The following is a 50,533-nucleotide window of genomic DNA, read 5'->3' as shown; positions in this document are numbered from 1 at the left end:
TACTATTAAACTTTTGACGCCTGATAAATCTCTTCAATTGAGGCATCCATCGTCGCTGCAAACTCTTCATCGCTTTGCTGACGACTCAAGCCTTCGGTAAAGGCGCGTGAGAAGCTGGCAATAATACCAGGGTTTTGCTTAAGCTTGGCGCAAGCATCACTGCGGCTATAACCACCTGATAATGCCACAACTTTTAGCACTTTTGGATGGTCAACGAGTTCTTGATAAAAGCCTGCTTCTTCTGGCAAGGTCAGCTTCAGCATCACTTGCTGGTCGTCACCCAAGCGCTCAAGGTTGTTTAAGATATTGGCCTTTAATAGACGCTCACAGCCAATTTTGTCCGCGCTGTTGATGTCCACTTCAGGCTCAACGATGGGCATCAAGCCTTTGCTGATGATTTGCTTGGCTACATCAAACTGCTGCTGCACCACCAGCTCAATACCATCGACATTGGGCTCGTAGATTACCGAGCGCATTTTGGTGCCAAAAATGGGATAGGTATTGGCTTTATCAAGCAGTGCGTCAAGGTCAGGCATGGGCCGCATCACTTGTACGCCGCTCATTTGCTCAGCCAAGCCTTTGTCCACCTTTAAAAACGGCACAATATTTTTGTCCTGCCACAAATACGCTGCTGTCGACTTGCCATTGACCTGACGATCCATGGTGTCTTCAAACAAAATCGCACCAAGGACGCGCTCATTGTCAAAGCAGTCACAAGTCATGATACGCGAACGCATCTCGTGTACCACATCAAACATGGCTTCGTCACTGTCATAAGCATCACTGCCAACACCATAGTTTTCTAGCGCTTTTGGGGTGCTGCCGCCACTTTGATCGAGTGCCGCGATAAATCCAGTGCCATCTTTGATACGTTGCAATTGCTGTTGGTATTCCATTCTATGAACATCCTATATGGTGAGTAAATAACAAATAAACTATTTTTAAATAACCTTAACATAGGAAGCGCGGCGTGCCTATCTTCTGTCGGTTAAAAATCACCAAAACAACACGCCGACGCAGCTGATCGCCAGCAGTAGCCCCAATAAGTTAATGCGGTTTAAATGCTCTTTAAATACTCCGACCCCGATCACAGTTGCCACTGCAATAACCCCCACATTCATTCCTGTAAAAACCACGCTGGGCGAGTCAGACAGCCACTGATGCGCGCGGATATAGGCGTAGATGTTGCCCATATTGAGTGCCCCAAGCAGCAGCCCTGCCAGCAGCGCCGAGCCTTGCCAGCGCACCCGCATAAGGCACAGATAAATCAATAACAACACTGCCGCCAACGCAAAGCTCAGCCATAGCGTCAGTGGAAATGCCGCGCCTTGTTTGGCCACTTGCTTGAACAAAATATCCACCATACCGTAGCCAGCCCACACGGCAAACAGCCAGAATGGGGTTGAGGCAAACACACTTGTGCGCTTGTCACTATTTTTACTGCTGTTACTTTGGGTTTGAGCAGTGTCATCTGCCGCGTTTATGGCATGAGTGGTAGGCAGCGATTTGGGGCGATATACCAGCGCTGCCAGTGCCAAAAATCCCAGCACCAACCCAAATACTCGTGTCATAGACAGCGGCTCGCCAAACACAATAAAAGCGGCGATGATGGGAATGATCAATGACAAGCGCTGCGCGGCGTCCGTGGCGACGATACCGGCCAGCGCAATCGTACGTCCGAGCACCACAAATAAGGCAGGCAGCAGCACGCCAAGCGCGATGATAATGCCCCACGCATGCCCTAACGTGGCAATGCCACTGGTATCTGGTTTGAGCAATATCCATGTCAGCAAAAAGGCAATGGGATAGCCTGCCAAAATGGTTTGGCGAATGTCTATATGCTTGAGTCGCAGCACTTTGAGCAGTACCGAAACCGCGACGCTACACAGCACCGCTAAGGTCAAATACATCATAAATCTTCACTTGTTGGGCACAAAGCCACATTCTAAGCCCTTGTCATACGGTCATATTCTTGAGCTGATACAAACCAATTGATAAGAACTTTGCTAAAAAAGCAGACGGTAGCAGGCGCTGCCCGTGACGGCAATCTATTTATGCGTGAATACTCATACTCATTTATTCATCCATATGATCATTAAAATGCTAATCGGGCAATATAGGGAAACGCTTAAGATCAATTTACAATTATGTTGCAGGCAGCATTGGCAAGTTTTGCTAAAATGCGATGCTATTTTACTAACATAAGTAACCACGCAAAACCGCCGCTGTTTTGACGTATTATCGCCGCCTATGAACGCTCTCTTTCGCTTTTTTGAATCTCGCCTACCTGCTTTTCCTGACACCCCAATGCCAATACCCCGTCATGGACTGCTGCGTTTTTTATGGGCCTGTACCCATGGCTTGCGCGGCTGGCTGCTGCTGTTTATGGTGTTATCAGCAGGCGTCGGGGTCTATGAGGCCATGCTGTTTGCGTGGATTGGTAACCTTGTCGATTGGCTGGGTGCCTATACGCCGCAAACCTTGTGGGCTGAAAAAAGCGATATGTTGCTGCTGATGTTTGCCGTGTTGATCCTCAGTCCTTTTTGGATTGCTTTATCGTCATTGGTACATTTTCAAGTCATTCAGGGCGTGTTTCCGATGCAAATGCGTTGGCGTTTTCACCGCCGCATGCTTGGGCAATCAATGCAGTTCTATCAAGACGAGTTTTCAGGACGCGTGTCAGCAAAAGTGATGCAAACGGCATTAGCGGTACGTGACACCGTCATGACCATCACCGATATGATGATGTATGTCACGGTATATTTTGTTACCACGGGGGTGATTTTATTTAATTTGGATCGCCTGCTGCTGATTCCTTTTGTTATTTGGTTTGTGCTGTTTGGCTTGGCCATGTGGTACTTTATTCCAAAGCTTAAACGAACGGCGATTATACAAGCGGACGCTCGCGCCTTGATGACTGGACGCATCACCGATGCCTATGCCAATATCATGACCGTCAAGCTGTTTAGCCACTCACAGCGCGAGCTGGGTTATGCCAAATATGCGATGAATCAATTTTTGGGTACGGTGCATGCGCAGATGCGCTGGGTCAGCTATCTAGAAGTGGTCAACCATGCCATCAGTGTGATTTTGATCGGTTCGACGGCGGGTATCGGTGTGTATTTATGGCAACAAGGCAACGTCGGTGTTGGTGCGATTGCTGCTGCGACCGCCATGGCACTGCGTTTGAACGGCTTGACCCACTGGATCATGTGGCAGACCACCAGCTTGTTTGAAAGCATCGGTACGGTACAAGATGGCATGCGTACCTTGTCGGCACCGCAAAAAATTACCGACAAGCCTGATGCACAAACGCTATCGGTGACCGACGGCCATATCGTTTTTGACCATATTGATTTTGGTTATGAAGATGATATGAGCGCTGCCGATGATGAGGGTGCGCGTGTCGATGAGGCGCACACGGCAGGTACCGCGCTGGCCAGCAACCATGTGAAACTGCTCGATGACTTCCATTTGGACATCAAAGCAGGTGAAAAAATCGGTTTGGTTGGCCGTTCAGGCGCGGGTAAATCCACGCTGGTCAATTTGTTATTGCGCTTTTTTGATGTGAATAGCGGTAAGATTTTTATCGACGGACAAGCGATCGATGACGTCACCCAAGAGTCACTACGCCAGCAAATCGGGATGGTCACCCAAGATACGTCCCTATTGCATCGCACCATCCGTGAAAATATCGCCTATGGTCGCCCAGATGCCACCGATGCCGACATCATTAAAGCCGCCAAGCAAGCACAAGCATGGGACTTTATCAAAGACTTGAGCGATGACAAAGGCAACACTGACCTTGATACCCAAGTCGGTGAACGCGGCGTCAAGCTCTCAGGTGGTCAGCGCCAACGTATCGCCATCTCGCGCGTGATGCTTAAAAATGCGCCGATCTTGCTGCTTGATGAGGCCACCAGTGCGCTGGATTCGGAGATCGAGTTTGCTATTACCGAAAGCTTAAACGATATGATGACGGGCAAAACCGTCATCGCCATTGCGCACCGTTTGTCCACCATTGCAGCCCTTGATCGCTTGGTTGTCATGGATAAAGGTCGCATCATTGAACAAGGCAGTCACGAGGCACTGCTGGCACAAGACGGTGTCTATGCTAAATTATGGCAAAGACAAAGTGGCGGATTTTTGGGTGAAGACGACTAAGAGAACTGAGACGTCCCATGCCCACCGACTAAGCCGCTACTGACTAAGTTTTTACTGACAAAGTCGGCGGCTAACAGACACCACCACACCATCATTTACCACGGTACAGACTTCTATCTGCTATCATTTTTGATACCATTATTGACGTTCATCAGTTATATTGAACCATTGGTCATAAATGTGCCGCGACACACCTTAGGGAATCACTGTGCTATGGAATCATTTGCCAAACATCTCGACATTGATGGTCAGCAAGCGCGTTATTATCAGCTGACCGACCTCCCTCACCATACCCACGATGCCCAAAATACAGGCTACCCGCACAAGCGTAAAGCCGCCCATTTTTATGGTGGCAACGGCTTTACCGTGGGTGGTTATTTGCCACTACTGACCGATTTGTCCGCGCAGTTTGATATCAGTGCCCTTGCCCTACGCGGCTATTGGTATGACAAACTGCGCGCCAAAACCATCACCCGTGAGCAAGATGCTGACTGGCTGATTGCTTTTTTGGAGCGTACCCAAGATGGCCCCATCATCGGTATTGGGCACTCCCAAGGGGCAACCGCCACAGCCATCGCCGCCGCCAAACGTCCTGACTTGTTTTCCCATTTGTATTTGATTGAACCAGTGACGTTTACCAAAGCGCAGGTGATGTTTTACGATTTGATGCCGCGTGCGCTTAAAGTGGGACGCGAGCCGTTTAAAAGCACCATCGCCAAACAAACCACGTGGAACAGCGTGAGTGATTTTTATGAGTATTTGCGGCCGCGACGGGCTTTTCGCCGTATTAGTGACGCGCACTTATATACTTTTGCCAAAAATAGCTTGCAGCCGCAATTAGATGGCAGCTACGTGCTGATGTTCTCCCCCGATCAGGAGTTAGCCAACTACTGCGGCACGCCCTATGCCGATAAAGCGCTCAAACAACTGCGCTGTCCTTATACCCTGATCCTTGGCAAACCGACGTTGTTCGTCAGTGATAAAGTCAGACGCAACTGGCAAACTTTTATCCCTGATGAGCGCATCATCATGCTGCCAGAATATGGCCATTTGCTGCCGATAGAAGCGCCTGAGCAATGTGCCCAGCTCATCATGGCTGACCATGTGGCACACCATACTGCTGCCTGAACACAGTGCGGTTATCATCAAAACGGGTATCCGCATTCATCAACAAGCAGCGTGAGACATGCTTTAGGAAGCCCACTATGGCCACGTTATTACCTGCCAACCCGCGCGAAAACTTATTGCCCTGCGATGGTGAGCTGTATGACTTTGGCCTGATTGATTTGCCAGATGACATGTCTGATAGTGACTTATATCAGTACCTGTTGACCACGTTGCCGTGGCAAGCCGATATCGTTGCCTTATTTGGCAAGACTCATGTGACCAAGCGGCAGACGGTATGGATGGGAGATGAGGGTTTAAGTTATCGCTATTCAGGACACACACGACTGGCTCATCATTGGGATCCAATAGTGTTTCACGTGAAACGTATCGCCGAGCAGCAGTTACAAAAGCAAGGGCTACTCACTCATGCTGTAAAGGATCAAACAGTAGATGATGACAGCGGTTACTTTAATGCCTGCTTGCTCAATTATTATCCTTCAGGTGATGAGGGCATGGGCTATCATGCTGATGACGAAAAAGAGCTGGGCGACTGCCCTGTGATTGCCGCGCTGTCGCTGGGTGCAACGCGCAAAATGCGATTCAAGCACCAAACCAATACCAAAACAGCACAGCTGTTTTTATCCTCAGGGCAACTGATGGTCATGGCAGGGGTGATGCAGCAGTATTGGAAACACAGTATCCCCAAAAGCAAAAAGGTGAGTACTGGTCGGATCAGTCTCACCTTTCGGCGGATGCAAACAGTTTAACCCATCATACTTGGCATAAGGCCCATCCAGCATCCATATTATAAAGCAGCGCCAACGTTAGGCTTTACGATTCAAAAAGCGCGCACGGTAGCACTGGTACGCCGCTTCACATACATTGGCCGTGTAGTTGGCATTGACGCCGCCTGCGACGACCGCACCAACAGCGGGAATGAGCTGCGCGGCTTTGGTTTTGACCATGTTGGTCGCCACAGCCGTTGCGGTTTGACGCACGATCCGTGATGCCACTTCCTCATTGACCTTGTTAAAGGCCATCGTTTCTGGGTCTTTAATCATGCTCAAAGTGTCCTCTAACGCCGCCTGCCGCGCTTCAGCAGAGGACGAGGTGGCGACCGCCAGCAGTGACGTGGCAAACAGCTGCTCGCCTTTATCGTTGATATCAAAACCATAATAAGTCGCATAGTCTCCGATGGCACGCAGGTTGGCGGTCATCAGCCCAACCACATCGGCGGGAATACCCGCCCAGCCCACCACCCCTGTGGTGACCCCTTGCGCACTGGTCAGCGCCACGTATTTACTTTTTAGCAACCTGACCTGCTTGTCCACCACAGCGATGGGTAGACCCTTAATATCGGCAAAATCCTTTACAGAATGGCCTGCGATATCATCTGCCTCTTGATACGCTTTTATGGTGTTTTCTGTATTGAGCGTCCAATTGGCCGCGTCACTCAATGCGGTGATGGTTTTTTTGGTGGTCTTTTTGAGTGCCTCTCCCAGTTCTGGCGCGCTCATTATTGCGTCACCTGCTGCATCAATGGGCGTGCTCAGCGCAGCAAGGGTTTTATCCAGCATACTGCTATCTGGATTTTTCCACGCGTCTATCTCGTCACGTACCTGTGCTTCATAGGCGATATGATCAGTGGTGGTCGTATCCGTACGGTTATCCGTTGTCATGATGTGTCCTTTGAGTGCGTTGGTTGATGTGATGATGCTGTGAGGGTGCGTACTGACTCTCTAAGTGCTGCTTAAAATAAACAATCCGTTTTATGGCGTCACAGCCAATACCAATTTGCCAAAGCTGTCGCCTTTTTCGATATCGTGATGGGCAGCAACCACGTCAGCAAGTGGGTACGTCTTTTGTAGATGCAGTGTGATGGTGCCGTCTGCGACTTTTTGTAGGATACGTGCCATGTCTTGGCCACTGGGTTTGGCAGCATACCCTGCTACTTCCAGTTGCTTTTCACTACCAGCCGCTTTGAGCTTATCGACCCAAATGGTCGGCAATACATTAACGCGGCCACCAGATTTGAGCACGCTTAGCGCACGTACGCCAGCCTCCCCACCGACCAAGTCCAGTAGCACGTCAGCTTGCAGATCAGGAAAGTCTTCCTCTTTGGTATAGTCAATCCAGCCTGCCAGCTTGTCAGTATCTATCAGTTGCTCAAGCTTGGCGTATTTTTCTGGTGAACAAATCACGGTGACATTGATATCATCACGCGCCACTTGATCCATCAACAGCTGAATCAGCAGGTGACCAACGCCGCCTGCGGGTGCATTCATCACCACATGTTCGCCTGCTTGAATATCCGCAAAATCAGCAAACTGGAGCGCGGTCAGCCCTACGCATGGTAACGCGCCTGCCGCCTCCATCGTGACCGCTTCTGGCACTTTGGCCAGCAGCTTGGCATCGACCGCCACGTATTCAGCATAGCATGCACCGCCAAAGTTAAGCGCCGCCACCTTATCACCAACCTCAAAATCAGACGCATGACTATGTACCACTTCGCCAGCAACATCAAAACCCAAAATGGCAGGTTGATCATGTTCAAATTTGTTTTTACGAATACTGTCCGCGCCCCAGCCTTTACCTTGGCGGGTCTTGTAATCGACGGGGTTGATACCCGCATAGTGGACTTTGACCAGTACTTGACCGTCATTAATCGTGGGTACAGCCACATCATCTTGATAATGCATGACTTCAGGTTCGCCAAAGTCGCGAATCAATACCGCGTGCTGGGTATCAGGAAGCGATTGTTCTTGAGACATAAAAGATATCCTTATTATTTATTGGATTATTTGATTGTTGATATAACAGTGAAAAAACATCACCATGGCTTAAACCGGAAAGACCAGCTCAGCGCTAATCGGCAAGTGGTCGGACAAGCTCGACCACGGTTTGCCGCTGTGCACCCACGCGCGTCTGATCGACAAATTGCGCACATAAATACGATCAAGGCTCAGCACAGGCAGTTTTGCTGGAAAGGTTGGCTGAAGCTTGCCATGACAGGCCTTGAACACTTCAACCATGCCTAAGTCACCTGCCAGCTTGTCACAGGACATCTTTTTCCAGTCATTAAAATCACCTGCCAAAATCAGCGGCTGATCATCATCAATGGCATGGCGCACGTAGTCGCTGATGGCCTGATATTGCTTGATACGGTCGTGCTCAAATAAATTCAAATGCACACACAGCACCACCAGTGGGCGCGCCCAACCTTCTCGCTGCACCTCGCAATGCAACACACCACGCTGCTCAAGGCGGTTGACGGTGATATTGACGTTGTGCTTGGGGTCAAGGGGAAAGCGGCTAAGTACCGCATTGCCATGATGACCGTTTTGGTACTCTGCATTTTTACCATAGCTATTTTCTAAGTCCAAAAACTCGCCGAACCATTCGTGCTGTGATTGGTCAGGGTATTCGTTGTACTGCATGTTACGTTTGAGATTTCGGCCTTGTACTTCCTGCAAGCACAGCACATCTGAGCCGACCGCCTCAAGCGCTTGAGCGATACCTTGCATTTTGACTTGGCGATTCAGCGGTGACATGCCTTTGTGGATGTTATAGCTGGTCAATACAAACGAATTGGATGTGGTCATAAGTTTGGCTGTCATTAAAAAAGTGAGAAGCATCATCATAACAAAGGCAGACGTCATAGTCTGAAATTCCAAAAAAATGACGTCTCAATGTGCAAAATAGCGCCGAGGGTCACTCATTGTCAGCGCCTGTCATCTAGGCAATGCTAGCCATACGTGTTTTTTAAATAACTGATGATGTCTTTTGACTCAAACAACTTGGTATCGGTATTCGGGTCGATCAGATAAGGAAACTGTAGCTTGCCATCCATCACCTCATTCATGATGCGTTCACGCTTACCACCTTTGATGGGTTTGTATTTTCCGACATTTAGGCGCATGCCAAAAACACCAATGTCTTCAATTTGCTCGCGCGCGACATTATGATTGATATAACCCACTTCAAGCTCGCTCAGCTTTTCACGTACCAAACGGCAAAATGGACTGGCTTCAAAACCGTACAAATGCAGCGGTTCATCAGGCTTACCACGTGCTTGGTTTTTCTTAGGATTGATCGCCTTTACGCCGCGCATCATAGACGCGATACTGGCGGTTTTATTGATGAGCGTGGCATTATCTCCATCAGGATCTTGATATTTTTCTGGGGTCACACCCACTTTGGAGTAGTGGGCAAACAGATGATCAATGATCGCTTGAGAATCTAGTATTTGGTCATCTGTATTGGGATCAAGCAAAAACGGTACTTGTGCCCGACCTGCCATCGCTTTGAGCTCATCACGGTAGACGTGGCCTTTATGCGGACTGGGACGGCTTTCGTAATCAAGATTGAGCAGTGTCATGACCTCGCGTACTCGGCGCGAATAGGGGCAGGCTTCATGCTCATACAATACCAACATCTCATCAGGCTGCATGGGTGTGGGCGTGCCCATATTACCGCGGCCACCACGCAACAAAGTGCTGGCAGTCGCTTGTAGACTTTTGAGCTTATGGCCAAGGGCGTTATTGGGGATGATCATTATTATTTTCCTTACTATAACCAAAAGGTAAAAACGAGGCGCGGTGAGCGAGCGTAAAATATATCGGCTTTGAGGGCTATGGCGTAAAACGTAAAGCGCATTGGCCCGTAATGAACCAATGCGCTTGTAAACGCTCATACTAGGGTAATGACAGCCATCATAAACACAAACGGGTGTCGCCCTTTTTCAACTTGCTATGCCTTATCAGCGCTCAGCAAGTCTTAGTAGCGAGTGACCAACGCAATTGGCTGATCAGCACCCATGATCTCAGCCGGCATAAAGACCGTTTCGCCGCCGTTATGGATCACATGTTCGATGATATCGCCGATCGCATCATCGGTGACACCTTCTGCAGAGGCATCATCGACTATACTCAATGTCTGCGCCGTTTCGTCAATTTCGGCAGGCTGGATGTAGCCGCGACGGACGTATAAGGTTTCGCCTGCGCCTTGATAGGCAGCGCGGTACACTTCCTGCAAGTCTGTACGCAGCATGTCAGCACCGCGAGCCTTGTCAATCTCGCCCATGGCAGCCTCATGAAGTGAGGTGCGATAGCTTTCTACGGCCTCTTGTACGCCGTCAATAATATGCTGCGCTTTGCCTTCATCAAGCTCAGTCACGTTGGTAACGGTTGCAATGATATTTTCTGGACGGTCACAGACTTCTTTATAGTAACCAACATTTTTGATATCACCAACGATCACCAGCGGCATTTTGTGCTCGCCCCACAGCTCTTGGACGCTTTTATCCACTTGGTTAAAGTATTCTTTTAGATAGCTGCTTTCGTTATTTGATGAACGATCCGAACTGCCGTCGCCTGTCATGTATGGGTTGTTGTTTTCAACAGGGAACGGGATGTTCTCCATATGGTCTTGCTTGTCTGAATCTTTATGAAATTCAGCAACCACACGATCATTGGCCGCTTCGATCAAGCGTGCCTTATGCTGGGTCAAGACCACGGTGTAATAATGCACGGCACTGGCCATATCACGGACGAGGTCACGCGTGGCAAAACGGTCTGAAATCACGATGCGCTCTGTGGTATCTATCGGCATACGAACGATCTGTACGTCATCTTCACTGGCGAAGATCGCTAGGGTATCAAGGTTGTAGTTATGATTAAGATCTTCCGTTTTGGCATGGATATTATCTAAAATGGTGGTGGCCGTGTGCTTGTCATATTCTTTATTCAGTCGATCTTCGGTGGCCTTCAACTGGTTTTTTAGGGCAATAGGATCCGTCTCATTGGCGGGGTGCTCACGATGCGTTTTTATAAAGATGCTCACGGCAGGGTTGGCTTTGGTTTCACGTAGGCTTTTGAGTGTCGCTTTCATAGATGTGGTTCCTTGTTTTATTATCATGATGGTTTTTTGATTGTTATTTTTAGCACAACCATTTTTTGTGCTATTGATAAGATGCTATCAATTTCACTTTGCGTGCTATATGGTTGCTTTGCAAGCAAATGATGACTCTTTGTAAGTGTCTTTATCAGTATGATGTCGATCGGTCATGATTCTGACGACAAACTTGTGGTTAAAATCACAAAAGGTGGCTCGCCAAAACGACTACCCCATCGCTGTTTCAGCCGTCCATCGTATAAGGTTGCATTTATACTTGATCATACCCATCTTTTAGATAACGTTTTTACATTACTTTTATAATAACTGGATACTGTTATGACTACCCTTTCCCCCGATTTGCATCTTGTTGATTTTGCGGCAAGCTCACCGGACACCCTCAAAACCGACGTGAATGAGGCGATTGACCATGCCAATGACTTTTTGGATCAATTGAGCGAAGAGGCAGACAATGCTGAAGCAGCATTGGCCGATGTGCTGGCCTTTGACCATCTCAATTTGGCGTTAGATCGCAGTTGGGGCGTGCTCTCCCACCTCAATAGTGTGATGAGTAATGATGACATTCGCCATGTGCATCACGAGCTGCTGCCCAAACTGTCTGCTTATGGTACGCGCGTGGGTCAGCATCAGCCGCTGTTTAACCGTTATGAGGCCATCGTCGGTGATGACGCGTTTTTTGCCGCGCTTGAGACGCCGCGTGCCCGTGCCATTGAGCTTGCCATACGCAGTTTTGAGCTATCGGGTGTGGCACTGCCAACAGAGCAGCAAGCACAATTTGCTGACATTCAAAGTGAGCTGTCTACCTTGTCAGCGAAGTTTTCAGACAACATTTTGGACGCCACCCAAGCCTATGCCCTGCCGCTTGAGTCTGAGCAGCTATCAGGCTTGACCGATAGCGGACTGTCACTATTGGTAGATGCTGGAGAGCAGTATAAGGCGCGCTTGCTAACCGAAAAGACGCACAACCAAGCAGATATCGATGCGCTACCCACGCCTTACTATGTCGCCACGCTCAATATTCCAGTCTATTTGGCGGTGATGACTCATGCTGATGATCGAGACCTGCGTGAGACGCTTTATCGTGCTTATGTGACGCGCGCTTCAGAGTTTGACCAACACACCAATGCCAAAGGCGAATCGCTGAACAATGCGGACAACATGAGCCGTATTTTGCAGCTGCGCGAGCAAAAAGCCGCGCTACTGGGTATGGACAACTATGCTGAAGTATCGCTCTCGACCAAGATGGCCAGCAACGCCGATGAGGTAGAAGCCTTTTTGCGCGACCTTGCCAAGCAGGCTACTCCAACCGCACAACATGACCTAGCACAGCTACAAGCCTGCGCCACTGAGTTTGGTATTACCGAGTTACAGCCATGGGACAGTGCCTACATTGCCGAAAAGGTCAAACAACGACAATTCAGCTTATCACAAGAAGAAATTCGCCCTTACTTTCCAGTGGCACACGTGATTGATGGTCTATTTGCCATTGTGCAGCGCCTTTATGGTATTCAAGTCCGTGAGTCGGTCGGCGATGCTGATGCGGTATCACGGTGGCACGATGAGGTGCATTTTTATCAGTTGTTTGATGCCGATGATACCTTGATCGGCGGCTTTTATTTTGACCTATTTGCCCGTAGCGGCAAGCGTGGCGGCGCGTGGATGAGCGGATTCCAATCACGCTATCATCATGAAGACGGCGCATATCAGCAGTTGCCTGTTTGCTTTATGGTTGGCAACTTCACGCCAGCCATTGACGGCAAGCCCAGCTTGTTGACCCACGATGAGGTGTTGACTCTGTTTCATGAGTTCGGTCATGGCCTGCATCATCTATTGACTAAAGTGACCGTTGGTGATGTCGCAGGGGTCAATGGCGTAGAGTGGGACGCGGTCGAGCTGCCCAGTCAGTTTATGGAAAACTGGGCGTGGGATGCTGAGGGCATTGCGCTGATCAGCAGTCACGTAGAGACAGGTGAGTCGCTTCCGCAAGATAAGCTGGATGCGCTGCTCGCCGCCAAAAACTTCCAAAGTGGCTTACAGACCCTGCGCCAAATCGAGTTTGCCTTGTTTGATTTGTTAATCCACACCCACACGCCAGCGCTTGATTATGATGGCATTTTGGCGACGCTTGATGCAGTGCGCCGTGATGTTGCGGTCATGGATACGCCTGATTACAACCGCTTTGCCAATGGCTTTAGTCATATTTTTGCTGGCGGTTATGCAGCGGGGTACTATTCTTACAAATGGGCAGAGCTGTTGTCTGCTGATGCATTCAGTAAATTTGAAGAAGACGGTATTTTTAACCCGATGACAGGAAAAGCGTTTCGCGAGTCGATCTTATCAGTCGGTGGGAGCCTACCTGCACAAATTAACTTTGAAAACTTCCGTGGCCGTAGTGCCTCGATTGAGGCCTTACTGCGCCATAACGGGTTTAGCGGCGTAGACAGCAGTGCCGCCGATCAAGGCGAGGCAGTCTGATGCGTTATCAATCAACCCGTCCTAAGCGGCAGTTTTTAGCAGGCGTACGCTGCCCCAAATGCTCAGCCATGGATGCTGTGATGCAGGTGCAGATATTTACCCCTGAGCCTGATGAATATATTGAGTGTAATGCGTGCGGTCACCGTGAGCACAGGCCTGACCCTGATGCGATCAGCGCCCAAAACCATGCCGAGGATCAGATCGCTCGTGATGCGATGACCACTGGTACCAGCGGTACGGTGAAGTTTAAGCCTTAAAACACGCTATTTTTTGCCCCTATAAAAGCTCATCTATTGATGGGCTTTTGTTTTGCATTTTGCTATAGTGCAGAGAGGGATTTATTTTTTAACTGATAGGACAGTCGCTATGGCCTCACTCCAGCCGACCCATACGCCTATTTTGAACAGTCGCGCACAGGTGCTGATTTTGCCTGTCAACACTGCGGGGATCTTGCTTGATCCCGTATTGCTGCGCAGCAAAAGCTTGTATCCTGATAACCATCAGCGTTATCGCCGCGCGTGCCTTGATGGTAGCCTGATGGTGGGCAGCTGCCTGTTGCACAAACGTGCCCTTGAGATCACAGGACTGGGCGCCAGTAATAATGGTAATCAGCCGCGCTATATTGCCAATTTAGTCATCTCAGACCACCCTTATCATGCGACGCGTACCCGTTGGCTCAGTGCGGCGTTGCTGGATTTGCGCCAGCAGCTGATACCCATGATACGATATCATGGTGTGCGAAAACTGGCCTTGCTAGGACGCCCACTGACCAGTGTACATCAAAGCGCCAGTGACACCGCGCATCCATCTGCTTCTGCTACCACCTCGCCTACTGAGCCGCACAATCCCGATTGGCATACCACCGTTTTGCCGCTATTGCAACAGCATCTGCAAGATTTACCAAAAGTCAGTATTGATTTGCACCTACCTAGAGATTTATCGCTTTAGCTGACAGATCTACAGCAAGCCTTGTCCAAGAAAACCTCTACTCGCAAAAATAACAGCCATAAAAAAACCGCCCTGAATACTCAAGGCGGCTGTCATTTTTACGATGTAAACTATCAGTCCTGCATCACAGACGTAGCAAGGGTGACGCTACGCCTGCATGGCATGATTCACTTGACTTATTCAGCTGGGTTTTGCTCGATGCCTTTCATGGTCAACTTGATACGACCACGGTTGTCCACATCTTGTACAAATACTTTCACGACCTGACCTTCTTTTAGGTAGTCTGATACATTTTCAACGCGCTCTTCTGCGATTTGTGAAATATGTACAAGGCCATCAGTATTTGGCAACAAGTTAACAAACGCGCCAAAGTCAACGATACGCGCGACTGTCCCTTCGTAAGTTTTACCCACTTCCACTTCTGCAGTCAAGGCTTCGATTTTGCCAATCGCCGCTTTGGTGGCTGCTTTGTTTTCACCAAAGATACGGATCGTACCTGCGTCATCAATGTCGATGACCGCGCCCGTTTCTTCAGTCAACTGACGGATGGTCGCGCCGCCTTTACCGATCACGTCACGGATTTTTTCTGGGTTGATTTCGATAACCGCATAGTTTGGTGCGTGTGCGTTGATTTCAGTACGGCTTGATGGCAATACTTCATTCATGGCGTTTAGGATGTGGATACGACCAGCATGGGCTTGGTTAAGCGCCTTTTCCATGATATCAGGGGTGATGCCTTCGATTTTGATGTCCATCTGTAGCGCGGTGATACCGTCTTTTGAACCCGCGACTTTAAAGTCCATGTCGCCAAGATGATCTTCATCACCTAAGATGTCTGATAAGACGGCGAAACGATCGCCTTCTTTTACCAGACCCATCGCGATACCAGCAACAGGTGCTTTTAATGGTACACCTGCGTCCATCAATGCCAAGCTGGCACCACAAACAGACGCCATAGATGATGAACCGTTTGATTCAGTGATTTCTGATACCACACGGATCACGTACGGGAAGCGTTCGCTGTCTGGTAGCATCGCTTGTACACCGCGGCGTGCTAGGCGACCATGGCCGATTTCGCGGCGCTTTGGAATACCTTCACGGCCTGTCTCGCCCACTGAGAAATGCGGGAAGTTGTAATGTAGCATGAAATGGTCACGAATCGTGCCTGCAAGTGAATCAATCAAGTTCACATCACGGCTGTTGCCCAGTGTGGTGGTCACCAAGGCTTGGGTTTCGCCGCGCGTGAACAACGCAGACCCATGCGTATATGGCAATACGCCCACTTGCACGTCAAGGGCACGTACCGTTTCAAGATCACGGCCATCAATACGCGGCTTACCTGACAAGATGTTGTCACGAACCGTACGGTATTTTAAGTCATTATAGATGTCTTTTAGCTCAGACACGGTATCGGCATACGTTTCTGACTCAGCATCACCTGCTAGCGCATCAATAGCCGCTTGCTTGATCTCATCAAGCTTGGTGTAACGTGCTTGCTTATCCGTGATGGTATAAGCGTCAGCCACTTGCTCACCAAACTGCGCTTTCATATCTGCTTCTAGCGTTTCGTTGTGCGTTGGCGTGGTAAAGTCTTGCTTGGCGGTACCCACCTCTTCTGCCAAAGACGCAATGTTGTCGATGACGATTTGTTGCTGCTGGTGGCCATAAAGGACTGCGCCAAGCATTTGGTCTTCTGACAACTCTGCTGCTTCAGACTCGACCATCAATACCGCAGATTTTGTACCTGCGACCACAAGATCAAGATCACTGGTTTCAAGCTGTTCGATGGTTGGGTTTAACACATATTCACCACCGATAAAGCCAACGCGTGCGCCTGCGATTGGGCCGTTAAATGGCGCATCAGAGATCGCAAGGGCAGCAGAAGCACCAATCATCGCCGCAATATCAGCATGCTGAGTCTTATCTGACGACACCACGGTTGCGGTGATTTGGATTTCGTTCACATAGCCTTCTGGGAACAGTGGACGAATAGGACGGTCAATCAAGCGTGAGGTCAAAGTTTCAAACTCACTGGCACGGCCTTCGCGCTTGCCATAAGCGCCTGGGATTTTACCCGCAGCGTACATTTTTTCTTGATAGTTCACGGTGAGTGGGAAGAAATTTTGGCCTTCTTTCGCTTCAGATTTGACGACGGCAGCAACCAATACTGAAACACCGCCCATATGTACCATGATTGAGTTGGCTTGACGGGCAATGCGGCCAGTTTCTAAAACAACTTTTTGGTCGCCGTACTGGAATTCGCGCTTGATGGTATTAAACATTGTCGGTGTTGTCATATAAGTTTCCTAATGTTGAATGACGGAAATGATGCCAGCAATCAGTATGTGCTGACATCGATCGTTAAGAATTTGGTATCTGTGTGGTGATAAGCGGTGTATCGCAACCACGATGACCAGCAGCATAATGTGATGGTCATTGGTCTTTATCTGCTGCATCTATCCATATTCATGATGGTACTATATTAATAGCTATACTGTTTTCATGTTCGGCGGATGACGACCTGCGCTTACAGGCAGTAAACAAGGCGCTTCTCATTGCGCCACCATCCTATCATTGGTCTTTCTTTTGTCTATAATATCCTACTGCACTATCACTGCTCGCTGTGCCCTACATTACCACAATCTCATAGTAGCTGATTGTAGTATCTGATGACCAATAGTGCCTCATTTTACAGGGATTTTTATCTATGCACCAATCAATTACCGTACAAGGTCGGTAGGATAAGTTTTTAACCTGTTCTAAGAGTGCCCATCTGGCCGGTATTATTATTTTTACTCAATATCCATGCCATAAAAAAGCGGTGTGAAACTATTCCACACCGCTTTTTATCGATCAACGCGTATACTGACAGCAACCAGCTATTTGTACCAATATCATGACAACAGGGTTATCAATAGACCTTACAATATTATTTGGCAGTGACAGTATCGCTATCGCTAAATTAGCGACGTAGGCCCAACTGGCTGATGACCGTGGTGTAACGACCCAAGTCTTTGCCTTTTAAGTAGTCAAGCAATTTACGACGTTGGTTTACCATACGGATAAGGCCACGACGGCTGTGGTGATCAGCTTTGTGTTCTTTGAAATGATTCTGCAAATCGTTGATACGCGCACTCAAAAGAGCGATTTGAACTTCAGGAGAACCTGTGTCATTTTCGCCGCGTTGGTATTTAGCAATGATTTGTTCGCGATCAGCATTAGTTAGCATAATTGTCTCCGGCAATGCTAAGGGTCACAGCACTTTTATAGTCATAAAAAGGCCATGAACATAAATAAGAAAGTTTGGCATGTCATTCGGGGCAACCCTGCATTACTAGAGTGGTCCTAGTGGCATGCTCACACGCAAATTGGTGCGAGCCATTATAACAAAAAACCGCTGAACTAACAGCAGTTTTTATCCGTTACCATGAGCATACTGGCAGCCATCATTTTTGATCTTCAGTTGCGTGGCCGCCTAAAGCATCATCATCTAATGGTACAGTTGTGGCTTCGGCTTCACTATCAGGGGTAATGTCTTGCGCTGGGTTAATATCTTCAGCGAGCGTTTCGATCTGCTTTTCTTGCGCATCCATGTTTTGGGCTGACTTATCCATAATACATCCTATATCGTGGGTATAATGTTCATGAAAAATAAGAGTTAATAAAAAAGAACACAGCTAAAACAACAAAAGCGCCTGTCTGCAATCACTTAGCAAAAGGCGCTTTTAGAATAATTACTGCTAAGTTGTTAATGCAATAATCATTTACTTGTCAGATTTGGCATCTTCTAAGTTATCAGCAATACGGTCAGCTGCCGCTTCAGTATCTTTGCTATAGTTGTCTTCAGTTTGGTTTTTTAGTGACGCCACTTCTGATTCAGATTTTTGTTGCTCAAGTTTGGTATCGTTTGGGTTAGGTTGTGTCATTATTATATCCTTTTTAGCGTTGTTAAATCAGTGTCTGTAAATGGGCAATCAATCTTAGTTTGAGTACTAAGATAAATTATTATTTTCAGTAATTCACTATATGCTGGTTAAGCAGATAATGCTTTATCAATGGCATCCACAAAGTTAAGAATGTCATCAGGATTGCGAGAAGTGATCAAATTACCGTCTACTTGGACAGTTTTGTCCACATAAGTTGCGCCTGCATTTTCAAGGTCTGTCTGTAGCGTTTGAAAGGCGGTTAATGTTTTGTTTTTGGCGATGCCTGTGTTGACTAAAGCCCAAGGTGCATGGCAAATGGCGGCCAGCGGTTTGCCTGCTTCATTTATCGCCGTGATAATACGATGTGCTTCGTCATTACTGCGCAGTCCGTCAGCATTAACGGTACCACCTGGTAAAACCAGTGCATCATAGTCTGCTGGGTTGGCGTCTTTAGCGAAGCTGTCTGCCGTGAAAGTGTCGCCTTTATCAACGTGATTGAGTCCTTGAACTTGTTTGTCATCATTGGTAGTGATAAGTACCGTTTGATAACCTTTATCTTTTAGTTGGTTATTGACGTCTTCATACTCTACCTGTTCAAAGTTGGTATGGAGCAAAAAAGCGATGGTCTTCATAGTAGATCCTGTTTTTTCTTTATGAATTTTAAAATTATCAATAATAATTTTTGTTATTTTCGATTGTTATTACTTTTTCTTATTGTTATGGTGCTTATTTTTCAATTATTATAATTTTAACTTTTACTATATTTTATTTTTTTATAGGATGTCGTCTTTATAAGAGATCATTATTATTTATTTTTTTATATGATAAGTATTTTCTTTATATATCCATTTTTTTGCCATCAGCCTTCCTAGTCAACTGGTAACCAGTGTATAAAAAAAACAGGTTTCACCATAGGCGAAACCTGCAACTAAATGTATCGGTATGTGATTAATGTAATATGACAGTAAGTTGTACCTCACTTACGTTATTCATATGCCGATGTCGGTGACCCTATCACTATCCACACTACAAATGAATCAGCTTTTTGGGCTGCAATCGGCCATTGAGACTGAGTGCGCCTAAGCCAATGAACTGGCCTTGTTCGTCAAGCAGTCTGATATCGACAGGATATTCATGCACTATGAGCGTGTCATCATTGCCAGTGGCGGCTGTCACTTGATGCAGCAAGTAAGATTCTAATGCGTCATCAAATTGTTCGCGTACGTTGAGGCGCTGACCTTGGCGTAAACGATCGCACTGTGTGCTGCCTAGCGTAAGTTCAGCGCAGATGTCGATACACGCATCAACAGGTAACAACATGGACAATCTGTCAGACAGATTTAATGCTTCAAGCTGGGCGATGGTAATGGCCGATTCGCCATCAAACTTGCCGACTTGTATACGGCGCAGCGCGGTCAAATGTCCAAGCGTGCCCAAAGCTTTAGCAATATCTTCGCCAAGCACACGTACGTAAGTGCCTTTGCTACAGGTAACGGTCAGCTGCAACTGCTCAGCGCTGATTGATTGCAGCTCAAGCGCTTTGATGGTGATGTCTCTTGCGGGGCGTTCAACCTCAATGCCTGCACGAGCATACTCATACAACTTTTTGCCTTCTTTTTTTAGCGCTGAGTACATGGGCGGTATCTGCTGCTGTGCGCCCAGAAACTGCTCCGTGACCGCCTCTAGCGCTGCTTGAGTCATCGCAGGTACAGGCTGATTGGCAATGACTTGCCCTTCTGCATCACCAGTATCGGTTTGGCTACCCAGCAAAATAGTCGCTTGATACGCCTTATTAGCGTCTAGCTGATAGTGACTAAACTTGGTCGCTTCACCCAAACAAATGGGCAACAGGCCAGTTGCCATTGGATCTAGTGTGCCCGTATGACCTGCTTTTTTACTGTCATGCACAGGTGATTTGAACAGGTATTTGACTTTGGACACCACCTGCTGAGATGTCATGCCCATTGGCTTGTCAATCAACATAACACCTGAAACTTTTTGCTTAGCCGCGTTTGGCTCAACCTTTTTTGGTGTCTGATTACTGTCAGGTATAGACATCGTCATGGTTTACTCGTCTGCTTCGTTTTGCTCAGTTTTATTCACGGCCTGATTGATCAAGTCCATCATGTAGTTACCACGAGCCGTTACTTCATCGTAGTGAAAACGAAGGCGCGGGGTGGTACGTGTTTTTAGGCTGTGGCTGAGCTCCGTGCGCAAAAAACCCGCCGCTTTATTCAATACTTGTACGCTCTGCTCATGGTTGGTTTTGGTCATAGCATCATTAAGCTCAGGCTCCATGATGGTGACATAAATGTCTGCGTAGCCAAGATCTGGGCTGACTTTAACGCTAGAGATGGTGACAAAACCTGTCAAGCGTGGATCGTTAACCTCATCTCGAATAAGAACGGCCAGCTCACGCTGAATCTGATCCGACAAACGCTGTAAACGTTGGTTCATGTGATTATCCTTTTTTTATAAATGTCATGGTACATTTTGGCAAAACATTGACAGCTAAAATGGGCATAGATATCAAAAAAATCTAACCATCGCGACAACATTGCCTTTTTATATGCTAAAAAAGGCCTAGCAGGATGAACCTGTTAGGCCTCACAATCTAATGAATAGTGCTGCTTAGATCGTGCGTTCGAATTCTTGAATCTCGAAGACCTCAATCTTATCGCCAGCTTCGACATCGTAGCCGCGAACCGCAAGACCACACTCCATGCCAGTACGCACTTCGTTAACGTCTTCTTTATAGCGGCGTAGTGATTGCAATTGACCCGTAAAGATCACTTTGTCATCACGCAGTACGCGAATAGGTTTGTTACGGTAGATTGTACCTTCAACCACCATACAACCTGCTGCTGCACCAAACTTACTTGAGCGGAACACTTCACGAACCTCAGCGATACCCAAGATTTTCTCACGGTGTTCAGGCGCTAACATACCGCTCATAGCTGCTTTCACATCGTCAATCAAACCATAGATGACACTGTAGTAGCGAATATCCATGTCAGCCGTATCTGCTTTACGGCGGGCAGTGCTGTCCGCACGTACGTTGAAACCGAGTAGTACCGCTTCACTAGATTCTGCCAAAGTGACGTCTGATTCAGAAATCGGGCCGACGCCTGAGCTGATCACGCGTACTTTGACCTCATCAGTCGATAGCTCATCAAGCGCCGCAAGCAGTGCTTCGAGTGAGCCGCGAACGTCTGTTTTGAGCACGATGTTTAAGAATGACACATCGCCTTGGCCCATCTGTTCAAACATGCTCTCTAAGCGCATTTTGTTCTGACGCTCAAGCTGACGCTCGCGCTCACGGTTGGTTCTAAAGTCAGCCACTTCACGGGCTTTCTTCTCATCAGTAACCACAAGGAACTCGCTACCAGCAGCAGCCGTCTCGGGCAGACCCAAGATTTCAACAGGGATAGAAGGACCTGCTGATTGGATACGCTTACCGTTTTCATCGGTAATGGCGCGGACTTTACCGTAATGCTCACCCGCCAAGACCAAATCACCCTGTTTAAGCGTGCCTTTTTTGACCAGTACGCTAACAACAGGACCACGGCCTTTTTCAAGCTTAGACTCGATGACCACACCTTGGGCAGCGCCGTCTAGTGGAGCTTCTAGTTCCATCAGTTCTGCTTGGATACTGATGTACTCTAGAAGATCGTCGATACCTTCGCCTGTTTTCGCAGAGATACGCGCCATTGGCGTGTCGCCACCCCACTCTTCTGAAACGACTTCTTTAGCGGTCAACTCATTGAGTACGCGATCCGGATCAGCGCCTGGCTTGTCCATTTTGTTGATCGCTACGATCAGCGGCGTGCCTGCAGCACGTGCATGATCAATCGCTTCTTCAGTTTGTGGCATCATGCCGTCATCAGCAGCAACCACCAATACCACGATATCGGTCGCTTGCGCGCCGCGTGAACGCATGGCACTAAAGGCAGCATGGCCTGGAGTGTCAAGGAAGGTAATTACGCCACGTGCAGTTTCAACGTGATAAGCACCGATATGCTGCGTGATGCCGCCCGCTTCGCCATTAGCAACCTTGGTCTCACGAATTTTATCAAGCAGTGATGTTTTACCATGGTCAACGTGACCCATAATAGTCACTACTGGCGGACGTGCCTGTACATTACTGCTGCGTTCATCAACCGCATCATGTAAGTCATCTTCAACTTTGTTGTCGCTGACCAATACAGGATTGTGACCCATTTCTTCCACAAGCAAGCTGGCAGTGGCTTGGTCAATGCTATCAGACTCGCGCGCAATCTCGCCCATTTTCATAAGTAGCTTGATCACTTCACGAGCTTTAACCGCCATACGCTGCGCCAAATCAGAAACAACGATTTGCTCACTGATTTCGACGTCATGGACGATTTTTTCGACCGGTTTTTCAAATTTATGCTGCGCCGCTTGCGTCGATCTCAAACCGTTTTTACGGTTTTTCATCTCGCGCTCTTCTTGGTTCTTACGGCGACGACCGCGAGTACCCGTACCATTAGCACCGCGCTTGATTTCACGGCGTTCTTTTTCGAACGACTCTTCTAGCGCTTCACCAACCAAACCTTCAGCCAATGGCTCGTCTTTACGAACTTCGGTAGTCGGCTCATTATCTGTATATTTGCCCGCCATTTTACGCATTTGCTCAAGCGTACGCTTTTGCGCTTCTTCCGCTTGAGTACGGCGTGTTTCAGCTTCAATTTGACGTAGGCGTTCTTCTTCTTTCTCACGTGCTTCGCGCGCTTTACGCTCAGCAGCCGTTTCAACCTTAGGCTTGGTTGCGACAACTTTTTTCTTCTCTTTGTCTTTTTCTTTGACCTTAACTTCGACCACCGCTTTACTGCCTTTTTTCACTACGACAGATGAGGTGGTGTTTTCTTCGCTGCTGCTGCCTGAGCTTTTGCCTGAACCTAGGCTTGCACGCATAGCAGCTAAAGTTGCTGCTTGACGCTCTTCTGCCTTTTTCTTGGTCGCATTACGCTCTTCTGCTTCTTTTGCAGCGCGTTCTTGCGCTTCAGCTAACGCTTTTTCGCGAGCGGCGAGCTCTTCGGCCATTTTTTCTGGATCAGGTTTTTCGAATACTTTCTTTTTGCGCACTTCAACGTTGACACTCTTAGATTTGCCTGAAGAGCCAGTCACGCGAGCCGTGCTAGTCGTCTTAGATTTTAGGCTAATACGGCGCTTGTCTTGCTGGCCATGACTTTGTTTTAAATACGCCACTAACTTCTCTTGCTCACGTTCGGTGACCAAGTCATCCTCACCTCGAGCAGGCAGTCCAGCATCCACCAGCTGCTGTCTTACAGCGCTTGGGGTTTTGCTTACCATATCTGCCAGTTCTTTGACGGTCTTATCTGCCATTGATTATCACCTACTGTCTATTGTTTGCTATGTTTTCAATTCAATTGTTGGCTACAAATGATTGCGTCTAGGCTGATATCAGCATTATTAATGAACATAAAGGTGATATTAGCACTTTATTAGAGATAGCATACCACCAAAAGACAGTGATATGCGCTTAACGCCTACTCATCGAACCAAGATTCCCGAGCCTTCATAATCAGTTTGCCTGCGGTTTCCGCATCCAAACCTTCAATGTCTTCTAAGTCAAATACCGCTTGCTCAGCAAGATCATCAATAGTGACGATGTCCTTTTGTGCCATTTTATAAGCCCAATTGGTCGTCATCCCTTCAAGATCTTGTAGCTCTTGACTTGGTTCTTTCATATTCTGTTGTTTGACCAGCTCATCAGCAATGACTACTTCTTTGGCGCGCTCTTGAATCATATCAATCGCATCGTCGTCCAAGCCTTCGATATCATAGAAGGTTTCAACAGGGACATAGGCCACTTCTTCTATACTGGTAAAGCCAATATCAACCAAAGCTTGCGCCAAATCCTGATCAACTTCTAAGCGCTCATAAAACAAGTTTACGTATGTTTTAGTCTCGTTTTCTTGGCGCTGCTGATACTCTTCTTCGAGCATCATGTTCAGTTTATAGCCCGTTAGTTCAGAGGCCAAACGCACGTTTTGACCTTGTGAGCCAATGGCGCGTGCAAGTTGGTCGTTGGTGCTGAAAATAATATCTGCGGTTTGCATATCTTCGTCCAAGATAATGCGGCTCACATCAGCAGGCTCAAGTGAGCTGATGATGTACTGGGCTGGATCATCCGACCATACCACCACGTCAATACGTTCGCCATCAAGCTCTTGCTGTACCGCTTGGATACGCGTACCACGCATACCAATACAAGCACCAACCGGATCAATACGATGATCGTTGGTTTTCACCGATATTTTAGCACGAGTCCCTGGCAGACGGGCGACATTGCGAATCTCAATAATTTGCTCAGCGATCTCAGGCACTTCTTTTTGCATTAATGCAGAGAGCATTTCAGGATGCGTACGTGATAATAAGAGCTGTGCGCCGCGGTTTTCGCGGTTAACATGATACAAAATCGCGTTGATGCGCGATTTGACACGCAGCTGTTCACGAGGCAACATTTGATCACGTGACAGGTAACCTTCGGCATTGTCGCCTAGATCAATGATGTAACCATCACGGGTTTGTTTTTTGACTTCGCCAAACATCATTTCGCCAACGCGTGGCTCAAAAGCATCGGCAACCAGTGCCCGCTCAGCCTCACGAATTTTTTGGATGATGACTTGCTTGGCCTGCGTGGCCGCAATACGACCAAATTCAATCGACTCAATCTGCTCTTCTTTAACATCGCCAATGTTCCACTCTTCTGGATCAAGATCGCTGATTGCAAGCTGACACGCTGGCATCTCATGATCTTCATCGGCAACCACAGTCCAATAGCGATACGTATCGTAATCGCCAGTAGCACGGTCAATCGCAACTCTCACAGCCACTTCAGGCTGCTCGGTATATACTTTTTTCTTCGTCGAAACCACCAAAGCATCTTCGATTGCCTCAAAGATGTCTTCAGGATTTAAGCCTTTTTCATTACTGACGGTTTCAACGACCGTTAAAATCTCACGACTCATGCTATACCTGTCCTATACTTACTCAAATTTTATAATGTGTGTATTGAGGTTTTGGCTACAATTAGCGATATGGCATTATGCCTGATCAACCATGTGTTATTGAGACCACCTGACTGGATGCGACATATCAATATCTCTAAGTCTTAAAGTTTATGATATTACTTTACTCAACGTCTTCATAAACCAAATTGGCTTTATCAATATTACTCAAAGCAACATTAAATTGCTCACCGTCAGCGGCAGTCAACTGCAGCGTTTCTGCATTCATATGATCCAGCTTACCCGTCACCTTACGGCGTTTTTGATCGCCTTGGCCAATCGCTTGTATCAAGCGCAAGCTCACCGTCTGACCAATATAGTCCAGCATCTGATCATCTGAAAAAAATGCACGATCAAAGCCTGGAGAGGATACTTCTAGAATATATTCTCCAGCGATAGGATCGTGTACTTCTAGGATACCACTCACTTGATGGTTAACGGCAGCACAGTCTTCAATGGTGACCTGCTTATCTTGAGCTTTTTCTTCTGGTAGAGACTCAATATAGATACGCAGCAGCGAGCGGCGGCCTTGTGGTACAAACTCCACACCCCAGAGTGCCACATCACAGGCAGCAACCGCAGGGGCAATAATCGTAGTCAATTCAGCGACTTTAGTCGAAAGTTTCATAGTCTATTTATAATTTCCTGTTTACCTACTGCTAATCAGTGGTTCATATTATGAATGAATATATTTAAAAACAACGTCTCACCGAGTAACTCAGATAATCCTGCAATCGCCATACTCATGCTCAGATTCTGCTGATACGACAGCAATTACTGGCAGTCGGTCAAAGGCCGTCACATACAGCAAAACTTATTTGCCATACACAGAGTAAAATAAAAGGTAGTTTGGTTCACGCGCGTCTGCGTGATTAACAGATATTATCGTACTCTACAGGCATAGAGCTTAACATAAGTAGAATAGATACCGTGCTGGCACTGACTATCAGATACAAAAAAACCCACAAACATAATGGTGGGTTAATTGCAACTGACAATTCTAAGAACAAGTATCAGTATAAAAAGTGGTAGCGGGGGCTGGATTTGAACCAACGACCTTCGGGTTATGAGCCCGACGAGCTACCAGACTGCTCCACCCCGCATCAATTTAGAATGCACATTATAGGTAGGTTTTATAGAGGTGTCAATCTTTATTTTTAATTAAATAAAAAAATTATTTCTATAATACCAACCCGACGCTGTACCACGTCATAGGTTGGTGCGATTGGGGGGACTTGAACCCCCACAGCTTGCGCCACTACCCCCTCAAGATAGCGTGTCTACCAATTCCACCACAATCGCTAAAACTGCTTTATTGATATATAGACGATGACACGATCTGGTAATCGATGTCGGCTCTTATATTATAAGTCTTTGATACGATAATCTGTATCTGGTGACCAAAGCAGGGATGCATTGTAAAACTAACTTAACAAAATTGCAAGACCTGCTGATGGCTTATCTATAATCGCTTAAAATATAATTACTGAGGGTCTTCTGTCAGTGGGCGCGGCGTTTGCGGCACACTAGCAGGCGCATCTAGTCTGAACTGATCGTTAGATTGCTGACGGGCATGTACGGCAAGTGCCATACTGGTGATAAAAAATATCGCTGTCAGCACTGCTGTCGCACGCGTTAAGAAGTTCGCCGTGCCGGCAGCACCGAATACTGTGCCTGAAGAGCCTGCTCCAAAAGAAGCCCCAGCGTCTGCCCCTTTGCCATGCTGTATCAAAATCAGTCCGATCATACCGATCGCCACAATAATATGCAGGGCTAATATAAACGTAAACATGGTGTCCTCTTTTGCCGCATCATCACGACTGGTTACGAGAGTACAATCTTTCGATCTCGTCCATCTAAAGATGTCAGGCATTTCAAATTAAATAAAGTCCGTATTGACAGTCGAGCCTCAATAGCGATTATGGCGGCACAATCGCTGACCATTAAAAGCAATAAATGAGGCGCATTGTACACGATTACAAGGCAACTATTAAATCTATCTTATGCCAATAATGGTTACTCAAATATCGCTTAGTGAGCATAAATGATATAGATAGTGCTGCCTTACGCTGATGTCTTTGCGCGTACAAACGCTTGGGCAATGGCCAAAAAGCTTGTAGCCTTTAAAGACGCACCGCCGACCAGTGCTCCGCTGATCATTGGATCAGCAGCAAAACTGTCTGCATTGTCTGTATTCACACTCCCACCATAGATAACTGGTGTGGCGTGTAAGCGCTCATCAAATTTGGCTAAGGTTTGCTTGATATGCTGATGGGTTTTACTCACTTCCGTCACGGTCGGCACTTTACCAGTGCCAATCGCCCACACTGGCTCGTATGCAATGATCAAGCGCTGAGACAAGATATCTGCCATATCAGGATTGTTCTTTAGTACCGTATCGATCACTGTCAGCTGGTCATCAAGTGCAGCGAACGTTTGCTGGGCATTATACTGCACTTGCGTCTCACCTATACATAAGATAACGCCAATGGATTGTGATAGGGCGTGTTGTATTTTTTGCGCCAATACCTTTGCATCTTCTTGGTGATACTGTCTACGTTCAGAATGGCCCAAAATGGTCCAACTCGCACCTGCATCAGCCACTTGAGCTGCTGAGCAATCACCTGTATAAGCACCCGTTTGTGCACCATGAGCACCGATGTCTTGAGACGCACTCAATATCGGTGAGTTTGCCAAACGTGCGCTTACGGCTGCTAGATGTATACAGCTGGGCGCGACCATTAATTGACAATGCTGCTGCTCATTATTGCTCAAATATGGATCACTAGACACGGCAGTCAATAGACTATCAACGAGCGTACTGACTTCCAGATTAGTAGCAGGGTTTTGTTTCCAGTTGCCAATGACCCAAGCTTGCATAATTCCTCTACCTTGTGTTGTTGATTGTGACCGACACTATCAGCTGCGCGCCAGTATAACAAATATTTTGAAAGTGCTATAGTATACTCTAGCAGCCTCTGCCTGAAAATTTTACCCGAAATTTGATAAAAAACGCATATCTATTGCTTTTTTGCTTTCAAACAACTGTCATGTTTCTTGCATACTTTTGTACTGCTTGGGTTGATTATTCTGTGTTTTGATAGGCTTTGTACACTTAGATAAGGGAGATGACATATGGCAAGCGCCACTGGTACCTTTGGAAGCCTAGCCCAGCAGTTGATTCATGCTGGCGTGGTGAGCGAAGCACATATGACTACTGCGCAGCATGAGTCAAAACAGCAAAAAGTTGGTGTCATTTCCTACTTGATCGAGCATAAAATGGCCAAAGCCTATGACTTGGCTATGGTATTGTCACAATCATTTGGTGACCCATTCTTTGATTTAAACGCTTTGAGTAGTGATGCGCTGCCCAAGGATTTGGTCGATGAGAAAATCGTTCGCCAGTTTAATGCGCTACCCATTTTTAAACGCGGTCAGCGTTTGTTTGTAGCCCTCAGCGATCCTACCCGTATTGATGCCATTGATGCCATCGCGTTTAATTCACGCCTGTCCATTGAAACCGTAGTGGTTGAGGAAGATAAACTCAAGAAACGTATCGAAAGCTTTTATGCCAATAGCATGCAAAGCTTTGACAGTTTTTCTGATGGCGATTTTAATATCGATGCGGATGGGAATGATAGTGAGACAGGTGACGGAGCCACCACTATTTCAGATGGGGTTGATGAAGCTCCTGTGGTTAAATTTGTTAATAAAATGCTGATTGATGCCATTCGTATGGGCGCATCCGATTTACATTTTGAGCCGTATGAGAAAACCTACCGTGTCCGTTTTCGTGTTGATGGTGTGATGCAAAAAATGGCCACACCGCCTGTACAAATGGCTGGTAAAATTGCGGCTCGTCTTAAAGTCATGTCACAAATGGACATCTCCGAACGCCGTATCCCGCAAGATGGCCGTATCAAACTCAAACTCTCGCGCGATAAAGCCATTGACTTTCGTGTTAACTCCTTACCCACACTGTTTGGTGAAAAAGTGGTTTTACGTATTTTGGATCCGTCCTCAGCCATGCTGGGTATTGAGGCCTTAGGATATGAGCCTGATCAAAAAGAGATGTTCCTAGAAGCGCTACATAAGCCGCAAGGCATGCTGCTGATTACTGGTCCAACGGGGTCCGGTAAAACCGTCTCGCTTTATACGGGCATCAACATTCTAAATACAGGGGATACCAATATCTCAACGGCAGAAGATCCTGTCGAGATCAACCTTGAGGGCATCAATCAGGTCAACGTTAACCCCAAAGTGGGACTAACCTTTGCCAATGCACTTAAATCATTTTTACGTCAAGATCCAGACATTGTCATGGTTGGTGAGATTCGTGATCTTGAAACGGCCGAAATTGCAATCAAAGCGGCGCAAACCGGCCATATGGTGCTATCTACACTGCATACCAATTCAGCACCGGAAACCCTGACACGCTTGCGTAATATGGGCGTGGCTTCCTTCAATATCGCTACCTCGGTGAATCTTGTCATTGCCCAGCGTTTGGCGCGCCGCCTATGTAAAAACTGCAAGAAACCCATTAGCTTGCCGCGGCAAAGCTTGCTTGAATTGGGCTTTACAGAGGCAGACTTGGACGAACCCGCTAACATTATCTATGAGCCTGTCGGCTGCGGCGAGTGCCGTGAAGGCTATAAAGGCCGAGTGGGTATTTATGAAGTCATGAAAATCAATTCTGATATTTCACGCATTATTATGGAAGATGGCAATGCCATTGACATCAAAGATGCCGCCTTAAAAAATGGCTTTCGTGATCTGCGCCGTTCAGGAATTTTAAAAGTATTACAAGGCACGACCAGCATTCAAGAGATGATGCGAGTCACCTCTGAATAATCCGGTTTAGAACGGTATTTCATACAAAACCGATCACACAGGGTAGAATGGTTATGAAACTAAAGTATTATCATTAAATAGTGGCAAATCAGTATAATTTTAAGCAGATTTGATAACCTATTATCGTTTATGATAGAGGTTAAGCAGCGCTTAAGCGTTACTTGCTATTTATTTAATAACCAGATGGCATCACACTTGGGGTAGAGACATGGCAAAAGCAAAAACGGATATGCTAATGGATTTTGTCTATGACGGGGTCAATCGGCGCGGACAAAAAATAAAAGGAGAGACCACCAGTCGCAGTTTAGAGCTGGCGAAGGCCACATTACGTAAACAAGGCATTACCGTCAAAAGTATTAAGAAAAAACCAAAAGCACTATTTACCAGTAAAAAAGCCATTAAACCCATTGATATTGCTATTTTTGCACGTCAGCTGGCCACCATGATGAAGGCTGGCGTGCCATTAACCCAGTCTTTTGAAATTGTCGCCGATTCACTAGACAATCCCAGCATGAAAGAGCTAGTCTTACAGATTAAGGGTGATATCGAGGCAGGTGGTACCTTTGCTTCTGCTTTAAGAAAGCACCCACGTTATTTTGATGATTTGTTTTGTTCTCTTGTCGACTCCGGAGAGCAATCAGGCGCACTTGAAACCATGTTAGAGCGCGTGGCCACCTATAAAGAAAAAAGTGAGCTGTTAAAAGCCAAGATTAAAAAAGCACTGAAATACCCTATCGCTGTTATCGTGGTTGCTGTTATTGTTACTATTATTCTTCTGGTAAAAGTGGTACCTGTATTTTCTGGTCTGTTTGAATCTTTTGGTGCTGAATTGCCTGCCTTTACCCAAATGGTAGTTGGTATGTCTGAGTGGATGCAATCATGGTGGTTTATACTTATCATTGTTATTGGTGGTTCTATTATTGCGTTTTCTGAAAGCAAAAAGCGCAGCAAAAAATTTCGCGATTTTTTAGACCGAGCGACCTTAAAGGCACCGATATTTGGCAACATTGCCTATCAAGCCGTGATTGCCCGTTTCGCCCGTACTTTGTCAACCACGTTTGCCGCTGGTGTGCCATTAATCGATGCGCTCGATTCAACTGCAGGTGCCACCAACAATGTGGTATTTTATAACGCCACCCAGCAAATCAAAAATGACATTGCCACAGGTCAACAATTGCAGTTCTCCATGCGCAGTACCAATCTATTTCCAAGTCTCGCTATTCAGATGGTGGGTATTGGCGAGGAAGCAGGTAGTTTGGAAGAGATGTTAGATAAAGTCGCGGTGTATTATGAAAATGAAGTAGATAATGCCGTTGATGGCTTGACTAGCTTGATGGAGCCCATGATCATGGCCATATTAGGGGTCTTGGTCGGTGGTTTGGTTATTGCCATGTACTTGCCTATTTTCCAAATGGGCTCAGTCGTAGGATAGTAGATGCCATTCATAATATTGTTGCAAGAAAACCTAACCTTAGCCGTCATTCTTTTTACTATTTTAGGATTGTGTGTCGGCAGTTTTTTAAATGTGGTTATTCACCGCATACCGCTGATGATGCAGTATGAATGGCGACAAGAATGTAGCCATTTTCTGGATCATCAGGCAGACATGCCGCAGGAACACACCAAAGCTTTGCTGCAAATAACCGCTACAGACACGCCAATTACGCTCAGTCGACCCGCTTCGCGCTGTCCGCATTGCGCTCATAAAATTACGTGGTACGAAAATATTCCGCTGCTCAGCTGGCTGGTACTGCGTGGGCGCTGCTCAGCCTGCAAAAGCAGCATCGGCATCCGCTACCCTTTGGTCGAATTGATCACAGCGATATTGTCTGGGCTGGTGATTTATTACTTTGGGGTCACTACTGCTGGATTGTCAGCACTGCCTTTGGTTTGGACGTTAATTGCCTTAACTGGGATTGACTTTGATACCCAGCTGTTGCCTGATCGCCTAACCTACCCTTTGGCAGGCTTAGGCTTGGCCGTCAACTCGCAAGGCTGGTTTGTCTCCCCCACTCAATCTATCTGGGGCTTACTCATTGGGTTTTTGTCATTGTGGGTGGTGGTAAAGATATTTTACTTATTGACCAAAAAGCAGGGGATGGGGCAGGGTGACTTTAAACTGCTTGCCGTGCTTGGCGCGTGGCTCGGTCCACTAATGTTACCGCTGATCATCTTATTGTCTTCATTACTAGGTTCGATCGTTGGCATCATTTTAATGAAAAAACAAGGTGAGAGTCGACCATTCGCATTTGGCCCCTATATCGCGATTGCAGGGATTATAGCGTTACTCTATGGTAATGATATTGTCAGCTGGTACTTGGACATGTATGTTTGATATACAATCATACTCACAAGACAACTAACTCTCTGACACACCATCTACCACTAAAAACCATAAAGACATCAGCGAGCAGGTTGGGTAAATAGATAACGATCTCACCTGCTCACTGTGATAGGAAGGCTACATTTTTGCGTTGTTTTTATTTTTTATGCTAACAAACCAATAAGTCAATTTTATGTCAACACAGACCCATCATTCTGCAACTATGACACCACAAACTATTGCCAAAAATGGCAATACTGCATCCATTCACCCTGCCAGTAGCAGAAAACTGGTGGTTGGATTAACTGGTGGTATCGGCAGTGGTAAGTCAGCGGCCAGCGCTTGGTTTGCCACACAAAATATCGATATCATCGATGCGGATGTTATTGCCCATCAGGTAGTGGCAAAAGGCAGCCCAACGCTAAAAAAAATTCAAAATAAATTTGGCGACTGGGTGATTAATGAATCGGGTGAGATGGACAGATCAGCGGTGCGTACGCATGTGTTCACTCACCCTGATGCCTTAATTGAGCTTGAGTCTATCACCCACCCTGCGATCCGTGAAGCAGCAAAACAACAGCTGGCAGCCAGCACCTCAACCTATACGATTTTGGTTGCGCCGCTGTTGATTGAAGGTGCGGAGGCAGGATTGGTCAATCTGTGTCAACGCGTACTGGTGATTGATGCGCTAGAAGAGACCCAACTGGCGCGTGCCAGCCAGCGTGATGATCAAAGTGTCAATAAAATCAAAGCCATCATGGCCAATCAATTAGGCCGCGAGGCACGCAATCGCCACGCCGATGATGTGGTGGTCAATGATGATAACTTGTCTGAGCTATACGCCAAACTCGCCCCACTACATCAAAATTATCTTATGCTTGCCCAGCAGCTAGCGTCCGCTGCCGGTTAACCTCATATAAGGCCATACCTGTAGCCACACTGACGTTTAGGCTTTGCAAGTTGCCATGCTCATTACCTGACATGGGAATATAGACCAGCTCATCACAGCTCTCCATGGTCAATCGGCGCATGCCCTCCCCTTCAGACCCCATAATAAGCGCGGTTTTTCCTGTCAAGTCAGCAGCATGCAAGGGCTTGGCGCTCTCATCTAGTGCCGTACCAAAGACAAAGACACCTGCATTTTTGATTTGAGTTAAGCTGCGGGCAAGATTGGTCACACTCACAATGGGCATAAGCTCCGCCGCTCCGACTGAGACTTTGGAAACGGTCGGTGTCAGGCTGGCCGCATGATGTTTGGGACACACTACCGCATCGACACCCATCGCCACCGCCGTGCGCAAGCAGGCACCGAAGTTATGCGCGTCTGTAATTTGATCCAGCACCAGCAACAAACAGCTGTCACGCTGAGCAATAGTCGTCAGTAACCCTTCATCTGCAAAATTAAGCGGGCGCGCATGTAGCACCACGCCTTGATGCTGCGGACTGCCACACAGCTGAGTCAGCTTGTCTTTTTGGGTGGGTTGCACACTCACGCCATTATCTTGTGCGGCGCTGATAATCGCCTGTACATGGCTGTCGGTTTCACGGCCTTGTTGTACAAATAAGCTGAGCGCGTCAATAGGGCGATGCTCAAGCAGCGCGTCAATTGCATGAATGCCATAAAAATAGCTGGGTTTTGCCATAGTGACTCTACTGTGTAAAAAGTGGTGATTGCAGGAAGCAATCAAAGATAAGCGGCAGCGGTTAACCTACTCAGTATTAACCCTCTAGATGACAGACGTATTGTACAATCTCTTCGGTACGCAAATTAAAGCTGCTGTTGCCTTCAACCACAAATGACTGACTGGCACGGTAATAGCTAAAATCTTCATCACCATTAATTTTGACCTCGCACGTGCCGCTAATGATTTCAATACGCTCGGAGGTATTCGTACTAAAGTGGTATTGCTCAACCGTATGATCACACGGTAGGATAACGCCCAACGTCTTATGACGACCATCTTCAAACATAATAGTATGGCTTGAGCAACGCCCATCATATGATATGGTGGCTTGAGCATTGATTGTCACATTCTTATATTGTGCCGCTGACATAGTGGCTTCCTCATCAAATAATTATTACCAAACTAAAAAATAAGTAACTGCATAAACCCTAGCCACGCAGCGCTCATCTTATATACATTGTGTAAGATGAATTACGGTTAGGTAAGATTATGCTACCACATTATATCTGTAAAGTTTGTTACAGCACATTCAAAAGCAGATCTACAAATGTGGCTGGGTACAGATAACGCTACTCTTATAGATAAAATATCGTATAATTATCAACGCTTTTGCTGCCGCTCTATCCGTTATTTGCTTGGCAACAAAACTGGTCGCAAACGGCATCATATGACCCTATTAATGCGGTATGATACGTGATTTGGCAGCACATACCATGCCAATGCGATGATTGCGACACTGTCGATACTACTGATAGTTCTGGTTGCGAGGCCTGTTGGATGGCAGTGCGTGGCGATCAGTATATCCCTTAACCAAGATGGCAACGACGGTCTGATACCAGTCTGCCATGAGAGGCTTTGATGCTATTATCATTAACCTTATACCAGTTTGCGCTGATTGATGAGCATGAGCTGAGCTTTGCTGAAGGCTTTAACGTCATTACTGGCGAGACAGGCGCAGGTAAGTCGCTACTACTTGATGCACTCGCCTTATGTGCTGGTGGCCGCGCCGATAGTTCGATGGTTCGTCACGGTGCAAGTCACGCCGATGTCTATGCCCAATTTGACGTGACTGACAACACCCTTGTTGCCAGTTGGTTTGCAGAACATGAGCGCACACTCGATGAGCCTGAAGTATTGATTCGCCGCCAACTGAGTAGCAGCGGCCGCTCGAAATCGTGGCTAAATGGTGCGCCTGTCAGCTTGGCTGAGCTCAAAAGCTTGGGCTCGCTCTTGGTCAATATTCATAGCCAACACGCACAGCATGCATTGCTCAAGCCGCAATTTGTAGTGCAATGGCTTGATGAAATGGCGCAAACCACAGCACTTGCCGCACAAACTGCGGAGCACTATCAATGCTATCAACAGCTCAAACGCCGCGCTGATGACATTGCAAGCCGCGAAGCGCAGCGCCAAGATCGCATTCAATTGCTCGAAAATCAGCTGAGTGATATCGCGCCGTTATTGACAGTCGATTATGAAGAGATCGAAGCGGAGCACGAAGAGCTCTCCAACATCGAAGCGCTGATGACCGAGGCCAGTCATGGTTTGCATTTGCTTGATAATGATACGGATGAGCCAGATGTCATGACCCTGCTGGGTCAAGCCATCAAGCTTTGTGATCACCAAGTGGGGGTCAGTCAAACCTTTAGCCAAGCCTCAGAACAACTGTATTTGGCGCAGCAGCAAATTTCGGAAGTGACCGCCCTGCTTTCTGACTACGCCGAGCAGCAGTTGCCTGACCCTGAGCGCTTGCAAACGCTAGATAACCTCATCAGTCTGGCGCATCGCTTATCACGTAAACATAACCTACCTGCCAGTGACCTGATTGCTGAAGCCAAGATATGGCAAGCACAGTTAACTGAACTTGAAAACGAACCCAGCAGTGATGCCATGGCAGTTCACATCGAAGCAGCATGGCAGGCGTATCTAAGCCTAGCCAAAAAGCTACACAAAGCACGTACGCAAGCTGCTGAACCTATTTGTGCGCAGCTGGTCGAGCAGCTACAACCGCTCGCCCTACCCAATGCCCGCTGTAAGTTTGTCTTTCATAAAAAAGCAGACCAAGCACAGTATAACGCGCAAGGCTGCTATGATATCGACCTACTGTTTAGCGCCAATGTGGGTATGCCCATGCAGCCACTACACAAGATTGCCTCTGGCGGTGAGCTGTCACGAATGGCGCTGGTGATGCAGGTGTTACAAGCAACCAATGCCGATCACAATGCCGCCAAGCCCATGCTGGTCTTTGATGAAGTCGATGTGGGTATCAGTGGCGGCACTGCTCAAGTGGTGGGCGCCCTGCTACGCACCCTCGGACACACTCAGCAGCTGCTCGCCATCACCCACCAAGCACAGGTCGCCGCGCAGGCGCACCAGCATATCTTGGTACAAAAGCACCACCGTGAACAAACCCAAAGCGAGCTTGTGGTCGTATCCAAGCAAGATCAAATCGACGAGCTGGCGCGTATGTCAGGCGGCGTGATCATCACAGATGTCACACGAGAGCATGCCCGCAGTCTATTAACGGATGTCAAATCATGAGTATCAAACCCCATACAAACGCGGCGGCGCGGTGACAAGGCATCTGTTGATTTTTTAGGTGATATCGCCATATAGTAGTGCTTCATTCGACTGATATAATGCTTGTTTTTATGCCAAAGACCAACTTGACCCATCATTTTTTGATTGCTGCGCCAGAGATGTCCGACCCTAGGTTTACACAGGCACTGATCTATATTTGCCGCCATGACCCGCAGGGTGCAATCGGTTTGATGATCAATCGTCCGCTAGAACAAGCACGTGTTGGTAAGCTGCTCGAAGACCTAAGTATTGATGTCACCGATGCACAGGTGATGGAAGACTTGGCATTAGAAGGTGGGCCGATGTATCCTGAGGTGGGTTTTGTGCTCCATACTGGGCAGCCGACGTGGGCCTCTTCTTTCGCCATTTCAGAAAATGTCTGTATCACCACCAGTCAAGATGTGCTCAAACGTATCGCGGCTGGAGAAGGCGTTGGTCATTACCATTTGTGCTTGGGGCATGCCAGTTGGGATAAAAAACAGCTGGATCGTGAGCTTGAGAGTGGCGACTGGCTGGTTTGTCCTGCTGACTTAACTTTACTGTTTGATACGCCGTTTGAGGAGCGCTGGCAACTGGCCGCCGACAAGATTGGGGTCAATTTTGATATCTTAAGCAGTGATATTGGCCGCGCCTGATTGGTATATATGGGTATATAGGGCCCCTAGCACTGCTTGTACTTCTCTGATCATAATTCTCTAATAGATAGGCAACCAGTCGATCCACGCCGACAACCTCCAAACCGTGTACCACTTTTTATCTGACGCATAGGAAAGCCCCTGATACGATGACACCAAATATGATAACGCCTGATATGATGACCACTGACACGACAACAGCAAATGATATAAACCGCTCACCTACGGACGATAGTATAGGCGCTCCAAAAGCGCATTTATTACTAGGTCTGGATTATGGCGTCAAAAAAATGGGCATGGCGCTGGGTAACAGCGTCACTCAAACCGCGCGCGCCTTTGATATTTTAGCGATGAATAACGGTCAGCCTGATTGGGACAACTTACTGGGTATCATCGATGTCTGGCGCGTATCACAGATAGTCGTCGGCCTGCCGCTGAATATGGATGGTAGCAGCTCTATGCTGTCTAAACGCGCGCACAAATTTGCGCGCCGCTTGGCACACCGACTGATAGAGCAGCATATTCCTGCTACGGTGATCTTGTGCGATGAGCGTCTGACCTCCGTTGGTGCGCGTGAGATAGCATGGGAACAAGGCTGGATTCAAAGTCCGCGCGACCCAATTGATGACATTTCTGCCTGTATTTTGCTGTCGGCCTATTTTGCTGATCCTGACAGCGCGCTGCCGATCACTGCGGTTCAAGCGGAATAAGCAATCGTTTGTTGTGCGCCCTTTTTGCCAAGCCTATCTGATGGCTTGTGCCCCTTTTATAAAATGATGATGCATTATGACCACCATCCCTGAGCAACCCTCGCAGCATGGCTTTGCCCCGCTTGCCATTGCCCGTATTAAAGGCGCGCAGCGTGCCAATACCATTGCCATTTATCTGATTTATGCGGCGATTGGGGCTTTTGTCATTTTTGGCACCATCGCCAGTATCAAGATGTTCCATGACAACCAGATTCTTTATCAGCTGTTTTATAACTTGCCCTATGCCTTGGTTGCGCTGACCATTCCGATCACTCTTTACGATGCCTTTGTGATTTATCGTTATCGCTTAAACCAGCCCTCAATGATTGCCATGAGTATTGGCGTATCGACCATTATATTGCTTGGTGGGTTACTGTTTGCTGATACGGCGTGGTTGGGACTGTCCTGCTGGCTTGGCGTCGCGTTTTTATTCAAAGTCAGTTTTAAGCGTTTTTTTAATTTTTTAGACGTGGCGGCCACGGACGAAACCCTAGAGACGGCAGAAGTAGCCGACTCCGAAAATACGACCCAGTAAAACGCGCCACCCATAAACCCATCTACCTTGCTTTATGATAACGACTATGACCACTTCTATACCAGATAACACCATCGACCATCGCTTAGACACCCAAGGGCTGATTTGCCCTGAACCTGTGATGATGCTGCACCGAGTCATCCGCAAAGCAGATAGCGGCGAGGTGATCGAAATACTGGCCACCGATCCTGCTACCACCCGCGACATTCCTAATTTTTGCCGTCATTTGGGTCATGAGCTGATGACTCAAGAAACGCTGGCGGAAAACATCAGCCTAGATACTGACCCTGATGAAATCACTGTTGATGACGATGATGAAACGCCTACAAGCGCAACGCTGTATCGTTATGTGGTGAAGAAAAAAAGTGCTTAACCTTTATCCGAGCATCGCCCTATGAGCCGTGACCGCGCCGTACAGCAAAGGCAACCCAAAGCGCTGGCAGTCGATGACGAGCATGTCTATCTGACCGAGTTTCGTCAAGCCATGCTCGCGCGTGGTCTGGCAACGCGGACGCGCAATGCTTATATCCGTGACCTACGCCTATGTGAGCAAATGTGCCCTAGCGCACTCACTCACTGGCAAGATACGGATGTCCTACACTGCTTAGCAATGCTGAGCAAAGATGGCAAAACCCCGCGCACCCAAGCGCGGATGCTCTCAAGCCTGCGTCAGTTTTATCTATGGATGATTGCGAGTAATTTGCGCGAGGACAATCCCTGCGAGCGTATCAAAAGCCCAAAGCTCGGACGACCGTTACCAAAAGATTTGAGCGAAGCCGATGTCGATAATCTCTTGGCGGCACCCGATACCAGCACCGCACTTGGGCTGCGTGACAAAGCCATGTTAGAAGTGCTCTACGCGTGCGGTCTGCGCGTCAGTGAGCTGATTAACCTGTCACTTGAGCAAGTCAACTTAAACGCAGGCTGGCTACAAATCACTGGGAAAGGCAATAAAACGCGCTTGGTGCCACTGGGCGAATATGCCAGCGATGCGCTAGAAGATTACCTGTCGCATGGGCGCGGAGAATTGATTGCCCATCTAAAATCAGGCAACTGCCAAGCGGTGTTTTTGACCGCGCAGGGCGGCTATATGACGCGGCAGAACTTTTGGTATTTGCTTAAAAAGTATGCCAAAGTTGCCAGTATTGATAAAGCACTGTCACCGCATACCCTGCGCCATGCCTTTGCCACGCATCTGCTTAATCATGGTGCCGATTTGCGCAGCGTACAGCTATTACTTGGGCACAGTGACTTGTCCACGACGCAAATCTATACCCATGTGGCGACGGCAAGATTGCAGCAATTGCATGCTGATCATCATCCGCGTGGGTAACTTTTGGGTAGCGTGGTGGGCAGAATTGTCATTAAATATTGATTCATAATTGTCAGAGGAATACACCGTGTCGCACGCCGAGCCATCGTCCAATCCCGCCCTCACCCAAGCGCAAGAATTTGCGCTCAAAAAACTGACCATTATGGGTTATTTGGAAGGCACGTCCTTTCTGCTGCTCCTAGGTATCGCCATGCCTCTCAAATATATGATGGATATGCCTGAAATGGTCGGCTACGTCGGGCCTGTGCATGGGGTATTGTTTATCGCCTATATCGTTGTGCTCTTTATCACGGCGCATAAAATCAAAATGCCGCTGTGGGCGCTCCCTGCTGGTGTGCTTGGCTCATTTTTGCCCTTTGGGCCGTTTGTGTTTGATCATTTGTTAAAGAAGCGGTTGGGGAAGTAAGATTAAAGTTTTTTGTATGCTGGCAACGCTTAGGAATGTAATATAAAGAGTTATCTTCGAAGATAAAAAAATGGCAACAGCTCTAAAGCCATTGCCATTTTATAAAATTAAACTCTAGCAGTTAAAAATCGAAAGACAACTGCTGATTTGGATAACTACGACAATGTTCACAAACGCGTTCCCAGCGTTTGAATCTATACCGCCAGTACCAACGTACATGAACGGCTTTAGGGTAGGAACATTCTTTAGCCATATAGGCCTCCTGACTTCTTATAATTAATGAAATATCAATTTACAAGTAGCCACAGAGGCATAGACAATGCCTAACATTTAATATAAAGTATGTGTGTACCCTTCGAAAGTACAAAATACCTTTAAATTATGATAGTCATCAACCTCTGAGACTACTCATTTTTTTTGGTTTTTAATTTCTAAGCTCAGCAATTGCCGTTGCTGAGCTTTTTTAATCCTCCATATTTTGTTCCTCCTCTTCGCTCACTGGTTGTAAAGAATAAACGCCTTTCTTACTAGGAAGAGAATATATTAAATTTTTACTAATCATTCTATATAGCTTTGCACCAAGCTTTTGACGCTCAAGTATCTCACCAGTTTTATGGTAAACTCGAATCATTATTTTATCGATACTTGCAATACCACCCAGATCTTCAACAACTTCCATTAATAGGAAATCCTGTTTATCTGATTCAGAGATATTAAGTTCTGCAATTAGCTCAGGAGGTAAACCAATAAGGTCATTAGGAGTGATATAGATAGAGTTTGAGGAGGGTTTTTCTCTACAGTTATTTTCGATAAACTGCTTTAAAGATAGAAAGTCCTTGGACCTATTACGGTAGGCATCAGCTCTTACTTGATCACCTTGCTGTTCAAAATGACCACTACGTGCAACTTGATAAGTTGCTTGTTCGTTGACAAAATCTAGTACTTTGGGTAAACTATCCATTACTACCTCATGTAGTATGCGTAAAAAAATGGTACAGCCTAAGCTGTTTAATAATCCATTACTCTATTTGAAAAACTGCTCCTGAACGCTCTCTTTAGTCGGATAGCTCGCTCAGGGGCTTTTTCTTGTCTCTATAACTTAGATTCTATTGCATACTTTAATGCAAGTCAAGATGGTTAATTGAGATTTTGAAGTATAAAGCAATGAGTAACGCGATTTTTAAACAAGGCCAAGAGCTGAAAACTAAGTAAAACAACTAATTTACTATATTTTTCAATATGTTACGTAGAAAAAATCAATTTTGTCATATATATTTGATATTCAGTTAACTATATTTTAACGAATATAACTTGCTCAAAAATTTAAAATTAACATATCGACGTCTTAGAAATGCTGTTTATCATTCTTTAACAGCTGTCTTCCCCATTTAAATCTCGCAATAATACAATAGTCGCCTTACGGTGCGGTTTAGCCCTGACTGGAGCAGTTATCCTGTCATGACTGCTAGATTGCAAAGGCTTGGTAGGTCAGGATGTCGCGGTAGCAGCAACCTGACCTGTCTATAGCCGTGCCCTAGCAGATATGGCAGATAATAGCGGACGGCAGGATCAGCTCCTATCACAATTTTTGCAATAACGACGTCCCACAATACAACAGATAGCTGCAAACCTACCCTTTTCTCGTTACAATACCCATCATACGATGCGCACTGTCTGATTGGACAACGCACCCCCTTTTACCTATCTATTATTTGAGACTCCCATGAGCCATAGACCACCTGCTGACCTCCTCAAAAACGCCCAACACTGGCGCGAAGACATTCATTTTCAGCAAGACGTGCTGGGTAAGCCGTTTGATTTTGCGACCACGTGGGGTATTTTTTCACCGCAAAAGCTCGATGATGGCAGTTTGATGCTGCTGGATTATGTGGATTTTCAAGACGATGATGATTCAATCGACTTGGGCTGTGGCTATGGCGTACTTGGTATGACGGCAGCGCGCGAGTGCCCGAACGGTCAGCACACACTGATTGATAAAGACTTTATGGCGGTAGAATATGCACGCCGTAACTGCGAAAAAAATGGTCTAAACAATGTCGATGTGCATTTATCAAATGGCTTTAACCATGTGGCAGCGGACAAAAACTTTAGCCTTGTGATGTCGAACTTGCCTGCCAAAGTCGGTAAAGAGCAGCACTATCTATACTTCCTCGATGCTTATGCGCGCATGCGTCAAGGTGGGCGTTTTTATGTGGTCACCATTAATGGCTTGCGTCAGTTTATGAAACGCTCGTTTACCGAAGTGTTTGGCAATAGCGAAAAAATCAAACAAGGCAAAACCTATACCATTACCATGGCAACCAAAGAGTAATTTTTGCCACTCAACCACAAAAGATCGCCATAAAAAAAGCACGCTACATTAAAGGTAGCGTGCTTTTTTATTAGTTCATTCACGGATATGGGTTGTCTGCTACATCTGCCGTTTGATCAAATAGCCGCCGAGCACGGCGCTACCGATAATCGGTAACAGCACCATCAGCATGGGCGAAAACCCAGTCGCTAGAGAGATAAAACCAACCAAGTCCTGAATGTAGCTAAAGAGCAAACCAAACAGCAATGCTACGACGATACGTAAGCCCAAACTGTGCGTGCGTAGCGAGCCAAAGACAAACGAGCAGGCGACAATAACCAGTGACAATATCGACAAAGGCGAGAGTAGCTTTTGCCAAAAGGCGACTTCGTGCTTGATCGAGCGCTTGCCTTGTAGACCCATCAACTGGTGATGTGCATACAGCTGCGTGAGCGACATATCGTCCGCATCACGCGTCAACAGTGCCACCGACTCAGGTGCGAAGGGTAGGCTTAAGGTATCTGACGCCAAGCGCGCTTGGCGACTGTCAAAGCCTTGGGTGATGCTCAGCTCGGTCATGTTACGCAGCTGCCAGTTGTAGCGGTATTGCTCATCAACATCGCCGTGAGCTGGAATCAGCGTACGACCAGAGTAGTGCCCACCATCCGCACGAATCGCCGTTTGCAGGTTGCCCTTGTTATCTAAATGCCAGCGCTTGACTGTGCCGATATTGCCTGCCACATCAGCGTAGTCAATATATAAAATATCACTGCCATCAGGTCTTATGCCCTCTTCTTCGCCATTACCTGCGACTTGATAGCGCGGCAGCGCTGTCCAATAGCCACGTACCGAGATGATTTGATTGGCATCATCATCGTTGTTGATCGCGTGTGCCAGCTGATTGGTATGTGGCAGTACAAACTGATTGATACTCAGAGCCAGCAGCACAAAAATAAAAGCAGGCTGTAGCACCCAGCCGACGATACGATAAATACTCACGCCTGCTGCGCGCATCACCACCAGCTCACTTTTATTGGCAAGTAGTCCCAAGCCTACGACCGCACCCAGTAGCGCACCTGTGGGAATAAACTGCTCTAAAAAGTATGGCGAGCGATATAGGATATAGGTGAGCGCGTCACCCATGGTGTAGCTGTCGCTCAAAGAGTCAAGCTCAGACAGATAGGAGAACAGCACTTGTAGCGCCCACAAACCCATCACAGCGGCAACAATAGCCAGTAGCGCATTGATTTTGACATAACGGCTGAGTACTTTAAGGCGCATAGGCTTAGCAGATAGCGATGAGGCCATTAGCGTGATCCTCCTTCTGTGCCGCGGTGTGATGGATTCATCAACATAGCATCGCTATGATCGCCACGAAAACGTAAGCGCTGCTGGATGCGGCTACTCCAGTTGAGATACAGCGCCAGCCCCATAAAACCCAGAATCAACCAGGCATATGACCAAACATTGACGCTGCCTTTACTGACGGCATTTTTTAGAGAAATAATGCCAAGCGCGCAGCTGACAAACAATAAAATAGAGGGAAATAAACGCAGCCAACGCCCTTGCCGTGGTCGTACTTGTGCCAATGGCACCGCCAGCATCGGCGCGATAATCATCAGCCACGGTAGCGCGAACCGATAACCCAGCTCGCTTTGTGCCGCGCGCATGGTAGTAACATCACCATTACTATTACTGCTTGAGGTGTCCAGTGCGGCTTGCCACAATGGCCCGATTGGCTGGGTCTCAATATTGTCTTCGGTCACCACCTCTTTTGAGCGTGAACTTAACGTGATGCGGTAGCGATCAAAGCTGACTTGATTGTATTTTAGGCTGCCTGCTGCCACTTCATAGCGTCGTCCTTGGAACAAATCCAGCTGGGTTAAGCCGCTGCCACCACTATCTACCTGTTCGGCACGCTTGGCTAAGGTGATGATGTCTTTACTGATCGATTGCTCACTGTTATCAATGTTAACAGTCAAGGCGCGGGGCAACTCAGGCATGTCTGGTTCGTCATTGGCCGTATCAACCGTATTACTGACTGCAGACTTTTTATCTGCACTTTTACTCTGAATCAGTACCACATCTTGCAACTGCTTTCTGTCATCGCTCAGACTGCCCACATACAAATGATAATCGCCGCTGTTGATAAACTCATTGGGTCGTATCAAGTCAAAAGCATTATTCAATGCTTGCTGCTGCCAAACGGTTTCTGAAGAGCGTACTCCCCATGGCTTACCCACGATGGACAGCGCCGCCTCACCAACAAACAGCGCCACTATCAGCGGCGTCATCAACCGTGCCAGCTTGCCGCGTGATACACCACTGGCGTTGATAACCGCCATTTCTTGATCAACATACAAGCGGCCAAAGACCAGCATTAAACCAATAAAAAACGCCAGCGGCAAAATCAGCTCTAAAAAATACGGCAAATTATAACCGATGATGGTAAACAGCAAGCTGATATCCAGACCACCTTCAGCAGCAATACCAAAGTAGCGTATCAGACGGCCACCGAGCATCAGCACGACCAAAAACCCCAATACCAAAGCAGTGGTTGAGGCAACCTGACGGGTCATATAGCGGCGTAATATCACAATAGGTACTCTTAGCGGTTGGTGGTGCTGCGGTCTTTGAGCAGTGGGGTGATGCGGTGATGCAAGTCTGGGCCTTGGTATTAAGGGTATCGAGCTATTGAAGCGGCCAAACGTAACCGCTAATGCTAGCATGTTTTGTGCTCAGATGGCGGTGAAATGTGTTTACAAACATTACCCAAATCCAATTGGTCATACTAAAAGGGTTACCCAGTACATCTGCTCACACAGACGCCACATAGCCACTATAGATGCACACATTGTGCCTCTGTTATTTGGTCGCTGCTTGATTTACCATGATTGGGTTTGCAGCATTTCTAATAATAATAACCTGTGCTGTTTCAGATCTGTCACCACTATACCTTTACCACTATAAACGGAGCTTTCTATGTCTACGCCTTCTACCCTGCTCGAACTCTCTGGCGCTGAATTTCCCACATTAGAATGGTCAAACTGCGCGCTGGTATTTATCGATTATCAAAATGAATATGTCGATGGCGCGATGCCACTCGATCACTTGGGCGAAGCCGCCAGCACCAAAGCACGTTTACTGCTCAACAAAGCCCGCCAAGAAGGCGCGCCCGTCTTTCATGTGATGCATCATGGCCAAGAAAACGGCAGCATCTTTGATCCGCTGACCGAAAACGTCACCATTATCAAAGGTCTTGAGCCGACCGATGGTGAACAAACCATCATCAAAACCCATCCCAATGCCTTTTATGACACCCAGCTCAACGAGTTGTTACTCGCCACCAAAAAGCCGCAAGTGCTGTTTGCAGGCTTTATGAGTCATATGTGTGTCAGCGCCAGTGTTCGTGCAGCGTTCGATCTTGGGTTTCAAAACTTTGTCTGTCACGATGCTTGTGCCACCCGTGATCTGCCCAACTACGATGGCGGCGTGATGAGCGCAGAAGTGGTTCACAGCGCCGCGATGAATGCGCTACAAGACAACTTTGCCACTGTGGTATCCACCGACAAGCTGCTCAACTTGGGTTAACAAACCTCAGCTTAGGCCGTGTCAGTGCCAATCATCTGCAGCAAATGTGTGTGTAAACATTACCAACACCTTGCAGACTGCGCACTTGTCCGGTGATATGCTACACTACGGCACACGTTTGATGCGCCCCTTTATCGCCATATCAAACGATGTTAAAGCACCATGATAAGCATAAAATAACAACGATCATCATGATTCTCATTTAGCCATTATACGGCACTTTTATTGACTCATCGACGCGCGCCAATTGACGCCATACTGGCCATGACAGCGCGCCTCGCATAAATAAGGATAACAATATATGAATATCAGCTTAACCGCTCAGCTTCCGCAAACCCATACCAAAAAAATCATCAAAAAACCGACTGCCAAAGATGCAAGCTGTCTGGTGGTATTGGTTGATGACAACAAAAATATTCTTGCCAATGCAGCTGTCAATGAGTACCAAGCACGTATTGAACAACTGATTGAAGTCTCTCACTTCAATGGTAAGGCGGGCGAAGTCGTCGCGGACTACGCTCTGGCGGGTGATAAAAAAACCACCAAGCAAAATCCCATTCAGCTGTTATTGGTTGGCGTGGGCAATACCAAAAACCTCAGTCATAACGTGCTACAAAAGACGGCCAGTACCATTTACCAAAACACGCAAAAGCGCGTGACTGCCATCACCATCGCGTTAGGGGATGAGTTAAACAGCGACCAGTTGGGCCAGTTTGCCCTCAACTTGCTAGCCGCGACATACCGCTTTGACAAATATAAGTCAGAAAAAACCTCACCAGTATTGACCGATATTTACTTATTGGCTGATGATACGCTACAGTCAGCGCTCGACTTTGCCAAAGCCGTGTTTGCCGGTCAAAGCCTCACTCGCGATGTCGCCAATGAGCCGGGCAATATCTGCTTCCCCGCCTATATGGCAGAGCAAGCGCAGGAGCTGGCCAAAACCTATCCTGATCTGTTAAGCGTCACTGTATTGGGTGAAGCGGATATGTCAGCGCTCGGCATGGGCTGCTTTTTGTCTGTCGCTCAAGGCTCGACCAAAGAAGGCAAACTGGTACTGCTAGAATATCAAGGCAAATCCGCCTTTTCTGCCAGTAACCTGACAGCAGCGGCAGAAAAAGCCAATAGTGGCCTCAAAGCCCTTGCTGGTAAGCTGCCCAACAAAAAAGCCAAAGCCAGCCAAGCCAAAACCAACCAAGAAGAGTCAGAGGCGGCTATAAACACAGAACACGACGCGCCCATCGTCTTGGTCGGTAAGGGGGTGACCTTTGACTCAGGTGGTATTTCAATCAAGCCGGGTGCGGCTATGGATGAGATGAAGTTTGATATGGGCGGTTCAGCGTCCGTACTCGGCACCATCAAAGCCTTGTGTGAAGCGCGTCTACCTATCAACGTCGTGGGCGCACTTGCCTGTGCTGAGAACATGCCATCAGGGGATGCGACTCGCCCCGGTGATATCGTCACCGCTATGAATGGCAAGTCGGTTGAAATTCTGAATACAGATGCCGAAGGCCGCTTAGTCTTGGCAGATACGTTGTGCTACGTGCAGCGCTACAAGCCTGCGGCCATCATCGATGTGGCAACATTAACTGGCGCCTGCGTCATCGCCCTTGGTCATGTGCGCTCAGCGGTATTTAGTAACAATGAAGATGTGTTGTTCGAGCTTGAAAATGCCAGTAATCAATCTGGTGATTTGATCTGGCACATGCCGATGGACGATGCGTATCAGTCACAGCTTGACTCGCCCATCGCTGATATTCAAAACATCGGTGGCCGCGCCGCAGGTTCAGTCACTGCTGCTTGCTTCTTATCTCGCTTTATCGAAGACGGTCAGGCGTGGGCGCATTTGGATATTGCAGGTACAGCTTGGAACTCAGGCAAAGACAAAGCCGCGACAGGCCGCCCTGTACCACTATTTATGCAGTATCTAAAAAACAGCGCTGAGGCATAAGTCTCGATGCAGATCAGCTTTTATGTGTTAAGTGACGCTAAAGCCCAAGATATCTTGGGCTTTATTTGTCAGCTGACCGAGCGTGTCCTCAGCAAAAGTGAGCAGTCCTTGCTGATTTTAACTGAGGAGTCAGCGTTTTTAGCGGCCGTTGATGAAGCGCTGTGGTCGCACGATGCGCTCAGCTTTATCCCGCATCAGCGTCTGCCAGAGATCGATGAAGCTGACATCAATGATGCTCCAGTTCGTAGTGCCGATTTGCCTGCTCCTGTTTTGCTGGGCAGTTATCTACCAGCCGACTTTACTGGTATTGTGCTCAATACCACGGCTCAGGGTATCCAAACCTTTATGACGGACATGCATCAAACGCCGCCCAGCCGTGTGCTGGAGCTGATCCAGCCTGATACAGACAGCAAACAAGTTGGCCGTGATAAGTACAAACATTATCAACGCCTAAACTATGAGCTGACCCACTTTCAGGTGTGATACGGCTTAACACTCATGACTTTGTTCTGTGGTTTATCATAATGACTGCCGCGCTTTGATAGCGCGGCTTTTTTATGGCTGCGCCGCCTTTATAAGCAACCACATACCTTACTGAGGTTGACCAATGGCGGTAGGCGAATATTCAAAAAAATGCTACCATCCCTCCCCATTTATCATACTGTTTGTACAAAGTGTTAATTATTCATTAAGTTGAGGGTGGAGTGATGCGTTCATTAATAGCGATGTATCAACGAATAGGGCTGGTGCCGCTGATTATTATCGGCTTGGTACTGGGTATTTTGATTGGCTGGCTGGCACCAAGTGTCGGTATTGCGTTGGGTTTGCTCGGTACACTGTTTGTCGGCGCGCTAAAAGCCGTGGCACCCATACTGGTCTTTACACTGGTTATGGCGGCCATCTGTCAGCATCGAAAAGGCGGTGAAGTCTACGTCAAGCCCGTCTTGATCATGTATATTTTTGGCACCTTTTTGGCGGCATTGACTGCTGTTGTGGCCAGTTTTGCCTTTCCAACTGAGTTGGTGTTGGTCAACAGCGCCGTTGAACAAGTGCCGCCTGCTGATTTGAAAGAAGTCTTGACCACACTGCTCTTAAATCTCGTGGCCAACCCAGTCAGTGCCATTGCCAATGCCAACTATATGGGCATTTTGGCATGGGCGATTGTGATTGGCTTTGCTTTGCGCAGTGCCAGTGACACCGCGCGCGCGGTAGTGATTGACTTTGCAGACGCCATCTCGCAGGTGGTCAAATGGGTCATCGCTTTAGCGCCTTTTGGTATTTTGGGCTTGGTAGCCAATACCATTGCCGAGACAGGCTTTGCTGCTCTCGCAGGTTACGCCCGTATTTTGGGTGTACTGGTCGGCTGTATGCTGTTTATCGCCTTGGTCGCCAACCCATTGATTGTATTTATCAAAACACGCCGCAATCCTTATCCACTGGTATTTACTTGCCTGCGTGAGTCAGGTATCACGGCATTTTTCACTCGCAGCTCAGCCGCCAACATCCCTGTGAACATGAACCTTGCTCACAAGCTGGGCATCCACGAAGACACCTATTCAGTGACCATTCCATTGGGCGCGACCATCAATATGGCGGGTGCTGCCATCACGATTAATGTCTTAACCTTAGCGGCGGCGCATACCCTTGGCATCGAAGTCAGCTTTGCGTCAGCACTGCTGCTTAGCCTGATCGCCACCATCAGTGCGTGCGGCGCCTCAGGCGTGGCAGGTGGTTCACTATTATTAATCCCACTGGCCAGTAGCTTGTTTAGCATCCCTAATGATATTGCCATGCAAGTGGTTGCGATTGGCTTTATCATCGGTGTGATCCAAGACTCTGCCGAAACGGCGTTGAACTCTTCTACTGATGTGTTATTTACCGCCGCTGCGGATCCCCAATATTCTCGCTAATCCACCATTTATCGATGCACGTACACCACCAAAAAAGGGCACTGACTGAACTGACCCCCAAATGTTGGACGGTTTAGTTTATAAT

At 47.4% G+C, this 50,533-nt stretch carries 46 protein-coding genes and 2 tRNA genes; 22 read left to right on the top strand and 26 right to left on the bottom strand.

The window, feature by feature from the left end:
- Positions 1–5 precede the first annotated feature (5 nt).
- Entirely contained in the window at positions 6–896 is an 891-nt protein-coding gene (locus tag ACFI32_RS13280; protein WP_462627075.1) for a fructose bisphosphate aldolase, read from the bottom strand.
- A gap of 99 nt (positions 897–995) precedes the next feature.
- Positions 996–1,913 carry an EamA/RhaT family transporter gene (locus tag ACFI32_RS13275; RefSeq protein ID WP_462627074.1) on the bottom strand — a complete coding sequence of 306 codons (918 nt, stop codon included), beginning with the start codon at positions 1,911–1,913 and terminating at the stop codon, positions 996–998.
- A gap of 337 nt (positions 1,914–2,250) precedes the next feature.
- On the opposite strand from ACFI32_RS13275, the gene ACFI32_RS13270 reads away from it, so the two are divergent.
- The 3 genes from ACFI32_RS13270 (at position 2,251) to ACFI32_RS13260 (ending at position 6,038) form a co-directional block, all read left to right on the top strand.
- Positions 2,251–4,164: an ABC transporter ATP-binding protein gene (locus ACFI32_RS13270; RefSeq protein ID WP_462627073.1), complete on the top strand. Its 1,914-nt coding sequence runs from the start codon at positions 2,251–2,253 to the stop codon at positions 4,162–4,164.
- Between the two features lie 213 nt (positions 4,165–4,377).
- Positions 4,378–5,292, top strand: a complete 915-nt coding sequence (locus ACFI32_RS13265) for an alpha/beta fold hydrolase (RefSeq protein WP_462627072.1) — start codon at positions 4,378–4,380, stop codon at positions 5,290–5,292.
- Between the two features lie 77 nt (positions 5,293–5,369).
- Positions 5,370–6,038, top strand: coding sequence for an alpha-ketoglutarate-dependent dioxygenase AlkB family protein (locus tag ACFI32_RS13260; RefSeq protein WP_462627071.1), 669 nt, complete (start codon positions 5,370–5,372; stop codon positions 6,036–6,038).
- 57 nt (positions 6,039–6,095) lie between these two features.
- Here the strand turns inward: ACFI32_RS13260 and ACFI32_RS13255 are convergent, their stop codons facing one another.
- The 5 genes from ACFI32_RS13255 to ACFI32_RS13235 form a co-directional block, all read right to left on the bottom strand.
- Positions 6,096–6,950, bottom strand: a complete 855-nt coding sequence (locus ACFI32_RS13255; RefSeq protein ID WP_462627070.1) for an EcsC family protein — start codon at positions 6,948–6,950, stop codon at positions 6,096–6,098.
- 90 nt (positions 6,951–7,040) lie between these two features.
- A complete protein-coding gene (locus tag ACFI32_RS13250; protein ID WP_462627068.1) occupies positions 7,041–8,042 on the bottom strand; it encodes an NADP-dependent oxidoreductase in 1,002 nt (333 codons plus the stop codon).
- Between the two features lie 69 nt (positions 8,043–8,111).
- Positions 8,112–8,873, bottom strand: a complete 762-nt coding sequence (locus tag ACFI32_RS13245; RefSeq protein WP_462627067.1) for an endonuclease/exonuclease/phosphatase family protein — start codon at positions 8,871–8,873, stop codon at positions 8,112–8,114.
- Positions 8,874–9,016: 143 nt separating this feature from the next.
- Complete coding sequence (locus ACFI32_RS13240; protein ID WP_462627065.1) at positions 9,017–9,826, bottom strand: glutathione S-transferase N-terminal domain-containing protein; 810 nt, start codon at positions 9,824–9,826, stop codon at positions 9,017–9,019.
- A gap of 221 nt (positions 9,827–10,047) precedes the next feature.
- Complete coding sequence (locus ACFI32_RS13235; RefSeq protein ID WP_462627064.1) at positions 10,048–11,160, bottom strand: AOC03_06830 family ribosome hibernation factor; 1,113 nt, start codon at positions 11,158–11,160, stop codon at positions 10,048–10,050.
- 342 nt (positions 11,161–11,502) lie between these two features.
- Between ACFI32_RS13235 and ACFI32_RS13230 the strand changes: the two genes are divergently transcribed.
- The 3 genes from ACFI32_RS13230 to ACFI32_RS13220 all read left to right on the top strand — a co-directional run bounded on the left by ACFI32_RS13230 (position 11,503) and on the right by ACFI32_RS13220 (position 14,607).
- The gene (locus tag ACFI32_RS13230; protein WP_462627063.1) at positions 11,503–13,659 is read left to right on the top strand and encodes a M3 family metallopeptidase; all 2,157 of its coding nucleotides are present in this window, start codon (positions 11,503–11,505) and stop codon (positions 13,657–13,659) included.
- The gene (locus ACFI32_RS13225) at positions 13,659–13,916 is read left to right on the top strand and encodes a YheV family putative zinc ribbon protein (RefSeq protein ID WP_462627062.1); all 258 of its coding nucleotides are present in this window, start codon (positions 13,659–13,661) and stop codon (positions 13,914–13,916) included. Before ACFI32_RS13230 ends, ACFI32_RS13225 begins: the two co-directional genes overlap by 1 nt.
- A gap of 109 nt (positions 13,917–14,025) precedes the next feature.
- Positions 14,026–14,607 carry a macro domain-containing protein gene (locus tag ACFI32_RS13220; protein ID WP_462627061.1) on the top strand — a complete coding sequence of 194 codons (582 nt, stop codon included), beginning with the start codon at positions 14,026–14,028 and terminating at the stop codon, positions 14,605–14,607.
- Positions 14,608–14,783: 176 nt separating this feature from the next.
- Here ACFI32_RS13220 and pnp read toward each other — a convergent pair whose 3' ends face one another.
- The 14 genes from pnp to tpiA all read right to left on the bottom strand — a co-directional run bounded on the left by pnp (position 14,784) and on the right by tpiA (position 28,468).
- Positions 14,784–16,889 (bottom strand): polyribonucleotide nucleotidyltransferase, encoded by a 2,106-nt coding sequence (gene pnp / locus ACFI32_RS13215; protein WP_462627080.1) that lies wholly within the window; start codon positions 16,887–16,889, stop codon positions 14,784–14,786.
- A gap of 680 nt (positions 16,890–17,569) precedes the next feature.
- Positions 17,570–17,839 (bottom strand): 30S ribosomal protein S15, encoded by a 270-nt coding sequence (gene rpsO / locus ACFI32_RS13210; RefSeq protein WP_462627079.1) that lies wholly within the window; start codon positions 17,837–17,839, stop codon positions 17,570–17,572.
- 214 nt (positions 17,840–18,053) lie between these two features.
- Positions 18,054–18,221, bottom strand: coding sequence for a hypothetical protein (locus tag ACFI32_RS13205; RefSeq protein ID WP_462627060.1), 168 nt, complete (start codon positions 18,219–18,221; stop codon positions 18,054–18,056).
- A 150-nt stretch (positions 18,222–18,371) separates the two neighbouring features.
- Positions 18,372–18,533 (bottom strand): hypothetical protein, encoded by a 162-nt coding sequence (locus tag ACFI32_RS13200; RefSeq protein WP_462627059.1) that lies wholly within the window; start codon positions 18,531–18,533, stop codon positions 18,372–18,374.
- Positions 18,534–18,640: 107 nt separating this feature from the next.
- Positions 18,641–19,165: a type 1 glutamine amidotransferase domain-containing protein gene (locus ACFI32_RS13195; RefSeq protein WP_462627058.1), complete on the bottom strand. Its 525-nt coding sequence runs from the start codon at positions 19,163–19,165 to the stop codon at positions 18,641–18,643.
- A gap of 394 nt (positions 19,166–19,559) precedes the next feature.
- Positions 19,560–20,591 (bottom strand): tRNA pseudouridine(55) synthase TruB, encoded by a 1,032-nt coding sequence (gene truB, locus ACFI32_RS13190; protein WP_462627078.1) that lies wholly within the window; start codon positions 20,589–20,591, stop codon positions 19,560–19,562.
- 9 nt (positions 20,592–20,600) lie between these two features.
- The gene (locus ACFI32_RS13185; RefSeq protein WP_462627057.1) at positions 20,601–20,990 is read right to left on the bottom strand and encodes a ribosome-binding factor A; all 390 of its coding nucleotides are present in this window, start codon (positions 20,988–20,990) and stop codon (positions 20,601–20,603) included.
- 174 nt (positions 20,991–21,164) lie between these two features.
- The gene (gene infB, locus ACFI32_RS13180) at positions 21,165–23,900 is read right to left on the bottom strand and encodes a translation initiation factor IF-2 (protein WP_462627056.1); all 2,736 of its coding nucleotides are present in this window, start codon (positions 23,898–23,900) and stop codon (positions 21,165–21,167) included.
- A 164-nt stretch (positions 23,901–24,064) separates the two neighbouring features.
- A complete protein-coding gene (gene nusA / locus ACFI32_RS13175) occupies positions 24,065–25,549 on the bottom strand; it encodes a transcription termination factor NusA (RefSeq protein WP_462627055.1) in 1,485 nt (494 codons plus the stop codon).
- 163 nt (positions 25,550–25,712) lie between these two features.
- Positions 25,713–26,216, bottom strand: coding sequence for a ribosome maturation factor RimP (gene rimP, locus ACFI32_RS13170; protein WP_462627054.1), 504 nt, complete (start codon positions 26,214–26,216; stop codon positions 25,713–25,715).
- A 398-nt stretch (positions 26,217–26,614) separates the two neighbouring features.
- Positions 26,615–26,691 (bottom strand) — tRNA-Met (locus tag ACFI32_RS13165).
- Positions 26,692–26,805: 114 nt separating this feature from the next.
- Positions 26,806–26,890: transfer RNA gene (locus ACFI32_RS13160), tRNA-Leu, on the bottom strand.
- Between the two features lie 181 nt (positions 26,891–27,071).
- The gene (gene secG / locus ACFI32_RS13155; protein ID WP_462627053.1) at positions 27,072–27,380 is read right to left on the bottom strand and encodes a preprotein translocase subunit SecG; all 309 of its coding nucleotides are present in this window, start codon (positions 27,378–27,380) and stop codon (positions 27,072–27,074) included.
- 272 nt (positions 27,381–27,652) lie between these two features.
- The gene (gene tpiA / locus ACFI32_RS13150; protein ID WP_462627052.1) at positions 27,653–28,468 is read right to left on the bottom strand and encodes a triose-phosphate isomerase; all 816 of its coding nucleotides are present in this window, start codon (positions 28,466–28,468) and stop codon (positions 27,653–27,655) included.
- A gap of 255 nt (positions 28,469–28,723) precedes the next feature.
- On the opposite strand from tpiA, the gene pilB reads away from it, so the two are divergent.
- From pilB to coaE, 4 genes are all read left to right on the top strand, one after another.
- Positions 28,724–30,439 (top strand): type IV-A pilus assembly ATPase PilB, encoded by a 1,716-nt coding sequence (gene pilB, locus ACFI32_RS13145; protein ID WP_462627051.1) that lies wholly within the window; start codon positions 28,724–28,726, stop codon positions 30,437–30,439.
- A 208-nt stretch (positions 30,440–30,647) separates the two neighbouring features.
- The gene (locus ACFI32_RS13140) at positions 30,648–31,871 is read left to right on the top strand and encodes a type II secretion system F family protein (protein ID WP_462627050.1); all 1,224 of its coding nucleotides are present in this window, start codon (positions 30,648–30,650) and stop codon (positions 31,869–31,871) included.
- A 3-nt stretch (positions 31,872–31,874) separates the two neighbouring features.
- The gene (locus ACFI32_RS13135; protein ID WP_462627049.1) at positions 31,875–32,774 is read left to right on the top strand and encodes a prepilin peptidase; all 900 of its coding nucleotides are present in this window, start codon (positions 31,875–31,877) and stop codon (positions 32,772–32,774) included.
- A 211-nt stretch (positions 32,775–32,985) separates the two neighbouring features.
- On the top strand, positions 32,986–33,672 hold the full coding sequence (coaE, locus tag ACFI32_RS13130; protein ID WP_462627077.1) for a dephospho-CoA kinase: 687 nt from the start codon (positions 32,986–32,988) through the stop codon (positions 33,670–33,672).
- On the opposite strand, the gene rlmB is transcribed toward coaE, so the two are convergent.
- Together rlmB and ppnP are read right to left on the bottom strand one after the other, a co-directional pair.
- On the bottom strand, positions 33,635–34,405 hold the full coding sequence (gene rlmB / locus ACFI32_RS13125) for a 23S rRNA (guanosine(2251)-2'-O)-methyltransferase RlmB (protein WP_462627048.1): 771 nt from the start codon (positions 34,403–34,405) through the stop codon (positions 33,635–33,637). The two genes, coaE and rlmB, sit on opposite strands and share 38 nt — an antisense overlap.
- 76 nt (positions 34,406–34,481) lie before the next feature.
- Positions 34,482–34,817 carry a pyrimidine/purine nucleoside phosphorylase gene (gene ppnP, locus ACFI32_RS13120; protein WP_462627047.1) on the bottom strand — a complete coding sequence of 112 codons (336 nt, stop codon included), beginning with the start codon at positions 34,815–34,817 and terminating at the stop codon, positions 34,482–34,484.
- 488 nt (positions 34,818–35,305) lie between these two features.
- Between ppnP and recN the strand changes: the two genes are divergently transcribed.
- The 7 genes from recN to ACFI32_RS13085 all read left to right on the top strand — a co-directional run bounded on the left by recN (position 35,306) and on the right by ACFI32_RS13085 (position 40,685).
- Complete coding sequence (recN, locus tag ACFI32_RS13115; RefSeq protein WP_462627046.1) at positions 35,306–36,988, top strand: DNA repair protein RecN; 1,683 nt, start codon at positions 35,306–35,308, stop codon at positions 36,986–36,988.
- 110 nt (positions 36,989–37,098) lie between these two features.
- A complete protein-coding gene (locus tag ACFI32_RS13110) occupies positions 37,099–37,662 on the top strand; it encodes a YqgE/AlgH family protein (protein WP_462627045.1) in 564 nt (187 codons plus the stop codon).
- A 161-nt stretch (positions 37,663–37,823) separates the two neighbouring features.
- Positions 37,824–38,372 (top strand): Holliday junction resolvase RuvX, encoded by a 549-nt coding sequence (gene ruvX, locus ACFI32_RS13105; RefSeq protein WP_462627044.1) that lies wholly within the window; start codon positions 37,824–37,826, stop codon positions 38,370–38,372.
- A 76-nt stretch (positions 38,373–38,448) separates the two neighbouring features.
- Entirely contained in the window at positions 38,449–38,946 is a 498-nt protein-coding gene (locus tag ACFI32_RS13100) for a hypothetical protein (protein ID WP_462627043.1), read from the top strand.
- Between the two features lie 46 nt (positions 38,947–38,992).
- Positions 38,993–39,319, top strand: a complete 327-nt coding sequence (gene tusA / locus ACFI32_RS13095; RefSeq protein ID WP_462627042.1) for a sulfurtransferase TusA — start codon at positions 38,993–38,995, stop codon at positions 39,317–39,319.
- Between the two features lie 21 nt (positions 39,320–39,340).
- A complete protein-coding gene (gene xerD / locus ACFI32_RS13090) occupies positions 39,341–40,279 on the top strand; it encodes a site-specific tyrosine recombinase XerD (protein WP_462627041.1) in 939 nt (312 codons plus the stop codon).
- Positions 40,280–40,346: 67 nt separating this feature from the next.
- Positions 40,347–40,685, top strand: a complete 339-nt coding sequence (locus ACFI32_RS13085) for a DUF3817 domain-containing protein (RefSeq protein ID WP_462627040.1) — start codon at positions 40,347–40,349, stop codon at positions 40,683–40,685.
- A gap of 463 nt (positions 40,686–41,148) precedes the next feature.
- Here the strand turns inward: ACFI32_RS13085 and ACFI32_RS13080 are convergent, their stop codons facing one another.
- Positions 41,149–41,646, bottom strand: coding sequence for a hypothetical protein (locus tag ACFI32_RS13080; protein WP_186475313.1), 498 nt, complete (start codon positions 41,644–41,646; stop codon positions 41,149–41,151).
- A gap of 762 nt (positions 41,647–42,408) precedes the next feature.
- On the opposite strand from ACFI32_RS13080, the gene ACFI32_RS13075 reads away from it, so the two are divergent.
- Positions 42,409–43,017 carry a class I SAM-dependent methyltransferase gene (locus ACFI32_RS13075; protein ID WP_462627039.1) on the top strand — a complete coding sequence of 203 codons (609 nt, stop codon included), beginning with the start codon at positions 42,409–42,411 and terminating at the stop codon, positions 43,015–43,017.
- A gap of 99 nt (positions 43,018–43,116) precedes the next feature.
- On the opposite strand, the gene lptG is transcribed toward ACFI32_RS13075, so the two are convergent.
- Both lptG and ACFI32_RS13065 read right to left on the bottom strand, forming a co-directional pair.
- A complete protein-coding gene (gene lptG / locus ACFI32_RS13070; protein ID WP_462627076.1) occupies positions 43,117–44,277 on the bottom strand; it encodes an LPS export ABC transporter permease LptG in 1,161 nt (386 codons plus the stop codon).
- 26 nt (positions 44,278–44,303) lie between these two features.
- Positions 44,304–45,575 (bottom strand): LPS export ABC transporter permease LptF, encoded by a 1,272-nt coding sequence (locus ACFI32_RS13065; RefSeq protein WP_462627038.1) that lies wholly within the window; start codon positions 45,573–45,575, stop codon positions 44,304–44,306.
- 403 nt (positions 45,576–45,978) lie between these two features.
- Here ACFI32_RS13065 and ACFI32_RS13060 point away from each other — a divergent pair, with 403 nt between their 5' ends.
- The 4 genes from ACFI32_RS13060 to sstT all read left to right on the top strand — a co-directional run bounded on the left by ACFI32_RS13060 (position 45,979) and on the right by sstT (position 50,448).
- Positions 45,979–46,587 carry a cysteine hydrolase family protein gene (locus tag ACFI32_RS13060; RefSeq protein ID WP_462627037.1) on the top strand — a complete coding sequence of 203 codons (609 nt, stop codon included), beginning with the start codon at positions 45,979–45,981 and terminating at the stop codon, positions 46,585–46,587.
- Between the two features lie 301 nt (positions 46,588–46,888).
- Positions 46,889–48,538 (top strand): leucyl aminopeptidase, encoded by a 1,650-nt coding sequence (locus tag ACFI32_RS13055; RefSeq protein ID WP_462627036.1) that lies wholly within the window; start codon positions 46,889–46,891, stop codon positions 48,536–48,538.
- 6 nt (positions 48,539–48,544) lie between these two features.
- The gene (locus ACFI32_RS13050; RefSeq protein ID WP_462627035.1) at positions 48,545–49,021 is read left to right on the top strand and encodes a DNA polymerase III subunit chi; all 477 of its coding nucleotides are present in this window, start codon (positions 48,545–48,547) and stop codon (positions 49,019–49,021) included.
- 224 nt (positions 49,022–49,245) lie between these two features.
- Positions 49,246–50,448: a serine/threonine transporter SstT gene (gene sstT, locus ACFI32_RS13045; protein ID WP_462627034.1), complete on the top strand. Its 1,203-nt coding sequence runs from the start codon at positions 49,246–49,248 to the stop codon at positions 50,446–50,448.
- The last annotated feature ends 85 nt before the right edge of the window (positions 50,449–50,533 follow it).

The sequence above is a fragment of the Psychrobacter sp. PSi21 genome (genome assembly GCF_054960615.1).
This window is presented reverse-complemented; position numbering and strand designations above follow the sequence as displayed.

Bases quoted from the DNA above. Each gene is read 5' to 3' on its own strand.
- ACFI32_RS13280 (WP_462627075.1), bottom strand. From the start codon at position 896: ATGGAATACCAACAGCAATTGCAACGTATCAAAGATGGCACTGGATTT.
- ACFI32_RS13275 (WP_462627074.1), bottom strand. From the start codon at position 1,913: ATGATGTATTTGACCTTAGCGGTGCTGTGTAGCGTCGCGGTTTCGGTA.
- ACFI32_RS13270 (WP_462627073.1), top strand. From the start codon at position 2,251: ATGAACGCTCTCTTTCGCTTTTTTGAATCTCGCCTACCTGCTTTTCCT.
- ACFI32_RS13265 (WP_462627072.1), top strand. From the start codon at position 4,378: ATGGAATCATTTGCCAAACATCTCGACATTGATGGTCAGCAAGCGCGT.
- ACFI32_RS13260 (WP_462627071.1), top strand. From the start codon at position 5,370: ATGGCCACGTTATTACCTGCCAACCCGCGCGAAAACTTATTGCCCTGC.
- ACFI32_RS13255 (WP_462627070.1), bottom strand. From the start codon at position 6,950: ATGACAACGGATAACCGTACGGATACGACCACCACTGATCATATCGCC.
- ACFI32_RS13250 (WP_462627068.1), bottom strand. From the start codon at position 8,042: ATGTCTCAAGAACAATCGCTTCCTGATACCCAGCACGCGGTATTGATT.
- ACFI32_RS13245 (WP_462627067.1), bottom strand. From the start codon at position 8,873: ATGACCACATCCAATTCGTTTGTATTGACCAGCTATAACATCCACAAA.
- ACFI32_RS13240 (WP_462627065.1), bottom strand. From the start codon at position 9,826: ATGATCATCCCCAATAACGCCCTTGGCCATAAGCTCAAAAGTCTACAA.
- ACFI32_RS13235 (WP_462627064.1), bottom strand. From the start codon at position 11,160: ATGAAAGCGACACTCAAAAGCCTACGTGAAACCAAAGCCAACCCTGCC.
- ACFI32_RS13230 (WP_462627063.1), top strand. From the start codon at position 11,503: ATGACTACCCTTTCCCCCGATTTGCATCTTGTTGATTTTGCGGCAAGC.
- ACFI32_RS13225 (WP_462627062.1), top strand. From the start codon at position 13,659: ATGCGTTATCAATCAACCCGTCCTAAGCGGCAGTTTTTAGCAGGCGTA.
- ACFI32_RS13220 (WP_462627061.1), top strand. From the start codon at position 14,026: ATGGCCTCACTCCAGCCGACCCATACGCCTATTTTGAACAGTCGCGCA.
- pnp (WP_462627080.1), bottom strand. From the start codon at position 16,889: ATGTTTAATACCATCAAGCGCGAATTCCAGTACGGCGACCAAAAAGTT.
- ACFI32_RS13205 (WP_462627060.1), bottom strand. From the start codon at position 18,221: ATGGATAAGTCAGCCCAAAACATGGATGCGCAAGAAAAGCAGATCGAA.
- ACFI32_RS13200 (WP_462627059.1), bottom strand. From the start codon at position 18,533: ATGACACAACCTAACCCAAACGATACCAAACTTGAGCAACAAAAATCT.
- ACFI32_RS13195 (WP_462627058.1), bottom strand. From the start codon at position 19,165: ATGAAGACCATCGCTTTTTTGCTCCATACCAACTTTGAACAGGTAGAG.
- truB (WP_462627078.1), bottom strand. From the start codon at position 20,591: ATGTCTATACCTGACAGTAATCAGACACCAAAAAAGGTTGAGCCAAAC.
- ACFI32_RS13185 (WP_462627057.1), bottom strand. From the start codon at position 20,990: ATGAACCAACGTTTACAGCGTTTGTCGGATCAGATTCAGCGTGAGCTG.
- infB (WP_462627056.1), bottom strand. From the start codon at position 23,900: ATGGCAGATAAGACCGTCAAAGAACTGGCAGATATGGTAAGCAAAACC.
- nusA (WP_462627055.1), bottom strand. From the start codon at position 25,549: ATGAGTCGTGAGATTTTAACGGTCGTTGAAACCGTCAGTAATGAAAAA.
- rimP (WP_462627054.1), bottom strand. From the start codon at position 26,216: ATGAAACTTTCGACTAAAGTCGCTGAATTGACTACGATTATTGCCCCT.
- secG (WP_462627053.1), bottom strand. From the start codon at position 27,380: ATGTTTACGTTTATATTAGCCCTGCATATTATTGTGGCGATCGGTATG.
- tpiA (WP_462627052.1), bottom strand. From the start codon at position 28,468: ATGCAAGCTTGGGTCATTGGCAACTGGAAACAAAACCCTGCTACTAAT.
- pilB (WP_462627051.1), top strand. From the start codon at position 28,724: ATGGCAAGCGCCACTGGTACCTTTGGAAGCCTAGCCCAGCAGTTGATT.
- ACFI32_RS13140 (WP_462627050.1), top strand. From the start codon at position 30,648: ATGGCAAAAGCAAAAACGGATATGCTAATGGATTTTGTCTATGACGGG.
- ACFI32_RS13135 (WP_462627049.1), top strand. From the start codon at position 31,875: ATGCCATTCATAATATTGTTGCAAGAAAACCTAACCTTAGCCGTCATT.
- coaE (WP_462627077.1), top strand. From the start codon at position 32,986: ATGACACCACAAACTATTGCCAAAAATGGCAATACTGCATCCATTCAC.
- rlmB (WP_462627048.1), bottom strand. From the start codon at position 34,405: ATGGCAAAACCCAGCTATTTTTATGGCATTCATGCAATTGACGCGCTG.
- ppnP (WP_462627047.1), bottom strand. From the start codon at position 34,817: ATGTCAGCGGCACAATATAAGAATGTGACAATCAATGCTCAAGCCACC.
- recN (WP_462627046.1), top strand. From the start codon at position 35,306: ATGCTATTATCATTAACCTTATACCAGTTTGCGCTGATTGATGAGCAT.
- ACFI32_RS13110 (WP_462627045.1), top strand. From the start codon at position 37,099: ATGCCAAAGACCAACTTGACCCATCATTTTTTGATTGCTGCGCCAGAG.
- ruvX (WP_462627044.1), top strand. From the start codon at position 37,824: ATGATAACGCCTGATATGATGACCACTGACACGACAACAGCAAATGAT.
- ACFI32_RS13100 (WP_462627043.1), top strand. From the start codon at position 38,449: ATGACCACCATCCCTGAGCAACCCTCGCAGCATGGCTTTGCCCCGCTT.
- tusA (WP_462627042.1), top strand. From the start codon at position 38,993: ATGACCACTTCTATACCAGATAACACCATCGACCATCGCTTAGACACC.
- xerD (WP_462627041.1), top strand. From the start codon at position 39,341: ATGAGCCGTGACCGCGCCGTACAGCAAAGGCAACCCAAAGCGCTGGCA.
- ACFI32_RS13080 (WP_186475313.1), bottom strand. From the start codon at position 41,646: ATGGATAGTTTACCCAAAGTACTAGATTTTGTCAACGAACAAGCAACT.
- ACFI32_RS13075 (WP_462627039.1), top strand. From the start codon at position 42,409: ATGAGCCATAGACCACCTGCTGACCTCCTCAAAAACGCCCAACACTGG.
- lptG (WP_462627076.1), bottom strand. From the start codon at position 44,277: ATGCGCCTTAAAGTACTCAGCCGTTATGTCAAAATCAATGCGCTACTG.
- ACFI32_RS13065 (WP_462627038.1), bottom strand. From the start codon at position 45,575: ATGACCCGTCAGGTTGCCTCAACCACTGCTTTGGTATTGGGGTTTTTG.
- ACFI32_RS13060 (WP_462627037.1), top strand. From the start codon at position 45,979: ATGTCTACGCCTTCTACCCTGCTCGAACTCTCTGGCGCTGAATTTCCC.
- ACFI32_RS13055 (WP_462627036.1), top strand. From the start codon at position 46,889: ATGAATATCAGCTTAACCGCTCAGCTTCCGCAAACCCATACCAAAAAA.
- ACFI32_RS13050 (WP_462627035.1), top strand. From the start codon at position 48,545: ATGCAGATCAGCTTTTATGTGTTAAGTGACGCTAAAGCCCAAGATATC.
- sstT (WP_462627034.1), top strand. From the start codon at position 49,246: ATGCGTTCATTAATAGCGATGTATCAACGAATAGGGCTGGTGCCGCTG.